This is a genomic window from Janthinobacterium sp. PLB04, assembly GCF_021165895.1.
Lineage (GTDB): Bacteria > Pseudomonadota > Gammaproteobacteria > Burkholderiales > Burkholderiaceae_D > Janthinobacterium > Janthinobacterium lividum.
In genome coordinates, this window is sequence record NZ_CP088968.1 from 3,807,175 (window position 1) to 3,864,637 (window position 57,463).

The 57,463-nt window shown below is 64.7% G+C and carries 51 protein-coding genes (2 of these 51 running past the window's edge); 12 read left to right on the plus strand and 39 right to left on the minus strand.

Annotation, left to right across the window (positions count from 1 at the left end; translation table 11 throughout):
• From LSO07_RS16925 to LSO07_RS16975, 11 genes are all read right to left on the minus strand, one after another.
• Positions 1-1,339, minus strand: partial view of an FAD-dependent oxidoreductase gene (locus LSO07_RS16925; RefSeq protein WP_151095689.1) — the 5' portion only. Its footprint begins 341 nt before the window's first position; only the first 1,339 of its 1,680 coding nucleotides appear in the window; it begins with the start codon at positions 1,337-1,339; its stop codon lies off the left edge, out of view.
• Between the two features lie 16 nt (positions 1,340-1,355).
• Positions 1,356-2,699 (minus strand): MFS transporter, encoded by a 1,344-nt coding sequence (locus LSO07_RS16930; RefSeq protein WP_225317328.1) that lies wholly within the window; start codon positions 2,697-2,699, stop codon positions 1,356-1,358.
• Positions 2,700-2,839: 140 nt separating this feature from the next.
• Positions 2,840-3,238 (minus strand): DUF1842 domain-containing protein, encoded by a 399-nt coding sequence (locus LSO07_RS16935; protein WP_034785805.1) that lies wholly within the window; start codon positions 3,236-3,238, stop codon positions 2,840-2,842.
• 224 nt (positions 3,239-3,462) lie between these two features.
• Entirely contained in the window at positions 3,463-4,272 is an 810-nt protein-coding gene (locus tag LSO07_RS16940) for a helix-turn-helix domain-containing protein (RefSeq protein WP_151095694.1), read from the minus strand.
• A gap of 24 nt (positions 4,273-4,296) precedes the next feature.
• Positions 4,297-4,806 (minus strand): peptide-methionine (S)-S-oxide reductase MsrA, encoded by a 510-nt coding sequence (msrA, locus tag LSO07_RS16945; RefSeq protein WP_151095697.1) that lies wholly within the window; start codon positions 4,804-4,806, stop codon positions 4,297-4,299.
• A 56-nt stretch (positions 4,807-4,862) separates the two neighbouring features.
• Positions 4,863-6,206 (minus strand): MBL fold metallo-hydrolase, encoded by a 1,344-nt coding sequence (locus tag LSO07_RS16950; protein WP_151095700.1) that lies wholly within the window; start codon positions 6,204-6,206, stop codon positions 4,863-4,865.
• Positions 6,207-6,313: 107 nt separating this feature from the next.
• Entirely contained in the window at positions 6,314-7,288 is a 975-nt protein-coding gene (gene hemB / locus LSO07_RS16955) for a porphobilinogen synthase (RefSeq protein WP_034785799.1), read from the minus strand.
• A 112-nt stretch (positions 7,289-7,400) separates the two neighbouring features.
• Positions 7,401-8,303 (minus strand): VirK/YbjX family protein, encoded by a 903-nt coding sequence (locus tag LSO07_RS16960; RefSeq protein WP_151095703.1) that lies wholly within the window; start codon positions 8,301-8,303, stop codon positions 7,401-7,403.
• A gap of 178 nt (positions 8,304-8,481) precedes the next feature.
• Complete coding sequence (locus LSO07_RS16965; RefSeq protein WP_151095706.1) at positions 8,482-9,567, minus strand: acyltransferase family protein; 1,086 nt, start codon at positions 9,565-9,567, stop codon at positions 8,482-8,484.
• A 219-nt stretch (positions 9,568-9,786) separates the two neighbouring features.
• A complete protein-coding gene (locus LSO07_RS16970; RefSeq protein WP_151095709.1) occupies positions 9,787-11,151 on the minus strand; it encodes a sensor histidine kinase in 1,365 nt (454 codons plus the stop codon).
• Positions 11,144-11,830, minus strand: a complete 687-nt coding sequence (locus LSO07_RS16975) for a winged helix-turn-helix domain-containing protein (protein ID WP_151095712.1) — start codon at positions 11,828-11,830, stop codon at positions 11,144-11,146. The genes LSO07_RS16970 and LSO07_RS16975 overlap by 8 nt, the downstream gene beginning before the upstream one ends.
• A 255-nt stretch (positions 11,831-12,085) precedes the next feature.
• Between LSO07_RS16975 and LSO07_RS16980 the strand changes: the two genes are divergently transcribed.
• Together LSO07_RS16980 and LSO07_RS16985 are read left to right on the plus strand one after the other, a co-directional pair.
• Positions 12,086-12,862 (plus strand): DUF481 domain-containing protein, encoded by a 777-nt coding sequence (locus LSO07_RS16980; RefSeq protein ID WP_034785793.1) that lies wholly within the window; start codon positions 12,086-12,088, stop codon positions 12,860-12,862.
• A gap of 13 nt (positions 12,863-12,875) precedes the next feature.
• On the plus strand, positions 12,876-14,750 hold the full coding sequence (locus LSO07_RS16985; protein ID WP_151095715.1) for an esterase/lipase family protein: 1,875 nt from the start codon (positions 12,876-12,878) through the stop codon (positions 14,748-14,750).
• Between the two features lie 51 nt (positions 14,751-14,801).
• Here the strand turns inward: LSO07_RS16985 and LSO07_RS16990 are convergent, their stop codons facing one another.
• From LSO07_RS16990 to ppc, 13 genes are all read right to left on the minus strand, one after another.
• Positions 14,802-15,617, minus strand: a complete 816-nt coding sequence (locus LSO07_RS16990) for an aminoglycoside phosphotransferase family protein (protein WP_151095717.1) — start codon at positions 15,615-15,617, stop codon at positions 14,802-14,804.
• Positions 15,618-15,678: 61 nt separating this feature from the next.
• A complete protein-coding gene (locus tag LSO07_RS16995; protein ID WP_034785791.1) occupies positions 15,679-16,674 on the minus strand; it encodes a response regulator in 996 nt (331 codons plus the stop codon).
• Between the two features lie 13 nt (positions 16,675-16,687).
• Positions 16,688-20,395 (minus strand): PAS domain S-box protein, encoded by a 3,708-nt coding sequence (locus LSO07_RS17000; RefSeq protein WP_151095720.1) that lies wholly within the window; start codon positions 20,393-20,395, stop codon positions 16,688-16,690.
• Between the two features lie 362 nt (positions 20,396-20,757).
• On the minus strand, positions 20,758-21,324 hold the full coding sequence (locus tag LSO07_RS17005; protein WP_151095723.1) for a hypothetical protein: 567 nt from the start codon (positions 21,322-21,324) through the stop codon (positions 20,758-20,760).
• 86 nt (positions 21,325-21,410) lie between these two features.
• Entirely contained in the window at positions 21,411-21,779 is a 369-nt protein-coding gene (locus tag LSO07_RS17010) for a hypothetical protein (RefSeq protein WP_151095726.1), read from the minus strand.
• Between the two features lie 75 nt (positions 21,780-21,854).
• Positions 21,855-24,314 carry a TonB-dependent siderophore receptor gene (locus LSO07_RS17015; RefSeq protein ID WP_225317329.1) on the minus strand — a complete coding sequence of 820 codons (2,460 nt, stop codon included), beginning with the start codon at positions 24,312-24,314 and terminating at the stop codon, positions 21,855-21,857.
• Positions 24,315-24,488: 174 nt separating this feature from the next.
• Entirely contained in the window at positions 24,489-25,466 is a 978-nt protein-coding gene (locus LSO07_RS17020; protein WP_151095733.1) for a FecR domain-containing protein, read from the minus strand.
• The gene (locus LSO07_RS17025; RefSeq protein WP_225317330.1) at positions 25,463-25,969 is read right to left on the minus strand and encodes a sigma-70 family RNA polymerase sigma factor; all 507 of its coding nucleotides are present in this window, start codon (positions 25,967-25,969) and stop codon (positions 25,463-25,465) included. Before LSO07_RS17025 ends, LSO07_RS17020 begins: the two co-directional genes overlap by 4 nt.
• Positions 25,970-26,104: 135 nt before the next feature.
• Positions 26,105-26,587: a DUF3617 family protein gene (locus LSO07_RS17030; RefSeq protein ID WP_151095738.1), complete on the minus strand. Its 483-nt coding sequence runs from the start codon at positions 26,585-26,587 to the stop codon at positions 26,105-26,107.
• An 89-nt stretch (positions 26,588-26,676) separates the two neighbouring features.
• On the minus strand, positions 26,677-26,976 hold the full coding sequence (locus LSO07_RS17035) for a hypothetical protein (protein WP_151095741.1): 300 nt from the start codon (positions 26,974-26,976) through the stop codon (positions 26,677-26,679).
• Positions 26,977-27,027: 51 nt separating this feature from the next.
• Entirely contained in the window at positions 27,028-28,488 is a 1,461-nt protein-coding gene (gene pyk / locus LSO07_RS17040; RefSeq protein ID WP_191909700.1) for a pyruvate kinase, read from the minus strand.
• Positions 28,489-28,579: 91 nt separating this feature from the next.
• Positions 28,580-29,590 carry a type I glyceraldehyde-3-phosphate dehydrogenase gene (gap, locus tag LSO07_RS17045; RefSeq protein WP_151095744.1) on the minus strand — a complete coding sequence of 337 codons (1,011 nt, stop codon included), beginning with the start codon at positions 29,588-29,590 and terminating at the stop codon, positions 28,580-28,582.
• A gap of 165 nt (positions 29,591-29,755) precedes the next feature.
• Positions 29,756-32,509, minus strand: coding sequence for a phosphoenolpyruvate carboxylase (gene ppc, locus LSO07_RS17050; protein ID WP_208672407.1), 2,754 nt, complete (start codon positions 32,507-32,509; stop codon positions 29,756-29,758).
• Between the two features lie 340 nt (positions 32,510-32,849).
• Here ppc and LSO07_RS17055 point away from each other — a divergent pair, with 340 nt between their 5' ends.
• Positions 32,850-33,305, plus strand: coding sequence for an RrF2 family transcriptional regulator (locus LSO07_RS17055; RefSeq protein WP_151095747.1), 456 nt, complete (start codon positions 32,850-32,852; stop codon positions 33,303-33,305).
• Between the two features lie 65 nt (positions 33,306-33,370).
• On the opposite strand, the gene LSO07_RS17060 is transcribed toward LSO07_RS17055, so the two are convergent.
• The 4 genes from LSO07_RS17060 to LSO07_RS17075 all read right to left on the minus strand — a co-directional run bounded on the left by LSO07_RS17060 (position 33,371) and on the right by LSO07_RS17075 (position 37,113).
• Positions 33,371-35,053, minus strand: a complete 1,683-nt coding sequence (locus tag LSO07_RS17060) for a cation acetate symporter (RefSeq protein ID WP_151095750.1) — start codon at positions 35,051-35,053, stop codon at positions 33,371-33,373.
• On the minus strand, positions 35,050-35,358 hold the full coding sequence (locus tag LSO07_RS17065; RefSeq protein ID WP_046682872.1) for a DUF485 domain-containing protein: 309 nt from the start codon (positions 35,356-35,358) through the stop codon (positions 35,050-35,052). Before LSO07_RS17065 ends, LSO07_RS17060 begins: the two co-directional genes overlap by 4 nt.
• 128 nt (positions 35,359-35,486) lie before the next feature.
• Entirely contained in the window at positions 35,487-36,668 is a 1,182-nt protein-coding gene (gene hmpA / locus LSO07_RS17070) for an NO-inducible flavohemoprotein (protein WP_151095754.1), read from the minus strand.
• A 31-nt stretch (positions 36,669-36,699) separates the two neighbouring features.
• Positions 36,700-37,113 carry a hemerythrin domain-containing protein gene (locus LSO07_RS17075; RefSeq protein ID WP_151095757.1) on the minus strand — a complete coding sequence of 138 codons (414 nt, stop codon included), beginning with the start codon at positions 37,111-37,113 and terminating at the stop codon, positions 36,700-36,702.
• Positions 37,114-37,340: 227 nt separating this feature from the next.
• Here LSO07_RS17075 and LSO07_RS17080 point away from each other — a divergent pair, with 227 nt between their 5' ends.
• From LSO07_RS17080 to LSO07_RS17110, 7 genes are all read left to right on the plus strand, one after another.
• A complete protein-coding gene (locus LSO07_RS17080; RefSeq protein WP_151095760.1) occupies positions 37,341-38,219 on the plus strand; it encodes an STAS domain-containing protein in 879 nt (292 codons plus the stop codon).
• Between the two features lie 7 nt (positions 38,220-38,226).
• Entirely contained in the window at positions 38,227-38,589 is a 363-nt protein-coding gene (locus tag LSO07_RS17085; protein WP_034785745.1) for an STAS domain-containing protein, read from the plus strand.
• A 10-nt stretch (positions 38,590-38,599) separates the two neighbouring features.
• Positions 38,600-39,022 carry an ATP-binding protein gene (locus LSO07_RS17090; RefSeq protein WP_225317331.1) on the plus strand — a complete coding sequence of 141 codons (423 nt, stop codon included), beginning with the start codon at positions 38,600-38,602 and terminating at the stop codon, positions 39,020-39,022.
• Entirely contained in the window at positions 39,019-40,113 is a 1,095-nt protein-coding gene (locus LSO07_RS17095) for an ATP-binding SpoIIE family protein phosphatase (RefSeq protein ID WP_225317332.1), read from the plus strand. The genes LSO07_RS17090 and LSO07_RS17095 overlap by 4 nt, the downstream gene beginning before the upstream one ends.
• Positions 40,110-41,933: an ATP-binding protein gene (locus tag LSO07_RS17100; RefSeq protein WP_151095763.1), complete on the plus strand. Its 1,824-nt coding sequence runs from the start codon at positions 40,110-40,112 to the stop codon at positions 41,931-41,933. Before LSO07_RS17095 ends, LSO07_RS17100 begins: the two co-directional genes overlap by 4 nt.
• Positions 41,920-43,434, plus strand: coding sequence for an ATP-binding response regulator (locus LSO07_RS17105; protein ID WP_151095766.1), 1,515 nt, complete (start codon positions 41,920-41,922; stop codon positions 43,432-43,434). The genes LSO07_RS17100 and LSO07_RS17105 overlap by 14 nt, the downstream gene beginning before the upstream one ends.
• A 71-nt stretch (positions 43,435-43,505) precedes the next feature.
• Positions 43,506-44,627, plus strand: a complete 1,122-nt coding sequence (locus LSO07_RS17110) for a metallophosphoesterase (protein ID WP_151095769.1) — start codon at positions 43,506-43,508, stop codon at positions 44,625-44,627.
• Between the two features lie 3 nt (positions 44,628-44,630).
• Here the strand turns inward: LSO07_RS17110 and LSO07_RS17115 are convergent, their stop codons facing one another.
• Both LSO07_RS17115 and LSO07_RS17120 read right to left on the minus strand, forming a co-directional pair.
• Positions 44,631-45,383, minus strand: coding sequence for a DUF4303 domain-containing protein (locus LSO07_RS17115; RefSeq protein WP_151095772.1), 753 nt, complete (start codon positions 45,381-45,383; stop codon positions 44,631-44,633).
• A 16-nt stretch (positions 45,384-45,399) separates the two neighbouring features.
• Positions 45,400-46,323, minus strand: coding sequence for a LysR family transcriptional regulator (locus LSO07_RS17120; RefSeq protein WP_151095774.1), 924 nt, complete (start codon positions 46,321-46,323; stop codon positions 45,400-45,402).
• A gap of 123 nt (positions 46,324-46,446) precedes the next feature.
• Here LSO07_RS17120 and LSO07_RS17125 point away from each other — a divergent pair, with 123 nt between their 5' ends.
• Positions 46,447-47,214, plus strand: a complete 768-nt coding sequence (locus LSO07_RS17125) for an SDR family oxidoreductase (RefSeq protein WP_151095777.1) — start codon at positions 46,447-46,449, stop codon at positions 47,212-47,214.
• Here the strand turns inward: LSO07_RS17125 and LSO07_RS17130 are convergent.
• The 9 genes from LSO07_RS17130 to LSO07_RS17170 form a co-directional block, all read right to left on the minus strand.
• Positions 47,142-48,152 (minus strand): NAD(P)/FAD-dependent oxidoreductase, encoded by a 1,011-nt coding sequence (locus LSO07_RS17130; RefSeq protein ID WP_151095780.1) that lies wholly within the window; start codon positions 48,150-48,152, stop codon positions 47,142-47,144. The genes LSO07_RS17125 and LSO07_RS17130 overlap by 73 nt on opposite strands.
• Positions 48,139-48,591: an RrF2 family transcriptional regulator gene (locus LSO07_RS17135; protein WP_151095784.1), complete on the minus strand. Its 453-nt coding sequence runs from the start codon at positions 48,589-48,591 to the stop codon at positions 48,139-48,141. Before LSO07_RS17135 ends, LSO07_RS17130 begins: the two co-directional genes overlap by 14 nt.
• Positions 48,592-48,704: 113 nt before the next feature.
• Positions 48,705-50,105 (minus strand): cytochrome c, encoded by a 1,401-nt coding sequence (locus LSO07_RS17140; RefSeq protein ID WP_151095788.1) that lies wholly within the window; start codon positions 50,103-50,105, stop codon positions 48,705-48,707.
• Entirely contained in the window at positions 50,102-51,712 is a 1,611-nt protein-coding gene (locus tag LSO07_RS17145; protein WP_151095791.1) for a GMC family oxidoreductase, read from the minus strand. The genes LSO07_RS17140 and LSO07_RS17145 overlap by 4 nt, the downstream gene beginning before the upstream one ends.
• A gap of 9 nt (positions 51,713-51,721) precedes the next feature.
• Positions 51,722-52,246, minus strand: a complete 525-nt coding sequence (locus LSO07_RS17150) for a sorbitol dehydrogenase family protein (RefSeq protein WP_225317333.1) — start codon at positions 52,244-52,246, stop codon at positions 51,722-51,724.
• A gap of 28 nt (positions 52,247-52,274) precedes the next feature.
• A complete protein-coding gene (locus tag LSO07_RS17155) occupies positions 52,275-53,441 on the minus strand; it encodes a porin (protein WP_225317334.1) in 1,167 nt (388 codons plus the stop codon).
• A gap of 337 nt (positions 53,442-53,778) precedes the next feature.
• Entirely contained in the window at positions 53,779-54,270 is a 492-nt protein-coding gene (gene hpaR / locus LSO07_RS17160; protein WP_225317335.1) for a homoprotocatechuate degradation operon regulator HpaR, read from the minus strand.
• A gap of 108 nt (positions 54,271-54,378) precedes the next feature.
• Positions 54,379-56,187 (minus strand): DUF885 domain-containing protein, encoded by a 1,809-nt coding sequence (locus LSO07_RS17165; RefSeq protein WP_151095794.1) that lies wholly within the window; start codon positions 56,185-56,187, stop codon positions 54,379-54,381.
• A 66-nt stretch (positions 56,188-56,253) separates the two neighbouring features.
• Positions 56,254-57,297 (minus strand): LacI family DNA-binding transcriptional regulator, encoded by a 1,044-nt coding sequence (locus LSO07_RS17170; RefSeq protein WP_151095797.1) that lies wholly within the window; start codon positions 57,295-57,297, stop codon positions 56,254-56,256.
• A 105-nt stretch (positions 57,298-57,402) separates the two neighbouring features.
• Here LSO07_RS17170 and LSO07_RS17175 point away from each other — a divergent pair, with 105 nt between their 5' ends.
• On the plus strand, positions 57,403-57,463 hold the 5' end (the start) of the coding sequence (locus LSO07_RS17175) for a phytanoyl-CoA dioxygenase family protein (protein ID WP_151095801.1). The gene runs 1,133 nt beyond the window's last position; the window shows 61 of its 1,194 coding nt (coding positions 1-61); its start codon is at positions 57,403-57,405; its stop codon lies beyond the right edge, outside the window.

A 57,463-nucleotide genomic window follows, 5' to 3' on the forward strand; every position in this document is an offset into this window, starting at 1 on the left:
GCGCCAGCGGGCACTCGGGCAAGACCGTGCCCGGCGCGGGGCCAGCGAAAAACACCTCCGATTCCGGCGCATTCAGGGCCGACTGCGCATACGCGATGGCGCTGGTCTGGCGCGGATTGATCAGGGAGCGTACATGCGCATGCTTGCCCGCCAGGCCCAGCACGGCCGTGCGCATGAGGTCGAAGGCAAACGTGGGCGGCGCCATGAATTCCGTGCTTTTCGTGCCGTGGCGCAGGTTTTCACGGGCGGCGTACACGCGCTCGTCCGAATAGCTGTCCAGCAGGGCATGCGGCGCCTGCCCCTTGACGACATACGCGAGCTTCCAGGCCAGGTTGTCCGCGTCGTCGATGCCGGAATTGGCTCCGCGCACGCCGAAGATGGGCACGAGGTGGGCCGCATCGCCCGCGAACAGCACGGGACCGTGCCGGTATTTTTCCAGGGTCAGGGCGTTGGCCTTATAGATGGTGATCCACACGGGATGCCACGGCGCCGTTTCTCCCATCATGGCCAGCAGGCTGTCCACGCGCGGTGCCACGTTTTCCAGCAGCACGGAGTCCCGCGCATCCTCGTCGTCGCGCAACTGGTAATCGATGCGCCAGATATCGTCGGGCTGCTTGTGCACCAGCACGGTCGAGCCGGGATTCGACGGCGGGTCGAAATACGCGAGGCGCTCCGTCGGACGCTCGCTTTTCAAGTGGATATCGACGATCACATAGCGCCCTTCATAGCTGGTGCCCTGCAGTTTCAAGCCCAGCGCCTCGCGCACGGCGCTGCGCCCGCCGTCGGCCGCCACCAGCCAGTCCGCCTCGATCTGGTAGCTTGCATCGGGCGTGGCCACGGTGACGGTGGCACCGTCGGCGCGCTGGTCCACGCCAGTGACCCGCGTTTGCCAACGGATATCGATCAGCTCCGGCTGGCGCTCGGCCGCATCGAGCAGGAATTGCTCGATATGGTATTGCGCCAGGTTGACCATGGGCGGCAGCTTCTGGTTCGCGTCTTGCGGCATCGTGAAGTGCAGCACTTCCTCGTCGCGGTAAAAGCTGCGTCCGCCCGCCCACGGCAAGCCCTTGACCAGAAATCCGTCAAGCGCGCCCAGACGTTCGATGATCTCCAGGCTGCGCCGCGAGATGCAGATGGCGCGGCTGCCCGTGCACACGCCATCGTCCGCTTCGATCAGCACCGAGCGCACGCCGTGGCGGGCCAGGCCCAGGGCCGTGGCCAGGCCCACGGGACCGCCGCCGACGATCAGCACCGGGACATGCTGCGTGGCGGCGCCGGCCGGTTTTCCGGGTGGATACACCTTCGGCACATGGGGGTAAGGGTGAAACGTGTCGCTCATGATGGGTCCTCTTCGATCAAGTATGGTCTTTGCCGCCGCGCGCAATCGGCAGGGTCAGCACGATGGCCGCGCCCGCCACCAGCAGCACGCTGGCGTACAGCAAGCCCGTGGCAAAGCTGTGCGTCAGATCCTTCAGCCAGCCCACGACGACAGGGTTCAGGGCCGAGCCGATATTGCCCGTGGCATTGATGACGGCGATGCCGATGGCGCGCGCCCCCAGGCTCAGGGCCCGGTCCGGCGTCGTCCAGAAGACGGACATGGCCGTGTAGGCGCCCGTCGAGGCCATGCACACGCCCAGCAATTGCACGATGGGATTGGCTGAATACGCGGTGAAGAGCCAGCCAAAGGCCGACAGCAGCATGGGCCAGACGATGTGCCAGCGGCGCTCCTGCAGGCGGTCCGAGCGGCGGCCCCAGGCAATCATGCCGATCACGGTGCACACCTGCGGGATGGCCGCCAGCAGACCGATCTGCGTGTTGCTGGCGTCGCCGCTGAAACTTTTCACGATCAGCGGCGTCCACACGGCCACCATGGCCAAAGTATTCACCAGGCAAAAATAGGCGATGCCGAATTTCAATACCGTAGGCGAGCACATTTCCGCCAGTACCGAGCCTTTTTCCTTCGCTGCCACCGGCTTGTGCTCGGCCGCCAGCATGCGCGCCAGCACCTGCTGTTCCAGCTTGCCCAGCCAGTTTGCCTTGCTGGGCGAGTCGTCCAGGTAGCCGTACACGGCCAGGCCCAGCAGCACGGATGGCATGCCCTCCAGCAGGAACAGCCATTGCCAGCCCTTCAAGCCCCAGTGCCCGTCCAGCCCCAGGATCAGACCCGACAGGGCCGAGCCGATGGCGGCCGTGACGGGCATGGCGATCATGAACAAGGCATTGGCGCGCGCGCGGTAGGCGCTGGGAAACCAATAGGTCAGATACAGCAGCATGCCGGGCAGGAAGCCCGCTTCCGTCACGCCGACGAGAAAGCGCAGCGCGTACAGGCTGGCCGGGCCGCTGGCAAACAGGGTCGCCGTCGAGGCCAGGCCCCAGGCGATCATCATGCTGCCTATCCATTTACGGGCGCCGATGCGCGCCAGCACGATGTTGCTGGGAATGCTGCACGCGATGTAGGCGATGTAGAACAGGGTGGTGGCAAAGCCGAACTGGGTGCCGGACAGGCCCAGGTCTTGCATCATGGTCAGGCCGGCGAAGCCGATATTGATGCGGTCAAGAAAGGAAAACACGAACAGCAGGAACAGGAATCCCAGCAGGTGGCGCGACACCTTGCGCATCACTTGCTGTTCCAGTTGAACGGTGGCCGCGTCGAGGACGGGCGCCGGGGTGGCGGGGGTGGCCGCGTGGGCGATGGTCATGCTGGTCTCCATAAGGTGTCGCCCTCCCCTTGCTATTGTTATTGGGTGAGAGCGGCCGGAGGCTCCGGCGTGCGACACAGTATGCAGACGACTACGCCGATGGTTGTCCCCATTTTGGGGACAACCATCGGCCAAAAGGACTAGCCGCGTTTCTTGATGGGCACGTTCTTGACCTTCTGCTGGTCATAGCTGAAGGAGCCGTGGCCGCTCCAGTTGTTGTCGGTAACGAAGGTGGCTTCGAATTTGGCCAGGTAGCTGCCGATGGCCGGTGGCGGCACGGACACGACATATTCGCCGCTCAGGCTGAAGACGCGCGTGGCGTTGCCCAGGCCCAGGCCATGCACGGGGCCGCTGACGGGGCGGATCACCACGCGGCCATGCGGTGGCGTAACCGATTGCGTGATCAGGGCTTCGCCGCTGACGGTGCCGTCGTCGGGATTGTAAAACAGGGCCAGATTCAGGATGGGGGCGCCAGGCAGGCCCAGATTGCCGGCGATCAGATAGACGTGTTCTACCGCATTCAATTCAGTTGAGGACACAATGGACTCCTTCGGGGAATGATTCCTGAGCCATGAATACCGGAGATCGCGGGCGCGACAGGCACTGGCTATCAGCCTTGCCGATGGCCGTTATGCTTCGGCGCATCAGCACTCTGCAGATAGCATAGCCAGTATTTTCGTAGCAATATGCTCACATTATTGCCTTGAATTTCGGCAATTTTATGCAGCCCCTGGCATGCGCCTAGCGCTAGCATTTATCCAGCCTATGCCCCTAGGCATAGCGCAAACAATTGGCGCTGGCTGGCAATGCCCAGGCGCTTATAGGCGCGCTTTTGATACGTGATCACGCTCGATGGCTGCACGCCCATGGTGTCGGCGATCTCCGCGGCCGTCAAGCCTTCGAGCACGCCGCGCAGCGCGTCGAGTTCGCGCTTGCTCAATTGCGGGCCATGCTGGCGCAGCCGGGCCAGCATCATGGGCGAGACGCCTTGCGCGGGCTGGCCGCTCAGGCTGTAGTGGTGTCTGGCCGCATAGGCGAACAGCGGCGACAGGGTTTCGATGGCGGCGATTTCGCCGGGCTGGAACTGCCCCTGGCTGCTGTCGCGGTAGAAATTGACGGACAGCCAGATATCGCTGGCCGGCTGCACCAGCAGCGACAAACGGTCCGACACATTTGGCTTCTGGTAACACGCGGCGCGGTAGCCAGGATGGCGGATTTCAGCGCTGGCTTGCTGGTGCAGCACGATGGCGGGATCGAGCTTCGGCTGGCGCGCGGGCGCGATGACGCTCTGGTTGCCGTCGAGCGCATAGTAATGGCGGGCGTAGCTGTCGGCGATATCCTGCAAAAAGCGTCCGCCGCGCCGGTCGGCCACGGCCACCGTGCGGGGCCGGTTGCCGAACTCATAAGCAAAGATCGTGCACTGGGCGATGGAAGCGGCTGCGCCGGCGGTTTTCAGGATGGCGCCCGCCATGGCATTGACGTCGGCATGGCCGATGGCCGCCACCAGGTCGAGGGCGCGCCCCAGATCCAGCTGTCCCTCCGCCTGCCGCCGCTCCACCTGCCAATAGCGCATGGCCGTCTCCCCTGCCCGCCGGGCTTATTGCTGCCGCTGCGGCAAGACCCAGTCCGGCCGGATGTAATGGCAGGTATAGCCGTGCGGCAAGCGCTGCAGATAATCCTGGTGCTCCGCTTCCGCTTCCCAGAACGGGCCGGCCGGCGCCACTTCCGTCACCACTTTGCCGGGCCACAGGCCGGAGGCGTCGACGTCGCGGATGGTGTCTTCGGCCACGCGCTTTTGCTCGTCGTTCGTGTAGAAGATGGCCGAACGGTAGCTCGTGCCGCGGTCATTGCCCTGGCGGTTTTCCGTGCTGGGATCGTGGATCTGGAAGAAGAATTCCAGGATCTTGCGGTAGCTGATGGTGTTCGGGTCGAAAATGATCTCGATGGCTTCGGCATGCGTGCCGTGGTTACGGTAGGTGGCGTTGGCCACGTCGCCGCCGCTGTAGCCCACGCGCGTGGCGATCACGCCCGGATAACGACGCAGCAAGTCTTGTACGCCCCAGAAGCAGCCGCCGGCCAGGATCGCGGTTTCATTGTCTTGTGCCATGGTGTCTTTCCCGTTCTAGTCAGAAGCAGCTATCTTACTCTGTCGCGCGACTTTCTTCAGCGGGCCAGCAAGCGCTTGAGCTGCGCAGCCTGGTAGGCGCCGATGGCGTCGTTGAACAGGCAGCGGATCAAGGGGTCGTCGACGATGTCCGCTTCCATCAGTTCTTCCCGCGTGGACGCATCGAATGGCCCGTCGTTGATGCGCATGTACATCGACGTCAGCGATTCGCCCAGCACCAGCGCCGCATGGCATTTCACCAGCGGCACTTCCGTCGTCCAGCCCGGCGCCTCGCCCGTGTCCGGCACGAGATCGATCAAATCGCCGTGCGTGCGGTAATGCAGGACCGTGGCCGCGCCGTCATGGCCGTACAGCGACAGCCGCCACACACGCGGGGCCTGGAAATAGCTGTCTTCGGGCAGCTCCATGTCGCGGTAGCGCTCAAGCAAGCCGTTCCGGCAAAAATCGAGCACCAGCACCGCATCGGCATCGGTCAAGGGCGCGAAGTGGCGCGCGATGTCCGCCGTGGCTGGCGCAAGCGCCTCGGGGCGGTAGTCGAAATCCACGTCTTGCGGGCCCACGGGAATGACCCAGGGCAGCGGCGCGGCCGGCGCCATGCCGTGCGCGTCGAGCAGCACGGCCGTCGACGGGTCGAGGCGGAAGATATGCGCCTGGGGCAGCGCGGCGCCGATTTCCTGCGCAAACTGGCGGTAGGTAATCGGGAACATCGCGTGGTTGTACCAGGACCAGTCTTCCTGCACGAACTGGCAGGAGCTGGGCACGATGTAACGGGGCGCCAGCGCGCGCAGCTGCGGCACCCAGTCGTCGGGCAGGTCGACCGGGCCAGGCTGCGCCTGCGACGGCGCGATGACGGCGATCTCGCGCATGGTCTGGAATGGCCACAGCACCATGTCCCAGGGCGCAAAGGCGGCCAGCTGCGCCAGCGTCTCCGGGCCGATCCAGGAATCGACGACATTGAGCACATTCAGCCCGGCCGCGCGCACCTGGAACAGCGAATCGACATCGTCATCCAGCGCGCGGCGCGGGATCACCTCGATCGTGCCCACCCGCACCGGCACGTCGACGTGCAGCCGCTGCACGTGGGTAAAACCCAGCGCGCGCAGCATCGCGAACAGTTCATCGAAGACGCAGTACAGGTAGATGGGCGTGGCGCGGTCCAGCACATCGAGGCTGTCGAGCGAACAGTGGTCGTCGTGGAAGTGCGAGATGAAGACGGCATCCCAGCGCAGCCGGCGCACGGCGTCAAGGTCGAAGCGCACGGGCGGAAACGCGTGGCAGTTGCGGCTGAACGGGTTTTCGACGATGGGGTCGAAGGCGATGGCCGTGCCTTCGCACTCGAAGACATAGCCGGCGTGCAGGATGCGGGAGATTTTCAGGGGCATGGATAAGCTAAATAAACCCAACGGCAAATTCCGGGGTCAGACCCGCCGGGTCTGACCCCAGCTCTTGCTTTGGGGGTGAAAACAAGCACTAACTTGATGGGAAATGTTTAATACGGATTATTCAGCACATCCATCGCGAAATACGTAAAGATCATGTCCGCGCCCGCGCGCTTGATGGCGCCCAGGGTTTCCTGCACCACGCGGCGCTCGTCGATGGCGCCCGCCTCGGCGGCGAACTTGATCATCGCGTACTCGCCGCTGACCTGATAGGCGCCGATCGGCAAACGCGTCACTTCGCGCAAGTCGCGGATGATGTCCAGATACGCCCCGGCCGGTTTCACCATCAGCGCGTCGGCGCCTTCGGCTTCGTCGATCAAGGACTCGCGCACCGCTTCGCGGCGGTTCATCGGGTCCATCTGGTACGTCTTGCGGTCGCCCTTGAGGGTGCTGCCGGCCGCATCGCGGAACGGGCCGTACAGGCCGGAGGCGAACTTGGTCGAATATGCCATCACGGGCGTGTCGTGGAAACCGGCCGCGTCAAGCGCGCTGCGGATCGCCGCCACCTGGCCATCCATGGCGGCCGATGGGGCGATGATGTCGGCGCCCGCCTGGGCCGCGATGACGGCCTGCTTGCCCAAATTCAGTACCGTGCTGTCATTGTCGACCGTGTCGCCATGCAGGATGCCGCAATGGCCATGGTCCGTGTATTCGCAGAAGCAGGTGTCGGACATGACCACCATTTCCGGCACGGCGTCCTTGATGATGCGCGACATGCGGGCCACCAGGCCGTCCGGATTCAGCGTGTCCGTGCCGTGGCTATCCTTGTGGTGCGAAATGCCGAAGGTCATGACCGAGCGCAGGCCGGCGCGCGCGTAGCGCTCCACTTCCTGCGCCAGCTTCGCTTCAGGAATGCGGCGCACGCCGGGCATGGACTTGATGTCGATGAAATCGCTGCTGCCTTCGTCGACGAAGATCGGCAGGACCAGGTCGCGCGGATTGATCTCGGTTTCGCGGAACAGCTCGCGCAGTTGCGGGGTCGCGCGCAAGCGGCGCATGCGCGAAGTGGGGAATTGTGCTGGCATGGGGTGACTGGCTTCAGGTTAACAACGCCGATTAGTATACGCCGATCACGCCGATTGCGCCGGGCTGCCCGGCAAAAAAGCCGCGCAGGTCAAGAAACCCCACCCTGCGCCGTCATTGCGCGTGCAGCAGGGCCGCCACTTGCCAGCGCATGTCGGCCGCCAGCTGCACCAGCATGGCGCCGCGGCGGCGCGCGTCCGCGCGTTTTTTCGACGGCACCAGCTCCAGCTCCGGCATCCGACAAGGGCCGCATGGCAGGCGGTAATTGCCATCGCCGGTGGGCAGCGCGTGCAGTTCCCGCCACGCCTGGTCGTAGTCGCACGAGATATGGCGGCGCCGGCGCCAGTTCAGCGCGATGCGGTTGGCGTTGCTGACCAGGTCCAGGTGGGCGCAGCCGAAAAAGTCGCCCAGGTCGCGCAAGGCGGCCACCATCAGATTTTTCGGCCGGCAGCCGTGCAGCGCCCGCGTGGCCTCTTTTACCGCCTGCGCGCCGGCGGGCGAGCGCAAGCCCTGCAAGGCGCCCAGCTGGATAACGGCGCCGCCAGGCTGGGGCCGGAACAGGAAACTGGCCAGGTACAGCGGAACACCATCGCGCGTCAGGCGCAGGCACAGCTCCCCTTCGCGGTGGCTGTCGTGGATGGCCGTCAGCTGCAAGCGGTAGCTGACGCCATCCTTGCCCTCGATGGCGGCCAGCACCAGCGCGCGGCGCGCCGCGTATTCCACCAGCGGCCGCGCGCCCGCCTGCCACAGGAAGCGGTAATGCCCGCACAGCAGCGCCACCCTCGCCGCGCAGCACAACTGGCGGCTGGCGTAGGGACGATAAATCTTGTACAGCAGGCTGGGATGGGCTTGTGCCAGCGCCGCCAGGCCAGGCGTGCCGGCGATGAACGCTTGCCAGCGCGCGCGCTGCAGGGGAAAGACGATGGCGCCCAGCGCGGCCTTGATACGGTGGCCATGCTGGCGCAGTGGCGCCTGTTGCGGCGCGGCGTTGTCGCCGGTGGCGGTAAAAGTATGCATGAAAACGGCTCTGCGACGGGTCGGGACTGGCAAGCCGCGGCAGGCCGCGGGCAGCCCGGAACAGGCGGCTGCGCGCACGCAGCCGCTCTACGCCGGGTAGAACGGATGATAGGGGGAGGCGAAAATGAAGGGGGTTACAAGTTGGTAATGTCGACTTGGCGTATGGCGCACAAGCACATTACGGCAGGGAGCCGACGGCAGGTTCCCTAAGGTCGCGCTTGAGCCGCAGCAGCAGCCAACGCCGCGCCGGCACTTCCAGCAAGCGGTAGCTGATGCCGCTGACAACGAGCAGGATGGCGGTGAAGATCACCGCCTTCATCATGTAGTCCGCTATGCCCGTGCCAGGCAACATCAGGCGTAGCGGCTTTTGCAGCAGCATGGCCAGCGGCACATGCAGCAAGTAGATGGCATACGAGCAGTCGCCCAGGAATGCGGCTGCCTGGCCCTCGAGTATCGCCGGCCGCAGCCTGGCGGCAAGCCACACCGTCGCGGGCAGGACGCCCATCACGACGAGGCCCAGCGGTATGACATCGCCGGCATCGCCTGCCGCATAAAAAGCGGTAAACACGCCTAGCGCCAGCGCCGCAAAATAAGCCAGTATCCAGGTATGCATGCGGCACTGGAACAACAGCAAGCCACCGGTAAAGCCCAGCAGGCCACGCAGCAAGCCTTCGTGTACATCATCCGACTCATAGCCAGTCAGGTAGCGGTTCATCCAGACGGCGAACCCCCATAGCAGCAGCGCCGAGCACAGGTGCAGCGCGAGCTTCCAACGCAAACCATGCATGCCCATGCGGACGACAAAGAACCAGATCAAATTGATGGACACCTCGACGAAAATTGACCAGCTGGGTCCGTTCAAGGGGAAGGTAGGCCCGTCATCCTGCAGGCAGGGCAGCATCAGCGCATTGGGCACAAAGCATGCGATGTTCGCTGACGTGGCGCCGATGCGGATCTTGACCAGGGTCACGGCAAGGGCCGCCAGTAGCGCGACGGCGTACAGCGGATACAGCCTGGCAAAGCGGTTATACAGAAAGTCACTGAACGGCATGCCAAGGCGGATGCGCTCTTCATAGCTGTGTGCCATGACCCAGCCGGACAGGATGAAAAAGAAGTCGACCGCCAGGTAGGCGTGCGTGATCTTGAAGCCGAATATGACTGGCAGGTGATACACGGCGACCAGCATCGCGGCCAGGCCACGCAAGCCATCGAGAGAAACGATGCGGCCGCTGAAATGGCCACTCTTCATGCCGGCACCAATCATGCTTACTCCCGATATCCACCTGTTGAACTGGCGCACCGCGCCAGCAAAGAAAACCAGGCAGATATGGCGATCACTCGATGCGGCCGCACGACGACGGGCAGGATGCACCGTCCAATGACGACGCCACAAAAGTGTCAAAATTGTATCATGATGCTTTATTAAAAAGCAAATATGGCAACACTTATAGCAAAAAACACACGGCGACCAGCAAGGCTGGGCTTAGCGGACAATAAAATCGGCCAGCCTGAAACGCAGGCGCAAGCCCGGCGCCGCATCCTCGATCTCCAGGCTGCCGCCATGCAGGGCGGCGATGGCTGCGACGATGGACAAGCCCAGGCCGTTGCCGGGCAAGTGGCGGCTCTTGTCGAGCCGGTAAAAACGCTGCGTCAGCTTCGGCAGTTCCTCCGTTGGTACGCCGGGGCCGTTGTCGCGCACGGCCAGCCAGCTGCCCTGCTCATCGCTGCCGGCCGATACTTCCACCGTGGCGCCCCGCCCCGCATACTTGATGGCGTTGTCGACCAGGCTGGCCAGCGCGCTGCCCAGCAGGTTGCGGTCGCCGCGCGCCGGCACGCCTTCGCCATACATCTGCACCAGCAGCACGCCCTGCTCGTCGGCCGTGGCCTCGTACATTTCCACGATGTCGGCGCCGATCTGCTGCAGGTCGATGTCGTTGAAATTCTCGGGACGCATGCCCGATTCGGCTGCCGCGATCTGCAGCAGCTTGTCGAACACGCGCGTCAGGTCGTCGATGTCGTCGATGGCCGCCTGCGCCGCGCTCTCGTAGCCGGCCACGCCCTGCTGCTGGCGCAGGGCGCCGTCGAGCTTGTTGCGGATGCGGCCCAGCGGCGTGCGCAAGTCGTGCGCGATGGCGTTCGACACGTGGCGCACGCCTTCCATCAGGTGCTCGATGCGGTCGAGCATGCGGTTGATGTCGCGGCTCAGCAAGCCGAATTCGTCTTCGCTGGAGACGGGAATGCGACGGCTCAGGTCTCCCGCCTCGATTTCCCCCGCCGTGCGGCGGATCTGCCCGATGCGCGCCTCGAGCTGGCGGCGGAACAGCCAGGCGCCCGCCACCACCAGCAGGATGGCGACCCCGCCGCCGTAGGCCAGCGAGCGCAGCACCAGCGAACGGATCGACTTGCCCTCTTCCATGTCGCGCCCGACGAACAGGCGCGCGCCGCCCTCCAGTTCACGGATCAGCATGCGCGCGGGCACCCTGCGCCCTTCGCGCGTGACGTCGCGGTGCAGCAAGCGCCCCACGGGGCTGCCCACGTCGGGCCAGGACGACAGATTGCCCGCCACGCGGCGGCCATCGGCGCCCACCAGCAAAAAAATCTCCGTGTCGCTGTCGGTGCGGTCGGTCAGCAAATGGGCGATTTCCGCCGTCGTGCGGCTGGCATCGTCCTGCTGGTACAGGGCGGCGAGGCGCTCCGAGAGCAGGGTCAGCTTGCGGTCCACGCTGCGATCGAGCACGCCGATGGTGCCGAAATAGAACACGGCGCAGACGATGCTGATCGACACGACCACCAGCACGCCATAGCCGAGCGCCAGGCGGGCCGCGATCGAGCGGTGCCAGTTACGCACTGTCGATCACGCCCAGGGTGTAGCCGACGCCGCGCACCGTGTGGATCAGCGGCGGCGAAAATTCCTTGTCCACCTTGGTGCGCAAACGGCTCACCTGCACGTCGATGACGTTCGTCTGCGGGTCGAAATGGTAGTCCCACACGGCTTCGAGCAGCATGGCGCGCGTGACGGACTGGCCCTGGTGGCGCATCAGGTATTCCAGCAGGCGAAATTCGCGCGGCTGCAAGGCGATCTGCCGGTTGGCGCGCGTCACGCGCATGGTGCGCATGTCGAGTATCAGGTCGGCCACCTGCAGCTGCGTCGATTCGGGTACGGGCGCGGCGCGGCGCAGCAGCGCTTCGATGCGCGCCAGCAGTTCGGCGATGGCGAACGGTTTCGACAAATAATCGTCGCCGCCGCTGCGCAGGCCGCGCACGCGTTCGTCGACGCTGGACAGGGCCGACAGGACCAGCACGGGCGTGTTGCGGCCCATGCCGCGCAGGCGCGCGACGATGGCCAGGCCATCGATCTCGCCAGGCAGCAGGCGGTCGAGCACCAGCGCATCCCAGTCTTCGCCGCAGGCCAGGCGCATGCCATCGATGCCATTGTCGCAGGCGGTGACGTCGTGGCCCGCCTCGCGCAGGCCGGCACAGATATAGCGGGAAGTTTCAGCTTCGTCTTCGATGACCAGGCAGCGCACGGGAGTTCCTTGTAAAAATCAGGGCAGCAGATAGGCGCAGCATACGCCAGGCGCGCGCCACTTGCCAGCCCCGCCGGCGTGCGGCGCGCGATGACAGGGTCGGGTACAATACAGCCTCGACAATTTTTGGCCGCGCCCGCGCGCGCATGTGCGCAGGTTTTATCGGCGCCTCACGGCTTGCCGCGGCCTGCATAGCCACCACTGCCATTAACGAATATCAGGCGCGCCAGGCGCGCGCCACAGACCAATACAGCCATGAAATCGACCCACTCTCTCGCACTGGCGCTGGCCATGGCCATCACCTGCGGCAGCGCCGCCGCCAAAGACACCAAGCAAAGCCTGTTGTTTGATGAAATCCCCATCGGCAGCTGGAGCACGTCCGCCGAACTGGGCGCCATCACCACCTCCGGAAATACGGTCGGCACCTCCGTCACGGGCAAGATCGACGCGCGCCAGGAACTCGATGACTGGAGCAACCAGTACATCTTCAGCGGCTACTTCAAGGAAGACGAAACGACGAACGACGACGGCGAGAAAGTGCGCGAACGCTCGGCCGAGCGCTTTTCCGCCTCCGCCAAGGCCGCCTACAAGCTGATGGCCGACCATGAAAAACTGTTCGTGCTGGCCTCGCACGTGAACGACAAGTTCGGCGCCTACACCAAGTACTCGACCCTGGCCATCGGTCATGGCTCGCGCTGGTACCAGTCCAGCGACAAGAGCATCGACGTGGAAGTCGGTCCAGGCTATTTCAGCGGCACCAATGATGCGGGCGAGTCGGAACACGGCCTGACGGTGCGCGGCGCGGCCGCCATGAAGTGGAAAATCAGCCAGTCGGCCATGTTTACGCAAACGGTCAGCGTGGAGCGGGGTACCTCGAACACCCACTCGATCGCCGAAACAGCCCTCAGCACCAAGATCAACGGCACCATGCAGATGAAGGCCGCCTTCAGCGCCCGCAACGACACGCGCGTGCCGGACGACAAGAAGAACACGGATACGCAAACCTCGCTGACGCTGGTCTACTCGTTCTAGACGCGGACCGGCCATGCTGATGCGACGTCTGCGCGTATGCGCCCTCCTGTGCGCCGCGGCGCTGTTGAGCGGCTGCGCCGCCGTCACCGTCAGCGCGATCTCGCCGGCCGACTACCTGCAGCAGCGGCGCGGCGACATCCTCACCACGGGAAAACTCAGTGCCTCGGCCAGCGAAGTGCTGCGCATCATCGGCAGCGACATCGCCGCCTGCGAAGCCAATACGGGCAGCTGCCGCGCCGATCTGGCCCGCTCCGAGCTGCTCAGCGACGAGCAGCGCCTGGCCACCCTGTCCGAACTGTGGCTGGAAAGCGCCCTGGCGGAAGAAAAACAGGGCGGCCACCCGAGTGCCGAGCGGCTGGCCGCCTGGCTCGAATCGGCCCGCTATGCGTATGCCTACCTGTTCTACACGACGCGCACGCCGGGCCAGCGCGCCTTCGAGGAGCGCCAGACGCAAATCCGCGACTACTATAATTATGCCGTGCAAAAGGCCGTCGGCAACCTGTTCCGCCACCGCGGCGAATACCGCCCCGACGGCCATGTGATCCGCGTCGCCGGCTGGGAAATCGACAGCGAATTGTCGGCCCTGCGCCTGCCTGAAGACGGCACCCTGCCCGATGAACTGCTGCCGGCCACCTCGCTGTCGTTTTCCGGCCTGCGCAATGTGTACCGGCGCGACGGCTTCGGTGCCGACCTGGTGGCCGTCATGCCCAAGCCCCGGGCGTCGAAAGGCGAGTATGTGCCTTATCAGGAAACCCGCTTCCCCGTCGTCACGGCGCTGATCCGCTTCGACGGCAACAGCCTGCAGGAAGTCCTGGCCACGCAACAGCTGCTGGTGATGCTGGTCGACCCGACGCGCAGCGAATCGACGCGCATGGCGGGACAGGAACTGCCCGTGGCAGCCAATTTCACGGCCGGCTATGGTTTGTGGCTGGCCCGCTCCGGCTTCGGCGTGCAGGCGCTGCGCACCCTGTTCGGCCGTGCCGACGGCATTTCGCGCCCGCAGGTGCACCTGATGCAGCCCTACGACCCGAACAAGCGCACCATCGTCATGCTGCACGGCCTGGCCAGCAGTCCGGAAGCGTGGATCAACGTGGCGAATGAACTGATGGGCGACGAACAGCTGCGCCGCCGCTATCAGATCTGGCAAGTGTACTACCCGAGCAATGCGCCGCTGGCGGCCAACAACGCCGCCATCCGCCAGGCGCTGAACGCGACGCTGGCGCAGTTCGACCCTTCGGCCAAGGCCGATGCCGCGAACGACATGGTCTTGATCGGCCACAGCATGGGCGGCGTGCTGGCGCGCCTGATGGTCTCCGATGCCAGCAATACCCTGCTCGACGCCATCACGGAAGAATACAATTTGAAGGGCAAGAAGGCGGAAAAAGTGCGCGCCGGCCTGGCGCCCTACCTGAATTTCACGGCCATGCCGCAGGTGAACCGCGCCATCTTCATCGCGGCGCCGCACCGCGGCACCTCGTTCGCCAACCACAAGGTGGCGCGCTGGATCGCCAACCTGATCACATTGCCCATCAACATGCTCGACCAGTTGTCCGACGCGGCCGGCAGCCTGGCGCAGCTCGACACGGGCAGCAGCGAACCGCTGCGCATCCCCAACAGCATCGATAACCTCAGCGACAAGGACCCGTTCGTGCGCCTGGTGGCAGACCTGCCCATCAGCCCGAAAGTGCGCTACTACTCCATCATGGGCAACGACACGCCGGACCTGCCATTGGCCGAATCGAGCGACGGCGTGGTCCCCTACGCCAGCGCCCACCTCGATGGCGCCCTGTCGGAAAAAGTCATCCCGTCCTGGCACAGCGTACAGGAAAGCCCGCAGGCGATCCTGGAGATACGGCGCATCTTGCGCATGCCCGACAGCCTGCCTTAGAGCCTATCCCAGTAGTGAGCGTCTTCTGCTGGGATAAGCTCTAAGGCGCCATCACTCCCGCAAGGCCCCCAGCGCGGTGGCGGCCACGGCCAGCGCCGTCTCCGGCGGCGTGCCGTCTTCCAGGTGCCAGGCCGCCGACAGGCCCGCCCACGCGGCGCCCCATGCCAGCAGCCGCGCCGGATCGAGGCGCGCCGCATCGGCGATCAGCGCCACCTGCCGCTCCAGCCGGCCCGGAAAAGTGGCCAGCGCGGCATCCGGGTTGCACAGGATATTGGCGAAATCAAAACCCCGCTCGCCCACATAGCCTTTCGGATCGATGGCCAGCCAGCCGCGCGCGCCGCCATCGAGCACGTTCGCGTGATGCAGGTCGCCATGCAGCACCACGCTGTCCTGCGGCGCCGCCAGCAAATCCTGCGCCACGGCATGGCATGCCGACAACACGCCGCCGTAAGCCGAGGCAGCGGCCAGCGCGGCAAAGCAGCCGGACAAGGGAGGCAAAAGTGGAGCGGATGGCCGCGGCGCATGCAGGCGTGCCGCCACGGCGCACAGGATACCGGTGGCGGCCGCATCGCCCGCCTCCCCCGCGCGCGCCAGCGCGGCCAGCGAACGGGAACCCATCGCCCGCTCAAGCAGCAGGACATCATCGTCCGTCGAGGCGGACAGCACGCGTACGGCGCCGTCGCCATCCCACCAGCGCAGCACGGCGCCAGCGCGCCGCTCATCGTCGCCGGTCGACAGCTTCAGCATGGCCGGCTGGCCACCTTGCAGCACCGGCAACAGGCATGCGCCATGCGTGTGCACGGGCATGCCATCGGCTTGCAATGACCATTGCCGGAGATGGTCGGCAATGCGGTTCCGGTAATCCATGGGCAATCCTGGGATGAAGGTCAGGACGCTACTATAAGAGACAAACCGGCGGGTAGCTCGTTCACGCCGGCTCGCGCCACTGGTCCTTGATTTCCAGCATGGCCGGCAGCTGTTCGATGAACAGCGCCAGCAGGTCCGGGTCGAAGTGCGTGCCGCTGTCGCGCTGCATGGTGGCGATGGCTTCGTCGACCGTCCAGGCGCGCTTGTACGGGCGTTCGCTGGTAAGCGCGTCGAAGACGTCGGCGATGGCGACGATGCGGCCTTCGTGGGGGATTTCCTCGCCTTTCAAGCCTTGCGGATAGCCGCTGCCGTCCCATTTTTCGTGGTGCGTCAGGGCGATGGTGCGCGCCATTTTCAGCAGGCCGCCCGCATGCTCGCCGATGATGGCGGCGCCGATTTCCGCGTGGCTGCGCATGACTTGCCATTCATCCGCATCGAGCTTGCCCGGCTTTTGCAGGATGGCGTCGGGGATGCCGATCTTGCCCACGTCGTGCATGGGCGCCGCGTTGAGCAGGTCTTCCGCCCTGGCCGCGCTGTAGCCGGCCGCCAGCGCCAGCTGGCGCGCGTAATAGCTCATGCGGATGACGTGCATGCCCGTCTCGTTATCCTTGTATTCGGCCGCCTGGCCGAGGGTCTGGATCACCTGCAGGCGCGAACGGCGCAACTCTTCGGCGTCGACCAGAGACAGATGGGTGCGCACGCGGGCGCGCACGATGGGCGGGCTGACGGGTTTCGTGATGTAGTCGACGGCGCCCGCGTCAAAGCCATCCGCCTCGTCCTTCACGTCGCACAGGGCGGTGACGAAGATGACGGGGATGGACGCGGTGGCCGGCATGGCTTTCAGCTGGCGGCACACTTCATAGCCCGTCATGGCGGGCATCATGATGTCGAGCAGGATCAGTTCGACGGGATTGTGTTGCGCCAGTTCCAGCGCCTTCTCGCCATCCTTGGCATACAGCAGGCGGTAATCGTCCTGCAATATCTGGCGCAGCACCTGCAGATTCGTCGCTTCATCGTCGACCAGCAGCAGGGTCGGTTTGTCTTCGTGTAAGGTCATCGTTGGCCCAATATCAGGAAAAGTCGGCATGCGTTGGCGCTTCCAGCCATGCCAGCAGCTGGCGCAGCACGCCCGCGGCGCGCGCAAATTCAAAGTCGTCGATGGCGCTGGCCAGTGCCTGCAGGCGCGGCTGCTGGCCGTGCGGCGCCAGCATGGCGGCGATCTGCGCCATCAGGGCGTCGTCCAGCTGCCCGCCTTCCAGGCTGGCGATGGCTTGCCGCAGCAAGGCGCCAGCGGCGGCTGCATCGAGGGGCGCGCTGCCGGCCGGCGCTTCCATGGCGACGGCCGGCATATCCACCTCTTCCAGCTCGCCGGCCAGCGCCATGAAGGCGGCCGCCAGCTGCACCAGCAATTCGGTCACCGGCAACTGGCGCGCGATGGCTTGCTCGATGCGTCCCAGCAGGCTTTCGACCTGCACCAGGCACAGGTTGCCCGCCGCGCCCTTGATCCGGTGCAGCAGGTGGCCCGCCACGCTGCTGCCGCCGCGTTCCAGTTCCGCCGCCAGCATCGCGGCGCAGTCGCCATTGGCTTGCACGAAGCGCGCAATGGCGCGCTGCAAGGCCGCGCGTCCGCCCCACAGGGCGATGCCGCGCTGCCAGTCGACCTGGCCGGCGGCGGCACGCGCCGCCGCGCCGGCCGCCGGCGGCGGCATGGCCACGGCGATATCGAGCAGGCGGGCGATTTCCGCCGTCAGCTTGTGCATTTCCAGCGGCTTCGAAGCAAAGCCGTTCATGCCGGCCGTCTGCGCGGCGCGCCGGTCCTGTTCCAGCACGCTGGCCGTCAGGGCGATAATGGGCGTCGCCTTCAAACCCTGCTCGCGCTCGTGCACGCGGATCAGGCGCGTCGCTTCCAGGCCGTCCATGCGCGGCATCTGCACGTCCATCAGGACGATGTCGAAGCTGCCCTTGCTGAACTCGCGCACGGCGCTCTCGCCATCGCTGGCGGCGATCACCTGGTGGCCGGCCGCGCCCAGGCTGATCAGGAGCAGCTCCACGTTCTGCGGCACGTCGTCGGCCGCCAGGATGCGCAGCGGCGGCAAGGCCACCACAGGCTGCTCGCTGCGGCGCGCCACGGCCTTGCCCGGCGCCAGCGGCAGCAGCACGTGGAACACGCTGCCCACGCCCAGGGTACTCTCCACCGTGATGGTGCCTTTCATCAGTTCGACCAATTGCAGCGAAATCGTCGTGCCCAGGCCCGTGCCGCCAAAGCGGCGGCTCATCGAGGAATCGGCTTGCGTAAAGGGAGCGAATATCTTGTCCAGGCGGTCGGCGGGGATGCCGATGCCCGTGTCGTGCACGGCGATATGCACCTGCTCGCCCTGCATGCCGACGGCCACGCGCACATGGCCCACTTCCGTGAACTTGACGGCGTTGCCGATCAGATTCGTCAGCACCTGCTGCACCCGGCGCGCGTCGCCCAGAAAGAACTGGCCCATGCCCGGATCGACATCGACATGCAGCACCAGATCGCGCGCATGCGCCGTGATGCGCAGCGACGCGGCCACATGGTCGACCAGGTCGGGCAGCGAAAAGTCCACCAGTTCCAGTTCGGTGGCGCCTTTTTCCAGCTTGGCCATATCGAGGATGTCGTTGAGCAGCTCGAGCAGGGAACGGGCGGACTGGCGCACCGTGCCCAGATGGCGGCGCTGCAGGCTGTCCAGGGCGGTCCCCAGCAGCACTTCCGTAAAGCCGATGATGGCGTTCATCGGCGTGCGGATTTCATGGCTCATGTTGGCCAGGAAGCTGGTCTTCGATTCGGCGGCCAGCTCGGCGCGGTCTTTTGCCGCGCGCAGGTTTTCCTGCATGGCGCGCCGCTCGCTGACGTCGGTGGCCAGCTTGACCACCTTGAACGGTTTGCCGTCCGTGTTGAAGATCGGATTGTACGAAGCCTGTATCCACACTTCCTTGCCATCCTTGCCGATGCGCTTGTACTCGCCCGTATTGAACTGGCCACTGGCCAGCTGCTGCCAGAACGCGATGTAGTCTGGCGAGGTCACATAACCCGGTTCGCAGAAGATGCTGTGGTGCAGGCCCAGCACATCGTCGAGCTGGTAGCCGACCAGGTTGAGGAAGTTCTCGTTGGCCGCCAGGATGCGCCCCTGCAGGTCGAACTCCGCGACGGCAGTCGCGCGCGAGATGGCCGTCACCTTGCCTTCGTATTCGGCGTTGCGCAATTCGCTTTCCGTGATGTCGAGGATGACGCCATCGATCCAGCGCACCACGCCGTCGTTATCGAGCACGGGGCCGCTGCTTTCGCGCACCCAGCGCTCGCGCCCGTCGCGGTGGATCATGCGGTAGACGTTCTCGAAGTCGCGCTTTTCTCCGGCCGCCTGCACGCAGGTGTCGTTGACGCGCTGGCGGTCGTCCGGGTGCACGAGGTCGAATAGCCTGATCCGCCCTTCGGCGAAGTCCTGCGGCATCCAGCCCGTCAGGTTGAAGACGGCATCGCTGATGAAGATCATCCTCCATTCGGGCGCGAAGCTGCAGTGGAAGGACACGCCGGGGATGTTGCGGATCAGGGTGCGGTACTGGCGCTCGCTGTCCTTCAGCGCCTGCTCCATGCTGCGCGACGAGCGCATGTCCGTGACAAACGCCACGAACAGGGGCTGGCCCGGCGTGTCGATCTTGCCGATCGCCACGCGCATGGGCAGCACGGCACCATCCTTGTGGCAGCCATCGAGTTCGCGTCCGCTGTCGAGGATGCGCGAGGCGCCCGTTTCCAGGTAGTCGCGCAGATAGCCTTCGTATTCGGCCGCGTCGGACGGCTGCAGCAGCACGCTGGCGTCGCGCCCCACGATCTCCGCTTCGCGCCAGCCGAACAGGCTTTCCGCGGCGGGATTGAAGGAGCGCACCTTGCCCTGGCCATCGATGGTGATCAGGCCGTCGGCCGCCGTATCGACGATGGCGCGCAGGCGCGATTCGCTGGCGCTGGCGTGGCGCAGCAGCTGGCGGTAGCGCAGCAAGCCGTTCGCGGCGGCCACGAAGACGGTCAGGGTGACGGTGATCAGGGCCACGGCCAGGGCCACGAACGAGGCCTGTACCGTAATCGTGTTCTCGCCCGCCGTGGGCGTGCCGGAAAAGCGCGCCGCCAGCATGCCCGTGTAATGCATGCCGGAAATGGCTAGCCCCATGACAACACTGCTGACCAGCAACGACGCCAGGGGAGTGAGGCGCAAACGCATGGCGCTCAGGCCGAAACGTATCCACAGCGCCAGCATGGCCATGACGACAGCCACCACCAGCGACAGGGCGAACAGCCAGGGCTGGTAATGCAGGGTCAGCGAAGTCTGCATGGCGGCCATGCCGCTGTAATGCATGGAACCGATGCCCACGCCGACGAGCACGCCGCCCACCACCAGCTGGCGCCAGTTGATGCTCGGGCGCGCCAGCAGGTGCAGCGCCACCCATGAAGCAGCCACGCCGGGCAGCATCGACAGCAGGGTCAGGCTGGGGTCGAAGGATACGCGTGTGCAGATGTCGAAGGCCAGCATGCCGATGAAGTGCATCGACCAGATGCCGCCGCCGAGCGCGATGGCGCCCGTGATGATGGCCGTCTGGCGCTGGAAGCCGCGCTCGCTGCTGCGCGCCATACCGGCGATCTGCAAGGCCATGAACGAGGCAAAGATGGCGATACCGACGGAAAACAGCACCAGCCACGCATTGTGCGTGCCGTAGATGTACTGCATGGTATCGCTCGATACGGCAAAGATGGAACTAAACATACTGTCGTGGCATAAGGTGAGTGAAACGTGACGTCGCAAAACATGACGGCCCACCGCGCGCGCTGGCACCACGCTTTTTACTAAAGCGGCAACACAGCGGAAATGACAACGGTAGCAGTCGACCAGGGCAAGGCTCGGTCATCACGCCCGCGCCTGCCGCGCGGGGGAAAGGTGCTTTTTACAGAGTGAAAAAGCGGAATGCGTACGAACTCTGGCGCGGATGGCTGGCCGCCAGCGTGACGATGATTTTTTAAAGAGCCATGAGTATAGTTGCTTTGCGAACATATTCATAGGACTTCAGCAATATAGTTATCAAAAATGATAGTTATTGCGGCGGCGATGCGACACTGGCCCGTCTGCGCCTACGCCTGCGGCCAGCGCGCGCGGATGGCCGCGGATTCCTGGCTGATCGGTCCAGTCGTCTCGCTGACAGGGATACCGGCCAGTCTACAGCGGCGGCTCAGTTCCTCCTTGATCTGGCACAGCGTCCAGCGCTGCGGCACGGGCAAGTTCAGGCCCACCACGCGGATCAGCGGATAGTCCGCGAGAGTCGTGTAGAGCAGCAGCTCCACGCGCGCCAGCGGTGCCGGGGTCCGATAGACCTGCAATGCACCCCCATATGTGACCACGTCCAGCCGCTGCAGCTGCGACAAGTCCAGCTGCACGCTTTTATCCCGGCCGGGCAGGCGCCGCGCATGGCGCCGCAGCAACAGGCCCGCATCGTCAAGTTCCACATGAAAGAGCAGACTGCGTCCCGGAAACAGCACCAGGCCCGCGATCCAGGCGGCCAGCGCCAGCGGACAGAACAACACTGCCTCGCCCGCGTACGGCACGTCGCGCCAGACGGCTTGCAGGACAAAGGCGAGAATCAGCGCGCAGCCGCCCAGCAGCACGCTGCGCCACAGCACGGGACGCAGATTGGCCATCATCGCCGCATGCGAGCTTGCATCGTCAGCCGGCGAAAAACGGATCCATTCGGCGCGCGCCGGCTTCAGCGTGGGTCTCAGCTCCCCGCTCAAGCGGTCGGTGCCAGCATGCCGCGGAACCACGCCAGCTGCTCGCGCGTCAGGTAATTGGCGCCATCGCCATGCAGGAGGACGATCTCGATCTCGGGCGGAATCGAGGCGATCAGCTGCGCGCCCGTCACGGGAATCTTGGGAAAGTTGATGCCAGCCAGGAAGGCCAGGTCTTCCGCCACCGTCACACACTGGCGCTCGGGATTGGGCGATGGCACGAGGAACAGGTCGATCTGTTCGCTTTGTCCGCCGATGACGACGTGCAATTGCGCGGTCAGCAGTTGGGGCAGGATCAGCTCGATATTATTCTCGGCGCGCGATTGCTGGAAAGCGCTTTTCAGGGGCGTGAGGACAGGTATGGCGGACATGGGAACAGTCAAAAATGGGGACGGCGGCAGTGTAGCAGAGGCGCCCGCCCGGGACGCGCTCTGCTGGCGCAACGGCTACATCTTGTAGTTCAAGGACAGCAGCACGCTGCGCGGTGCGCCGTAGCGTTCCAGCCCGCCCGACCACGAATAGCCGAGCCCCTGGTAGTAGCGGCGGTCGAGCACGTTGTCGACATTCACGCGCAGCTGCAGCTGCTCGCTGATCCGGTAGCCGGCCGTCAGCCCGACGATGGCGTAAGCGCCCTGCCGCGTATCGAAGCCCGTTTCGCGGCGGTAGATCTTGTCCTGCGCATACACGGAGGCGCCCAGGTTCCATTTCGCCAGGCTGCCGCTCAGCTGCACATTCGTGTACAGCTTGAACAATTGCTTCGGCTCATCCGTGGCGATGCGCTGGCCGATGTTGGCCGCTACGCTGTCCTTGGTGTACTTGGCCAGTACATAGGTGTAGCCACCCGCGATCTGCCAGCCCGGCAATGGCGAGCCCGACAATTGCAAGTCGATGCCTTCGCTCTGCACCTGCCCGGCCGCGCGGGCGCAATAGATGGCGCCGCCCGTGGGGCAATTGACCTCGTCGGCCATGGCGCGGTTGTTTTGCCTGATGCGGAACAAGGCGCCGCTGGCATTGAGCCTGCCGCCAAAATATTCTCCCTTGACGCCCGCTTCCAGGTTGGTGCCGCTCAACGGCGGCAAAGTATTGCCGCGCACATCGAGCTCGCTTTGCGGCTGGAATATCTGCGTGCCGCTCGCATACACGGAATGGTGCTGGTCCAGGTCGTAGACGAGGCCCGCGTATGGCGTGAATTTCGCGTTTTCCGTCAGGCTGCGGCGCCAGGCCGGGTTGGTGGCATACCAGCCCGTGACATCCTGCGCATACCAGCCGAAGCGCCCGCCCAGCACCAGGCGCAGCGGATCGGCCAGGCTAAAGTTACCGGCCGCATACAGGCCCTTCTCGTCCGTCTTGCGGCCCCAGTTATATGGCTCGAACGGCGCGCCGTTCATGCGGTAGGCGCGCGGATTCCAGTGGCGGATATCGATCACGCGCTTCCCGGCGCCTTCCCAGCTCTGGCCCGCGTCCGAATCGTCATGGCGGTAGCTGGCGCCCACGATCAGGTCATGCTGGCGACCGAACCAGGTGACGGGGCCGCTCAAGCGCCAGTCGGCCACCACTTGTTCCGTGTTGTACTTCCAGCCCGTTTCCGACTGTTCCAGCAGATACGTTTCGCCATCGACGCGGCTGTTGGTGGTGTTGCGCGTGCTCGACGAGGCATCGATGCGCGTGATGGCGAAGCGGCTGCGCCAGCCCTTGTCCAGCTTCGTTTCCAGGTCGGCGAAAAGGACATTGTTGTCGCGCTTCTGGAAGGAATCGGCATTATTCAGAAAGGTCGAGCGGGGCAAGTCCATGTGACGGCCATCGGGCAAGGTCGGCAAGCCGACGAACACGCCGTCGGTGCGGCTGTGCTGGCGCGAAAACCCGATGCCGGCCGTGGTCGACGGCGTCAGGTCCGCCTCGACGATCGCATACACGGTGCCGTTGGTATTGTTGACGACGTCAACAAAACTGTCGCTGTCGCGCCAGCTGGCCGCGACACGCCCCCGCACGCTGCCCGCAGCGTTCAGGGCATTGCTGGCGTCCACCGTCAATTGCCGGTCCTTCCAGCTTCCCAGGTGGGCCGAGGCGTTCAGCAAGGGTGTGGCCGTGGGGCGCTTGCGCACCATGTTGATGCTGCCCGACGGTGCGCCCGCCCCTTCCATCAGGCCCGTGGCGCCGCGCACCACTTCCACCCTGTCGTACATCAGCATGTCGGCGGAAACGTTGCGCTCATTGAAACCCGTCACATCGAGCGGCAAGCCATCCACGTTGACGTGGCTCAAGGCAAAGCCCCGGGCGAAATACGTGGTTTCCTGGTCGGACACGCCCTGCGTCTTGCCATACAGGCCGGGCGTGGCGCGCGCCACGTCCTGCAAGGTGGTCAAATCAAAATCTTCCATTTGCTGGCGCGAAATGACGCTGACCGTTTGCGGCGTGTGGCGCTGCGACAGGTTCAGGCCCGTGGCCGTCGACATATTGCGCGCCGTATATAAGCCCGTGCCTTCCGTGGCGCGGTCTGCCTCGGCGCTGACGACCACGGCGGGCATGCTGGCCAGGCCGCCATCGGCCGTGCCGGTATTGATTTTACGCAAGAGGTAATTGCCATTGCCACCGTCCGTCACTTCGAGGCCGCTGCCTTGCAGCAGTTTTTGCAGGCCGGCAGAGATGCCATGGCGCCCTTGCAAGCCCGGCGTCACCAGGCCGTCGAGCGCCACGCCCTGGGTGGACAGATTGACGCCGGCGGCGATGGCAAACGATGCCAGCGCGCTGCGCAGGCTGCCGGCGGGAATGCTGTAGTCGCGCACGCTGGCGGCCGGGCCGGACTCGGCGGCCAGCGCCGCTTGCGGCAAACCGGTGCCGGCGGCGCCCACGGCGAGGAGCAGGACCAGCGCGGCGCGCACGGCGCCGGTGGTGGGATGGAGCGTCATTCGTGCTGCGGTAATGCGGTGCTGCAAAGCCATGTGGACCCTTTCGATGGTTCGGATTGTTCGTTCTCTACCTTGTATGACGAAGCAATCCGGAAAAAGGGACAGGCAAAAAGTAAATTGGGGCATGTCGGCTTACGCCCTGCGGGCTAAGCCGACTTACCATACCCGACAATCTCAAGCCGCTTCGATACTGATCCAGTAGCGCGTGCGGCGCGCCAGACGGATCGGCAAGGAGCGCTGCAGCAAGAGCAGGATGTTGTCCGGGTCGTTCAACTGGAAGATACCGTCCACGGGCATGGCCGCCAGCGCGGGATCGCAGCGCAGCACGCCATAGCGGTAGCGCGCCACCTGTTCGAGCACCTCGCCCAGCGGCATGCGCTCGGCGATCAGCACGCCCTGCAGCCAGCCGGCAGCGCGCGGCGCCAGCGGCGTCAAGGCAGAAACGGCGCGGTCGTCGAAACTGCCCTGCCGGCCCGCATCGATCCTGCGCAAGGCGTCGGGAGCGTCCCTTGGCTGTATCTCGACGGCGCCTTCGCTGACGCTCACCTCGGTGCGCGGCGCCAGCGCGCTGCCAGCGTGGCGCACGCTGAAATGCGTGCCCAGCGCGCGCACGGCGCCATTGCTGCTGCGCACGAGGAAGGGGCGCGCCGGCACGGCCCCGTCATGCGCCGTGCCGACATGGATTTCCCCTGCATGCAGCACGAGCAGCCGCGCCGCGCCGTCAAAATGCACATCGATGGCCGTGTCCGTGTTAAGCACCAGTCGCGTGCCGTCAGGTAAGGTCATGTGGCGGATTTCCCCCCTCGCCGTGCGGATGGCGGCGCGCCACGCCTGCCACGGCGCCGACTGGCTGGCCAGCCACAGCGCCGGCCCGGCCGCGATCAGCCCGGCCAGGCCGTAGAGCACGGCACGCCGGTGCGGCGACTGAGGCGCCGCGTCCGCCGTCTGGCGCAGCGCGGGCGGCACGCTGGCCAGGGTGCTGCACACGAGTTCGGCACGCTGCCAGGCCGCTTCGTGCGCGGGATCGCTGGCGCGCCAGGCCTGGAACGCTTGCTGCTCGCCTGGAGTCAAGGCGCCCCCGTGCAGGCGCACCAGCCATTGCGCCGCCGCCCGCGCGGCGCGGGGATCGATGGCAGCCGTGTTGGCGCTCACAGGATCAGCAGGATGCAGCGCTCAAACGCCTGCACCATGTAGCGCTTGATGCTGCGCTCGCTCACGGCTAGACGCCGCGCGATTTCCCCATACGCGAGACCATCGACATGCGCCAGCAGGAAGGCGCTGCGCACCGGCGGCGGCAAGCCGTCGAGCATGGCATCGATGCGCTGCAGGGCTTCGCGCACCAGCAAACGCTCTTCCGGCGACTGCATCAGCAGATCGGGCTGCTGCGCCAGGGTTTCCAGCCAGGCTTGTTCCAGCGACAGGCGCCGGTAATGGTCGATCAGCAGGCGCTGCGCCACGGTTGTCAGGTAGGCGCGCGGCTCGTGCAAGGTTTGCCGGCCCTCAGGCGGCGCCGTCAGCAGGCGCACGAAGGTATCCTGCGCAAGGTCGGCCGCATGGTCGGCGCACTGCAGCTTGGCGCGCAGCCAGCGCATCAGCCAGCCGTGGTGGTGGCTGTAGATGCCGGCTATCGACTCGCTGGACTGCGCAATGTTCACTAGGGACTCCGATGCGCACAAGGCAAGGCGCGGCCAATTGATAATAATTCTCATTATCACAAATCATTGCCTCCGCCGTCAATGCCGGCGCCTGCCTATCCGTGGAAACTGTTGTTTCAACGCGGCCGCAATCCTCTAGCGCTTGATGTACAGGCTCTTCATCACCATGCCGCCGCGCATTTTCTTCGCGCCCGGCGCCAGCCCTGCCGGACAAGCACCCTGGAACACGGCTGCCAGTTCCGTGTGCTGCACTTCGTTCTTGCCATTGACTTGCACGGTGGTGTCGGCGCTCAAGGTATATGCCTTGGCCAGGTCGCCCTTGAAGGCACCAGCCAGCCTGGCGTCCGGGCAGCCGGCCTCGAATTGATAACTGTCGCCCTGGCGGCTTTGCGACTCGATCTTGCATTCCTGCTCGAAACCGGACCACAGATCGTCGTCGATCAGGCGGTCGCGCGGGTGGTCGACGCAGATTTCCCAGGAAAATGGCGAGGTGGCGGGCGTCACCTTCCACAGCCCCGTGGCGCGCTGCAAGCGCTGCACCGGCTCGCCCGCCGAGGCGAACGTGACCGCGCACAGGGGAAGGATGGTCATCAGAAACAAGGTCGCGCGGCGCTTCATGGGCATGCTCTTTCGGCTAAAAACTTGAATATAGCAAAGAGAAATGCCCGCAGGCCACACGCTTAACCGTACATGACGGCCGCGCGGATTTACGCCGGATAGGGTTTCCCGGGCTTTGCGGCCAGCACGAAGGGGATGGCAAACGGCCCAAAAAAGGTCACCAGGACGGCCCGGACGGCCGTTGTCCTGATCTGGCGGCGCTTGGCAATGCACATGCAGGCAAAGGCCGACAAAGACCAGATCAAGGCAGGCAAGTATGCAGTCATCATGAACTCCGGATGCGCCTTGGAAGGCAGGAAAACCATGCTGACACGGAAATGTGGCCAAGGCAATGGCTGATTGGGCATCTGCCATTGCAGTGGGCGGCCAAGCGCCCCTATTTCAGCCATTCTTAAGACTGCAGACGGCTGCCGGCCAGCGATGTGGTCAATAATACACGGTCAGTGCTGGCCGATCTTCATGATTTTCAGCGCGTTCGTGCCGCCGACCTTGCCCATCGGCTCGCCCCAGGTCAGCACGACGGTGTCGCCCTTGGCCACGACCTTATGTTCCACCAGCAAATCTTCGGCCTGCTGCAAGACCTTGTCGCGGTCCGTGCCGGACGTCAGTTCCAGGGTGCTGACGTTGCGGTACAGGGCCAGCTTGCGGCGCGTGCCCACGCTCGGGGTCAGGGCCACGATCGGGATGTCGATATTACAACGGCTCATCCACAGTGCAGTGGAACCCGATTCCGTCAGGGTGGCAATCGCCTTCACGCGCAGGTGATGGGCCGTAAACAGCGCGCCATACGCGATCGACTGGTCGATGCGCGAGAACGTGGCGTTGAGGAAATCGGCGTCCAGCTTGCAGGTATCCCATTTCTCCGCGTCCAGGCAGATGGCGGCCATCGCTTCCACCGTTTCGATCGGGTAACGGCCCGAGGCCGTTTCCGCCGACGTCATGACGGCATCCGTGCCATCGAGCACGGCATTCGCCACGTCCGACACTTCCGCGCGGGTCGGCACGGCGTTGACGATCATCGATTCCATCATCTGCGTGGCCGTGATGGCCAGCTTGTTCGAGGCGCGCGCCATCTTGATCATGCGCTTTTGCAAAGCCGGTACGGCCGCGTTGCCCACTTCCACGGCCAGGTCGCCACGGGCCACCATGATGCCGTCGGACGCGTCGAGAATTTCTTGCAGCGCAGGAATAGCTTCCGCGCGCTCGATCTTGGCGATCATCATCGGCTTGTGGTCCCACGCTTCGCCGGCGATGTTGGCCAGTTGGCGCGCCATCACCATGTCGGTGGCATTTTTCGGGAAGGACACGGCCACGTAATCGGCCTGGAAGCTCATCGCCGTCTTCACGTCGTCCATGTCTTTCGCCGTCAGGGCCGGAGCGGACAGGCCGCCGCCCTGGCGGTTGATGCCCTTGTTGTTCGACAATTCGCCGCCGATCTTGACGGTAGTGTGGATTTCGCTGCCGACGACTTTATCCACCGTCAGCACGATGAGACCGTCATTCAGCAGCAGCACGTCGGCCGTGCGCAAGTCGCGCGGCAATTCCTTGTAGTCGAGGCCGCAGCGCTCGATATTGCCCAATTCGCCGTTTTCTCCCCATTTCGCGTCGAGGATGAACTTGGCGCCGTTTTCCAGGAAAATCTTGCCTTCTTCAAACTTGCCGACGCGAATTTTCGGGCCTTGCAAGTCTGCCATGATGGCCACTTCGCGGCCGCACAGGGCTGCCGCTTCGCGCACCATGCGGGCGCGGTCGATATGGTCTTGCGCCTTGCCATGCGAAAAGTTCAGGCGCACGACGTCGACGCCGGCCTTGAACATGCGGACCAGAGTATCGATATCGTTGGAAGCGGGGCCGATGGTGGAAACGATCTTGGTGGCGCGTTGCTGTACTTGCATGGTCATGGTGTGCTGCTTTCTATAAAGTTCGTGCTGCTACAAGGGCCGGCCTTGTGGGCCGGCCGTCCTGGTGCGCTGGATCAGCGGTACTACGTTCTTACTTGGCCGCCATCAGGGCGACCGTCGTGTCGAGCATGCGGTTCGAGAAGCCCCACTCGTTGTCGTACCACGACGACACTTTCACGAGGCGGCCCGAGACCTTGGTCAGGGTCGAATCGAAGTTCGACGAAGCCGGGTTATGGTTGAAATCGATGGAGACGAGCGGTTCCGTCTGGTACGTCAAGATGCCTTTCAAGGCGCCTTCCGACGCCGTTTTCAGCAAGGCATTGACTTCCTCGACGCTGGTATCGCGCTTGGCAATGAAGGACAGGTCGACCAGCGAGACGTTGATCGTCGGCACGCGGATGGCAAAGCCATCGAGCTTGCCATTCAGTTCCGGCAAGACCAGGCCGACGGCGGCAGCCGCGCCAGTCTTGGTGGGGATCATCGAATGCGTGGCCGAACGGGCGCGGCGCAAGTCTTCATGCATCACGTCGCTCAATACCTGGTCGTTCGTGTAGGCGTGCACGGTGGTCATCAGGCCCGATTCGATGCCTATGGCGTCGTTGAGGGGCTTCACCAATGGCGCCAGGCAATTCGTCGTGCACGAAGCGTTGGAAATCACGGTATCCGTGGCTTTCAGCACATGCTGGTTAACGCCGAACACGATGGTGGCGTCCACGTCCTTGCCGCCCGGCGCGGAAATGATGACCTTTTTCGCCCCGCCCTTCAGGTGGGCCGAGGCTTTTTCCTTGGTCGTGAAGAAGCCCGTGCATTCGAGCACGACGTCCACGCCGAGTTCGCCCCACGGTATCAGGGCCGGGTCGCGCTGCGCGAAGACGCGGATGCGGTCGCCATTGACGATCATGTTCTCGCCGTCGATGGTGACGACGCCGGGAAACTTGCCGTGTACCGTGTCGTAGCGCGTCAGGTGTGCATTCGACTTGGCGTCGCCCAAGTCATTGATGGCGACAATTTCGATATCCTGCTGCTTGCCGCCTTCATAAAACGCGCGCAAGACATTGCGGCCGATGCGGCCATAGCCATTGATGGCAACTTTGATGGTCATGCTGTCTCCTTGATATTATTTAAATGATTCACCTGATACGTACAGCGCCGAACAAAACCGTAGCGAGCGGAAGGGAGTTGTGGCTGAGAAGCGGAACTGTGCTTGAGCACAGTGAGCATCGCAGGCCGCAAATCACGACGCGCAGCAGGTTTGGTTCGGTGCCATCTAACCGCTGTTGCGCAACCCCGCCGCAATGCCGTTGATCGACAAATGGATGCCCGTGCGCGCCGCCGCGTCCTGCTTACCCTCGCGGAAACGTTTCAGCAGCTCCACCTGCACGTGGTTGAGCGGATCGATATACGGGAAGCGGTTGCGTATCGAACGCTGCATCAGCGGATTGGCTTGCTGCAACTCTTCCTGGCCCGTGATCAGCTTCAGGGCGTCGAGCGTTGCCGCATATTCGGCGCGGATGCGCGTAAAGATGGCGTCGCGCAATGCCTTGTCCTTGACCAATTCCGCATACTTGCCGGCGATGGCGATATCGCTCTTGGCCAGGACCATATCCATGTTCGACAGCAAGGACGTGAAGAATGGCCAGTCCGTGTACATGCCGCGCAGCACGTCCGCGCCATCGGCAGGATGGGCCGCCAGGTAGGCTTGCACGGCAGAACCGAAACCAAACCAGCCCGGCAGCATCAAACGGCATTGCGCCCAGCTCAGGACCCAGGGAATGGCGCGCAAATCCTCGATGGACGTGGATTTCTTGCGCGAGGCGGGACGGCTGCCGATATTCAGGGCGGCAATCTCCGCGATCACCGTCGATTCCCAGAAATACTGTTCAAAGCCCTCCGTGCCGTAGACGAGGTCGCGGTAGGCGTTCAGGGCCGTTCCCGAAAGCTCTTCCATCGCGGCCAGGTGGCCCGCGCCTGCCGAGGCCTTCGGTTGCAGCTGCGCCTGCGGCAGCAGGGTCGACTGGATGGTGGCCGCCACCAGCACTTCCAGGTTGCGGCGCCCCACTTCCGGGTTCGCATACTTGGCTGTGATGACTTCGCCTTGCTCCGTCAAACGGATCTGTCCCTGCACGGCGCCGGCCGGCTGGGCCAGGATGGCTTCGTAGCTGGGTCCGCCGCCACGGCCGACGGAACCGCCGCGGCCGTGGAACAATCGCAGCTTGATCTGGTATTGCTTGAACACCGTCACCAGCTCGATCTCGGCCTTGTAGAGTTCCCAGCCGGAGGTCAAGAAGCCGCCGTCCTTGTTGCTGTCCGAGTAACCAAGCATGACTTCCTGCTGGTCGGTGCGCGACGCGAGCAATCCACGGTAGAACGGCAAGCCGAAGGCGCGCGCCATGATGGCGGGGCCGGCGCGCAAGTCGTCGATGGTTTCGAACAGGGGAATGATGTTGACATCGACTTCGCGGCTATCCTGGCGCAGCAAGCCTACTTCCTTGAGCAGCAAGGCCACTTCCAGCAAGTCCGAGACGCTGGCCGCCTTCGAGATGATGCAGTTCGGTACCGATTCCTTGCCATATTTGACATGGGCCTCGCGCACGGCGCGGAAGATGTCGAGTTCGGACGTCGTTTCTTCCGAGTAGTGCGCATACGGCGAGGTCAGCAGGCGTGGCGACTCCAGCTCGGCCAGCAGCAAGCTGATGCGCTGCTCTTCATCGAGGTCCAGGTAGACGAGGCCCGGCTGAGCACCCGCGAACAGTTCGCCCACGACGCGCTCATGCACGTCGGAATTCTGGCGCAAGTCGAGCGGCGCCAGCGAAAAGCCGAAGACCTTGACGGCGCGGCGCAGCTGGCGCAGCCGGCCGCGCGCCAGCGCACGCAAGCCATTGCTGACCAGCGAATGCTGGACGACGTCCAGGTCAGCCAGCAGTTCAACAGCGGCAGCGTAGGGCTGCACGCCGTCTGCCTGCTTGCCCTTGCCGGATAGCACCACGCGCGTGGCGTCCAGGCGTGCATGGATGCCGTGCAGGGCGCGGCGGTACGGTTCGTCGACCCGGTGCGGCGACGCATCGGCCGAGCGCTCGGCCAGCGCGCGCAGCGGTTCGCTGCACGCGTTCAGTATTTGCGCCAGCGACAGTTGCGAAGCGAGCTTGCGCAATTCACCGAGGTAAAAATCGAGTACCTTGTCAGCCTGCGTTTGCAGGGTACTGCGCAGGATGTCGGCCGTGACAAACGGGTTGCCGTCGCGGTCGCCGCCGATCCAGCTGCCCACTTTCATGAAATTGGGTAATTCCGCATCTTCCCAGCGGGCATCACGCTGGGCCAGCATGGTTTCCAGCGAGGAATACAATTTCGGCAGTTCACGCAGGATCGTATGGTCGTAGAACGACAGGCCATTGGCCACTTCATCCATGACGGACAGCTTGCTGGTGCGCAGCAGACGCGTCTGCCATAGGGTGACGATGCCACGGCCCAGCGCTTCTTCGTTTTGCTCGGCCTCTTCCGGGGTCATTTGCACGCGGTCGCGCTCGCTCAACAGGCGGGCGATGGCCATCTGGCAATTCTGGATACTCTTGCGCTGCACTTCCGTCGGATGCGCCGTGAAGACAGGGCTGACAAACGCATCTTCAAAGAACGATGCCAGCGCATCAGCCTTGCCGGCGTCAAACACGTTGCCGACGGCATGGCTGAGGCTACCCTGGCGCGGCGGCGAGCCGGCGATCAGATGGGCGCGCGTGCGGCGGATGTGATGTTGGTCTTCTGCAATATTGGCCAGCAGCGAGAAATAGCTGAAAGCGCGCGTCAACTGCGTGGTTTCTTCCTGCGACAGCGCTTGCAGCGCGTCCGACAGCTGCGCGCGCGCCGCTTCATCATTGTCGCGGCGGAAACGGATGGCCAGCTGGCGCACATGTTCGATGCGTTCGAAGGCGGGGTCGCCCAGGTGGTTGCGGATGGCGTCGCCCAGCAGACGGCCCAGCTGGCGGATATCGCTGCTCAGCAGCTCGTCTTTCACTTCATTCATTTGCATGGTATTCATTTCCTGGGGCGGCCACGGCGGCACCGCACAGATTGCGTAGTACGCGCTTCCCGGCCCGAGAAACGCCCATCGTCCAATTTGTAGTAAATTTACCTTATTGCTTCACCATCCTCTTGATTTCCATCAATAAAAATCCCACCCAAAGGGTAAGCAAGGGCTTACGAGCTGTTTGCCACGGCAACAATATGAAAATTTACTACGCATTTGAGCGAAAGGCAATCAACTTTTGTCTTTCGAGGCTGAAAAGTGACGGCGCAACACACAGGGCCGGCGCTCTCCTGTATGCTGCGGTTCAAACAAGGATGTAATCCACATCTTATGAATGATACCCATGCGACTGACTGCCTATACCGACTACACCCTGCGCACCCTGATGTACTTGGGCGCGCACCGCGACCGCCTCGTGACCATCCAGGACATCGCCGACCTGCATTCCATCTCGAAGAATCACCTGATGAAGGTGGTGCACCAGCTGGGCCTGTCAGGCATCGTGGAAACGGTACGTGGGAGAAATGGCGGCCTGCGCCTGGCGCGCGACCCAGCCGAGATCAATATCGGCACCGTCGTGCGCGAGACGGAAAGCGATTTTTTCATGGCGGAATGTTTTAACAAGGAAAACAACACTTGCCCGCTGACGCCTGATTGCCTGCTGAAGGCCAAGCTGGGCCAGGCCACGGCCGCCTTCCTGGCCGTGCTCGACACGGTGACCCTCGCATCGATACTCGCAAGAACGCAGGACTCTTCGGCGCTGGCGCCAGGCATCATCCCCCTGCACGTGGCAAAGTAAGCGCGTGCTAAAAACAACAATGCCCGGCAAGCCGGGCATTGTTCCTTCAGTAACTAATTAATGCATCAATGCGCGCTGGCCCCTGCCGCGCCGATACCCGTTTCCGAACGCATTTGCTGCGCTTCGTAGCCGGCGCGGTCGATGCGCGCGCGGGGGCTCTTGTCGAGCACAGAGAACAGCCAGATGCCAACGAAGCCGGCCGTCATCGAGAACAGCGCTGGCGACGCGTAAGGAAACAGCGCTTCGCCATGGCCGAGCACGTCGACCCACACGGACTTCGACACCACCGTCAGCGCGACAGCCGTGGTCAAGCCCAGGAAGCCGCCGATGGTGGCTCCCCGCGTGGTGCAATCCTTCCACAGCACCGACATGAACAGCACGGGGAAGTTGGCCGAGGCGGCGATGGCGAATGCCAGCGAGACCATGAAGGCGATGTTCTGCTTTTCAAAGGCGATGCCCAGCACCACGGCGATGATGCCCAGCACGACCGTCGTCACGCGCGACACTTTCAATTCGTTGGCGCCCGTGGCCTTGCCCTTCTTGATGACGGTGGCATACAGATCGTGCGACACGGCCGACGCGCCCGACAGGGTCAAGCCCGCCACGACGGCCAGGATGGTGGCAAACGCGACTGCCGACATGAAGCCGAGGAAGACGTTGCCGCCCACGGCCTTGGCCAGGTGCACGGCCGCCATGTTGTTGCCACCCAGCAGCTTGCCGGCAGCATCCTTGAACTCGGGATTGGTGCTCACCAGCACGATCGCGCCAAAGCCTATGATGAAAGTCAACACATAGAAGTAAGCGATCCAGGTGGTGGCCCAGAACACGGATTTGCGCGCTTCCTTGGCGCTCGGTACCGTGAAGAAACGCATCAGGATGTGCGGCAAGCCGGCCGTACCGAACATCAGCGCCATGCCGAACGAGATGGCCGAGATCGGGTCCTTGATGAAGGAACCCGGGCCCATGATGGCTTCCTTGGTCGCGTGCACGTCCACCGACTTGGCGAACAGCGCTTCCGGGCTGAAGTTGAATTGCGCCAGCACGGCCACGGCCATGAAGGTGGCGCCGCCCAGCAGCATCACCGCCTTGATGATCTGCACCCAGGTGGTGGCCGTCATGCCGCCAAACAGCACGTAGATCATCATCAATGTACCGACCAGGACGACGGCGATCCAGTATTCGAGGCCGAACAGCAGCTTGATCAGCTGGCCCGCGCCGACCATCTGCGCGATCAGATAAAAGGCCACGACGACCAGGGTGCCGGAAGCCGAAAAGATGCGGATCGGCGCCTGCTTGAAGCGGTAGGCGGCCACGTCGGCAAAGGTAAAGCGTCCCAGGTTGCGCAAGCGCTCGGCCATCAAAAAGGTGATGATGGGCCAGCCGACAAGAAAGCCGATGGCGTAGATCAGGCCATCATAGCCGTTCAAAAAGACGGCCGCGGAAATGCCGAGGAAGGAGGCGGCCGACATATAGTCGCCCGCAATGGCCAGGCCATTCTGGAAGCCTGTGATGCCGCCGCCAGCCGTGTAGAAATCGGAGGCCGACTTGGTCTTCTTGGCCGCCCACTTGGTGACGAACAATGTAAAAATAACGAAGGCGGCGAACATGATGATCGCCGTCCAGTTGGTCGGTTGCTTGACTGCCTGGCCCAGGTCGGCGCCGGCCGCGAACGCGGCATTGCTGGCGCCCAGCAGCGCCAGGGCACTCAGGCAAGACACGCCGCGCAGCACATGCTTGGCGGCGCTCATGCTTGCACCCGTGCCTGGATGGCGCTGGTCAGGTCGTCAAATTGCTTGTTGGCGCGGCGCACATAGATGCCGGTGACCAGCACGGTAAACACGATGACGAACAGGCCGATCGGCATGCCCCAGGTCATCACGCCGGCGCCCGTCTTAGTGGCCAGAAATTCCTTGTTGAAGGCGATGAGCAGGATGTAGCCGTAGTACACCAGCATCATCAGGCCCGTCAGCGCCCAGCCGAAGCGGGAACGCACCTTGACCAGCTGATGATAGCTGGGGTCGCTCTTGATTTTTTGAACCAGATCGTCATGCATTGTGTTGCCTCCTGTTATGTAAAAGCTGCTCTTTTGTTTTCGAGCTTGGATTCACAGTACAGTCCGAGACTTACCCGCCCCTTACGGCAGCGTTTTTTCTCGCGGTGACAACACAATGCAGAAAAAAATCAATTCAGTGCGGCAGCCGGTCCGAAGAACTCGTGGTGCGTCTGCTGTTCCGGCACGCCCAGTTCGCGCAGGTATTGCTTGATAGCGCGCATGAATGGCTGCGGTCCCAGGAAGTAGGCGTCGACGTCGCGCGAAACCGGCAGCCAGTGGCCGAGCTGCTCCTTACTCAGCAAGCCGACGGCGTCCGGTGCGTCCTGTTCGCCGCCATGTTCCGCGTAGCAGTAATACCGCTGCAGCTGCGGGTGCTGCGCGGCCAGCGCGTCGATCTGCGCGCGGAACGCATGCACGCCGTGGTTGCGCGCCGCGTGGATGAAATGCACGGGACGCTTGCCGCGCAGGGCCGCCGTCAGCATGGCCAGGGTCGGCGTGATGCCCACGCCGCCGCTGATCAGCACCAGCGGCTTGTCGCTATCCGTCAGCACGAAGTCGCCCGAGGGCGGCGTCAGCTGCACGGTGTCGCCCGCCTGCACGTGATCGTGGAAGAAATTCGAGACCTTGCCGCCCTCTTCGCGCTTGACGCTGATGCGATACGTCTGACCATTGCTGGCGGCCGACAAGGAATACTGGCGGCGCATGGGCACGCCATCGACGGTGGCCAGCACGCCGATATATTGACCTGGCGCAAAGTCGAGCACGGGCTGGCCATCGGCGGGCGCCATCAGGAAGGAGGTGATCTCGCCGCTTTCCACCGTCTTGCTGTGTACTAAGAAATCGCGCGCGCCGCTCCAGCCGCCCGGTGCGGCCGCCTGCGCCTTGTAGATGCGCCCTTCTTCGCCGGCCAGGATGTCGGCCAGCTGGCCATACGCCGCGCCCCAGGCGTCGATGACGGCATCGCTGGCGACCTCTTCGCCCAGCACTTCGCGTATCGCTTGCAGCAGGCTGGCACCCACCAGCGGATAGTGCTCGGCGCGGATCTGCAGGGCCACGTGCTTGTTGACGATGGTGGCCACCAGGTCGCCTAGCGCCGCAAGCTTGTCGATATTTTTGGCATATATCAGCACGCCATTGGCCAGCGCGCGCTGCTGGTCGCCGCTATGCTGGTGCGCCTGGTTAAAGTACGGCAGAACTTCGGGATGGTCGCGGAACAGATTCTTGTAGAAGTGGCGCGTCAGCGCTTCGCCGCCCTGCTCGAGGATGGGGACGGTGGCCGTGATGATGGCGCGTTGTTCTTGGGTCAGCATGTAAAACTCCTGTGTATATTTGTAAGCGGTCTCAGGCCAGCGTTTCAACGGCTGGATATAACTCGTGGTCTTCGCGCCGCATGCGCTGGAACAGCGCGTGCAGCACGGTATTGGCTTCGCTGCGGAAGGCTTCCGGTTCGGTTTCCAGGCGCACGGGCGTATTCCAGCGGCCGGCGAAATCCAGGTAGGCGCCGGCGATGCCTTGCATTTCGTTTTCGTACCGGCGTCCCAGTTGTGCCACCTTGGCCACGCCGGACGCTTGCGCAGCCGGATACAGGTAGCGCTGCTCGACGGCCAGGTGCAGCTTGATCAAGCCGCTCATGGCAATGATCTGTTCGGCAATGGCTTGCGCCTGCGCAGCCACACCGCCGCGCGCCAGCCGGCGCAAGTCGTCAATGGCGGCCAGGATGTCCAGGTGCTGCTGTTTGAATTTGTCGATATTCATGGCGTATTTCTCTTGTTGAGTGTCCCCAGTGTAGCGGAATTCGCCTAAACATGCAAATTACATGCATCTTTAAATGCATAAGTGTTTCCTGAAGGAATCTGAAACGACATGCGCCACTATGTGCGCCAGAGAACACAAGCTACGGCCATGTCTGCCTATAATTTATTTATCACAGCACAGGCCCGTTTGCGGCCGTGCCGCACCCTCCACTCCAGCCAAGGATGAGCATGAAAAACAAGACGGGCACGGGCCAGGCGCAGCAACTGGCAGGCATCATCAACGAGCACCACACGGACCTGCTGGACGGCTGGATGGCCGGCCTGATCGCCCGCCTGGTGCGGCGCGACAAGATCGCCGAGAACGAGCTGCGCCAGCAGGCATCGCAATTCCTGCCGCTGCTGGCGGGCGCGCTGGAAAGCGGCGACTCGTTCGACATCGAAGGCGGCGCCTGGGACGATACGCGCCAGCTGCTGGCGGAGATATCGCAGTCGCGCGTGCGCCAGGGCTATTCGCCGATCGACACGGCCAGCTTCATGTTTGCCCTCAAGGAACCGCTGTTCGCCTACCTGCGCAAGGCAATCACGGCGCATCCGGAGCAACTGGGCGACGCCATCGTCAGCACCAGCAAGCTGTTCGACGAACTGGGCCTGCTGACCATCGCCATCTACCAGAAAGCGCGCGAACAGGTGATTCTGCGACAGCAGCAGGAATTGCTGGAGCTGTCCACGCCCGTGGTGCAGCTGTGGCAAAACGTGCTGGCCCTGCCCCTGATCGGCACCCTCGACAGCGCGCGCACGCAGGTGGTGATGGAAAGCCTGCTGCAAAAGATCGTCGACACGGGCGCCCTGATCGCCATCATCGATATCACGGGCGTGCCTACCGTCGACACCCTGGTGGCGCAGCATCTGCTGAAAACCATCGCCGCCGCGCGCCTGATGGGCGCCGACTGCATCATCAGCGGTATCCGCCCGCAGATCGCGCAAACCATCGTGCACCTGGGCGTCAACCTGGAAGACGTGATGACCAAGGCCACGCTGGCCGACGCCTTCGTCGTGGCCCTGAAACGCACGGGCTCCAGCATCACCTACCAGCAGCAACAACACTGAGGCGCCTATGGAAAGAATCCCCATTTTACGCATGGGCCGGCTGCTGCTGGTGACGATCCAGGTGGACATGCATGACCGCCTGGCGATGACCTTGCAGGACGACCTGACCACCCGCATCGTGACGGACCGCGCCACGGGCGTGCTGATCGACATTTCCGCGCTCGACATCGTCGACTCCTTCATCGGCCGCATGATCAGCAATACGGCGGCGATGGCGAAAATCCTCGACGCGCGCACCGTCGTCGTCGGCATGCAGCCAGCCGTCGCCATCACCCTCGTGGAACTGGGGCTGACGCTGGAAGGCGTGAGCACGGCGCTCAACGTGGAGCTGGGCATCAAGCTGCTGGAACGGGGCGGCGCATGCGCATGACGGGGGCGCCGTGCTAGGCGCGCAGGCACACGAGAGCGCGCAGATCCTGCCCCTGCACAACGACGAAGACGTCGTACGGCTGCGCAAGCAGGTACGCGACAGCATGGTCGCCATGGGTTTTGGCCTGATCGAACAGACCAAGATCATCACGGCGGCGAGCGAGCTGGCGCGCAATACCCTGCGCTACGGCGGCGGGGGCGAAGCGCGCATCGCGCGCGTCAGCGATGGCGCGCGCCAGGGACTGGAGCTGCGCTTTGTCGATGCGGGACCGGGCATCGAAGATATTCCCCTGGCGCTGACCGATGGTTATACCAGCGGCGGTGGGCTGGGACTGGGGCTGGGCGGCGCCAAGCGCCTGGCCGACGCATTTCACATCGACACGGCGCCCGGCGCGGGCACCACTGTCACCATCGCGAAATGGAAGCTGTTTTGAACCACCTCGACCAAGCCCCTGACATTGCCAGGCAACGCAGTTTTCCCATCGGCGAACCGAGCGAGATCGCCGCGGCCCGCCGCGCCGGCAACGAACTGGCGCGCCGCATCGGCTTCGACGACGTGCGCACGGGCCAGCTGGCCATCATCATCAGCGAGGCGGCGACCAACATCGTCAAGCACGCGCAGCGCGGCGAAATCCTGCTGCGCAAGGTGCTGCGCGGCGGCACCAGCGGCATCGAAGTGCTGGCCATCGACAACGGTCCCGGCATGGCCAACGTGCGCCAGCACATGCAGGATGGCCATTCCACCACGGGCACCTACGGCGTGGGACTGGGCGCGATACGCCGCCTGAGCCAGGAGTTCGACCTGTACACGGCGCCCGGCAAGGGCACGGTGCTGATGATGGTGGTATGGGGACAGCACGCCAGCAGCGCCATTCCTGCCAGTCCGAACTGGCAGATCGGCGCCGTATGCCTGCCGCTGGCCTCGGAACAGGTGTGCGGCGACGCCTGGAACGTCGTCTGCGAAGGCCATGAACTGAGCCTGATGGTGGCCGATGGCCTGGGCCACGGCCCGCTGGCGGCGCGCGCTTCGGAATGCGCCAGCGCCCTGCTGGAACACAGCACTCCCGGCTTGCCGCCCCTGCCCGCCTCCTTCATCGAACTGGCCCACGGCGCCCTGCGTGCCACGCGCGGCGCGGCCCTGGCGGTGGCGCATATCGACAGTGCACGCCGCGAATTGCGCTACGCGGGCGTGGGCAATATCGCCGCCTGCGCCTTCGACGCGCAGCAGCGCCGGCATCTGCTGTCGCATAACGGCATCGTCGGCAGCAATCTGCGCAAGGTGCAGGAGTTTTGCTTTCCATGGCAGCAGGCCACGACACTGATCATGCATTCGGACGGCTTGCACACGCGCTGGGACCTGGAGCGCTATCCGGGCCTGGCGCAATGCCACCCCAGCCTCGTCGCCGCCGTGCTGTACCGGGATTTTGCGCGCGGGCGCGACGACGTCACGGTGGTGGTGCTGCGCGAACATGAGGAACACCAGGCTGTAACAGCTGAAACAGCGGAAGGGACAGGTGCGGCATGACACAACGCATATTGACAGCCCATATCGGCAGCGAACTCGATGTGGTGGGCGCGCGCCAGCGCGCACGGCAGATCGCCGCCCTGTGCGGCTTCGGCGTGCAGGACCAGGTGCGCATCGCCACGGCCGTATCGGAACTCGCGCGCAACGTCTACAACTACGCCGGCAGCGGCAAGGTGCATTTCGCCATCGATGGCCAGACGGCGCCGCAGGTGCTCAGCATCCGCATCGAGGACCAGGGCCCCGGCATCGCGCAGCTCGACAAGATACTGGCCGGCACCTACCGCTCGCCTACGGGCATGGGCCTGGGCATCCTGGGCGCCCAGCGCCTGATGGACCGCTGCCATATCCACAGCACGCCGGGCGACGGCACGCAGATCACCCTGCACAAGCTGTTCCCCCGTGACGCGCCCCTGCTCGACGGCGCCACGATCGGCGTGCTGTCCGGCAGCCTGCAGGCGCTGCCGCCGGATATCACGCTGTCCGAAGTGCAGCAGCAGAACCGCGAACTCCTGAGCACCCTGGCCGAACTGAAGACGCGCCAGGACGACCTGCTGCAGCTGACGCGCGAACTGGAAGACACCAACCGGGGCGTGGTGGCGCTATTCGCGGAGCTGGACGAGAAAGCCGACCACCTGCGCCGCGCCGACCAGATGAAATCGCGCTTCCTGTCCAACATGAGCCATGAATTCCGCACCCCGCTCAGCTCCATCCGCGCCCTGTCCAAGCTGCTGCTCGACCGTATCGACGGCGAGCTGTCCGAGGAACAGGAAAAGCAGGTGCGGTTCATCCTGCAAAGCGCCGTCAGCCTGAGCGAACTGGTCAACGACCTGCTGGACCTGGCCAAGATCGAGGCGGGCAAGGTCGACGTGCATGCCAACAGCTTCCAGGTGGCCGACCTGTTCAGCGCCCTGCGCGGCATGCTGCGCCCGCTGCTGGTGTCCGAGTCGCTGACCTTGACCTTCATCGACCCCGACCCGGCGCTGCACATCCACACGGATGAAGGCAAGCTGTCGCAAATCCTGCGCAACTTCATCGCCAACGCCCTGAAGTTCACGGAAGCGGGCGCCATCATCGTCAGCGCCACGCCCTTGCCGGAGCCGGATGCCATCCGCTTTTCCGTCTCCGACACGGGCCTGGGCATCGCCGCCGAAGACGTGCAGCTGATCTTCGAAGAATTCAGCCAGGTGGAAAACCACATGCAGCGCAAGGTCAAGGGCACGGGCCTGGGCCTGCCCCTGTGCCGCAACCTGGCCACCCTGCTCAATGGCACGGTGAGCGTGGAAAGCACGCCGGGCGAGGGCTCGCTGTTTTCCGTCGTCCTGCCCGCCAGCTACCATGCGCCCGAAGGCAGCCTGCCGCCGAGCGCGTCGGCCAACGACAACGGCAACGACCAGCGCATCGGCGTGCTGGTGGTGGAAGACAATCCACCCGTGCGCCTGCTGTATGAAAAATTTTTGGCCGGCAGCGAATTTCGCGTGGTCCCCGCGCGCAGCGTGCGCGAAGCGCAGGAGCGCTGGGAGCAGCAGCGCCCGGCCGCCGTCATCCTCGACATCATGCTGCACGGCGAAACGGCCTGGCACTGGCTGGCCGAACTGAAAAACGACCCGCTGCGGCGCCAGGTGCCCGTCATCGTCGCCACCGAGATCGACGACGTGCGCAAGGGCCTGGCCCTGGGCGCCGACGCCTACTACGTCAAGCCGCTGTCGCGCCAGCAATTGCTGGCGACCCTGCGCGCGCTGATCGGCAACCAACACCACCGGCAAGAGCCGGTTCCGCCGCAAGGCACAACCACCTGGGACAATGCGCATGCTACCGGATAACAACAGCGATGCTCTGATCCTGAACGTCGATGACAGCGACGGCGCACGCTACGCCAAGTCGCGCATCCTCAAACGCGCCGGCTTCAAGGTCATCGAAGCCTCGAACGGGGGAGACGCGCTGCTGCGCGCCCGCCAGGACCACCCCAACCTGATCCTCCTCGACGTCAAGCTGCCCGACATCAACGGCCTGGAAGTGTGCCGCCAATTGAAGGGTGGCACCGAGACGAACACCATCCTGGTGCTGCAGACGTCCGCTTCCTGCATCGGCTCGGCCGACAAGATCCGCGCCCTCGACGGCGGCGCCGACAATTACCTGGTCGAGCCCATCGAGGCCGATGAACTGATCGCCAACGTCAAGGCGCTGCTGCGCCTGGGACGCGTCGAGCGCGCGCTGCGCGACGTGGACCGCCGCAAGGATGAATTCCTGTCCACGCTCGCGCATGAATTGCGCAACCCGCTGGGTCCCATCCGCACGGCGCTGGCCCTGCTGTGCAAGCTCGATCCCGTCGTGCCGGCCATCCAGGACAATGCGCGCCGCACCATTGGCCGCCACACGGACCACCTGGTGCGCCTGGTCGACGACCTGCTCGACGTGTCGCGCATTTCGCAGGGCAAAATCTCGCTGCAATGGGAAAGCGTAAGCCTGGCCAGCGTCATCCGCAGCGCGCTGGAAACGAGTTCGCACAGCGTCGAGGCGCGCGGCCACGCGCTGGACGTGAACCTGCCCCAGGAAGAACTGTGGGTCTGCGGCGACGCCGTGCGCCTGTCGCAGATCGTCGCCAACCTGCTGCTCAACGCGGCCAAGTTCACGGCGCCGGGCGGGCGCATCGCCATTAGCGCCGGGCGTGAAGGCGACAACGTGCGCATCCGCCTGAGCGACAACGGCATCGGCATCGCCGCCGCCAACATCGACAGCATCTTCGGCCTGTTCGAGCAGAGCGGCCATTCGCCCGACCGGGTGCAGGATGGCCTGGGCATCGGCCTGTCGCTGGTGCGCAATCTGGTGACCTTGCACGGCGGCCAGGTCAGCGTGCACAGCCCCGGCGTGGGACTGGGCAGCACCTTCGAAGTCATCCTTCCGCTCGACGCCAACGTGCCGCTGCCGGCCGCGCCAGTACCGGAGACGGCCACCGGCGGCAGCCAGCGCATCCTCGTCGTCGACGACAACTGCGATGCGGCCGACACCCTGGCCGAATTGCTGGAAATGTACGGCCACACGGTGCGCACGGCCTACACGGGGATACAAGCCACCGAGCGCACCCTGGAATTCAAGCCCGACATCGTCTTTCTCGATATCGGCCTGCCCGACATGAGCGGCTACGACGTGGCCGTCAAACTGCGCCAGTTGCCGATACCGCAGCAATTCCTGCTCGTCGCGCTGACCGGCTACGGCCAGGAACACGACCGCCAGGCGGCCCTGCAGGCCGGCTTCAACGAGCACTTCGCCAAGCCTGTCGATTTCGGCAAGCTGGCCATGCTGGGATTGCATATCGCCCCCTGAGCAGGGTGGCGGCTGCCTGCGGCCAGGGCGTCGGCTATAATCGGCGGCCGCCTCACCTCTGGAACCATGACATGACCACCCGCACGCCGCTGCTGCGCATCACCATGATACTAGGCGCCCTGCACGCCCTGCTGGGCTGGCTGCTGTTGCCTTCGCTGCCCGTCGACCTGGCCGGCTGGCTGCTGGGCGGCCTGGTCTTGCTGGCGTCGACCATGCTCATGCCGATGACGATCTTCGCCCGCGCCGTCACCAACGATGCGCGCCTGGCCGACCGTTTGAGCTGGGCCGGCTCGCTGTGCATGGGCTTTTTTTCCTCGCTGTTCGTGCTCGCCGTGCTGCGCGAACTCACCTTGCTGATTCCCGCCGCCCGCCAGCACGCGCAGACATCCGCCGTGGCCGTGCTGCTCCTGGCCCTGCTGGCCACCGTCGTCGGCTTCATCAACGCCCGCCGGGTGGCGCGCGTGCGCGAAGTGACAGTGCCCATCGCCGGCCTGCCGGCCGCCTTGCAGGGCTTGACCATCGTGCAGCTGAGCGACATCCACGTGGGCGCCACCATCAAGCGCGCCTACGTGCAGGCCATCGTCGCGCGCGCCAATGGCCTGCAGCCCGACATCATCGCCATCACGGGCGACGTCGTCGACGGCACGGTGGCGCAACTGGGCAGCCATACGGCGCCGTTGGGCGAGCTGCGCGCGCGCCATGGCGTCTTCCTCGTCACGGGCAACCATGAATACTATTCGGGCGCCGCGCCGTGGGTGGCGGAATTTCGCCGCCTGGGCTTGCGCGTGCTGATGAACGAACATGCGGTGCTCGAGCACGACGGCGCGCGCCTGGCGCTGGCCGGCGTGACTGATTTCAATGCCGCCGCCTTCGACCCTACCCAGAAAAGCGACCCGCAGGCCGCCATCGCCGGGGCACCGGCCGATATCCCCCGCATCCTGCTGGCGCACCAGCCGCGCAGCGCGCCCGAGGCCGAAGCGGGCGGCTACGACCTTCAATTGTCGGGCCACACGCATGGCGGCCAATTCTGGCCATGGAACCTGTTCGTGCCGCTGCAGCAGCCCTACGTGGCGGGCTTGCACCGGCAAGGCCGGCTGTGGATTTATGTCAGCCGGGGCACCGGCTACTGGGGTCCGCCGAAACGCATCGGCGCGCCGGCGGAGATTACGCTACTCAGGCTGGTGGCGGAGTAAGACTCACTCCGCCCAGCTGGCCATCCACGCCTCGAAACGCGCCACCACCGCCGACGGATTCAGGCGCGCCATGGCGCCGTCCACCGCTTCGCTGTCGCTGACCTCGAACAGCAGCACACTTTCGTCGCGCCGGGCGCCCGCACCGAATATCCCTTCGGCGTCAAGCTGCGCCAGCGCCGCGATGCAGGCGTCGAACACCCCAGTGCGAAAGGTGGCGAAATCCACGTCGAACGGCAGCCCGCGGTGCGCCTGCAGCAGCAAGCGGTAGGCGCTGTCGAAGTACGCGCCACCTTCGTCGAACGCCCATTCGGCCGGGTTCCACAGCATCTCGTCGCCGTATTCCGAGGCTGCCAGCGCTTCGCGGCTATTCGCCATCGGGCCGATGGTCATGGCGCTGTCGTCGCTCACCAGCGCGAAGGCGTCGATGTGCTGGTCCGGATGCGCACGGCGCACGGCTTCGACAGCCTGGCGCGCGGCGTGCGCCACCAGGGTTTGCAGCAGCGCGAAATCGAAGACGGCCGGGTCGATCAGCATGGCGCGCGCCAGGGCATAGCCGTCGGCCAGCGCTGCATGGCAGTGGCACAGGTAGGCGGCGTGCGCCTGCGCCTCGCTGGCGTAGTCGTTGCGCGTCTCCGCGCCCCAAGTCATGGCCGCGCCGGCGGCCGTCCAGACGCTCGTGCCGAATACGCGCGCTTCCCGGAAGCGGGCCGGCTGATCGCCGTCAAAGGTGTAAAACAGGCTGTAGTTACTATGCATGGGAATTGTTCATCGTTTAATCGGGCCGTATCTGCGCGGCGAAATCGCGCTGGCGGAACTGCTCCAGCAGGAAATCGACGAACACGCGCGTCTTCGCGGGCAAGAGCTTCTTGCTGGGATAGTACACGGACAGGGGGCCGGAATCGGCATGCCAGCCAGGCAGCAGCCGCACCAGGGCGCCGCTGCGCAAGTGGGCCAGCGCGTGCGGCATGGGCAGCAGCGCCACACCGACGCCCAGGATGGCCGCCTGCGCCATCGCTTCCGGGTCGTCGAAGATGGCGCGCGGCCGGCATTCGGCCACGCCTTCGCCGCCGGAACCATCACGCAGTATCCAGCTGCGCAATCTGCCGCTGCCGGCCGAGCGGCGCGCCACGCCGTCGAAGTGCGCCAGGTCCGATGGGTGCACGGGCAGGATTTTCCCCTGCATGAAGGCGGGCGACGCCGTGGCGACGATGTGGGCGTGGCCCAGTTCGCGCGCCACCACGCCGGGCGTCAGCTCGATGCCGCCGCCGATGGCCACGTCAAACCCTTCGCCGATCAGGTCCACTTGCCGGTTGTCGAAATGGCAGTCGGGAATGACGCCAGGGTAGCGCGCGATGAAGTCGCCCAGCAGGGGCACCACGTAGCTGCGTCCGAACGACGGCGCCATGCTGATTTTCAGTATGCCGGCCGGCTGGCCGCCCTCTTCGGCCACGCCGGCGATCGCCTCGCGCAAGGTGGACAGGGCGCCGCCGATCTGCTGCAGGAAGCGTTCGCCCCCTTCCGTCAGGGTCAGGCGGCGCGTGCTGCGCTGGAACAGCCGCAATCCCAGGCTCGCTTCCAGCCGCGCCACGTTCTTGCTGACGGCGGCCGGCGTCAGCCCCAGGCGGCGCGCGGCGGCGGAAAAGCTGCCCAGTTCGGCAGACAGCACGAAGGATTGCAAGTGATTGAGAGCGTCCATGCGCCTATTCTACCCGCTCATCTGATAGTAATGGTTGAAAGTAATTGTAGCGATTCATGGCTAGCGCGGCAGGAATGAAAGGCAGATACTGAACTCCTCGACTCCTCACTTAGAAAGCTCATCATGCAAACCCAAACCACCACCAGCACCTCTTTGCCACTGCAGGACAAGATCGCGTTTGTCACGGGCGGCTCGCGCGGCATCGGCGCCGCCATCGTGCGCCGCCTGGCCAGCCAGGGCGCCAACGTCGTCTTCACCTATCAAAGCTCCGCCGCCGAAGCGCAGGCGCTGGCCGGCAAGGTGGAGGCCGCAGGCGGCAAGGCCCTGGGCGTGCAAGCCGACGCGGCCGATGCCACGGCCCTGACGGCGGCCATCGACAAGGTGGCGGCGCAGTTTGGCGGCATCGACATCCTCGTCAACAACGCAGGCGTGTTCCTGCCCGGCGCCATCGATGATTTTTCGCTGGAAGACTTCGACAAGACCTTGAACGTCAACGTGCGCGCCGTCTTCGTCGCCATCAAGGCAGCCGTGGCACACATGCAGACGGGCGGGCGCATCATCAATATCGGCAGCACGAATGCACACCGCATGCCGTTCGGCGGCGCGGCTGCCTACGCCATGAGCAAATCGGCGCTGAGCGGCCTGACGCAAGGCCTGTCGCGCGACCTGGGCCCGCGCGGCATCACCATCAACAATGTGGAACCGGGCCCCGTCGCCACGGACATGAATCCGCCCACGGGCGACTTCGCCGACCTGATGCACGGCCTGATGGCCCTGCTCCGCCACGGCACGGCCGATGAAATCGCCGGCATGGTGGCTTACCTGGCCAGCCCGGAAGCGGCGTTCGTCACGGGTGCCGGGCTGAAGATCGATGGCGGTTTTGCCGCCTGATCCAGTCCGAACATCAGCGAGCGGTGTGTTGCCACGCCTGCCATGGCGCCATCGGCCACCGCGAACGCCACGCTGCCAGCCATGCGACCCGCGTCGCCGCAGCAAAAGACGCCGGGCACGCTGCTGGCCTTTTGCTCGTCGGTGCGCACGAACGGTCCCATGGCACCGTCTTCCAGCAAGCAGCCCAATTCGCCGGCCAGGGAACTGGCCAGGCGGGTGCGGGTCGCCACGAACAGGCCGGCCATGACGTGGCGGCTGCCGTCCGCCATGACCACGTCGGCCACGCCGTCGATCCGCGCCACGGGCGCGCGCACCACCGCCACGCCCCGCGCGGCCAATTGCGCCAGTTGCGCCGCATCGGGCTCGAATGCGCCATTCAGGAAAAAAGTGACCGTGCCCCAGTCGGGCAGCATCAGGGCATGGTGCATGGACAGGGGGCCGGTGGCCAGCACGCCGATGGCGCCCTGCTCCAGTTCATAGCCGTGGCAATACGGGCAGTGAAAGACGCTGCCGCCCCAGCGTTCGGCCAGTCCATCGACGGGCGGCAGTTCATCGATCACGCCGGTGGCCAGCACCAGGCGGCGGCCGTGAACGACACTGCCGTCCGCCAGGGTCACGCCGAAGCCATCGCCATCGCTGCTGGCGGCTGCCTGCACGGCCACCCCGTCCAGCCAGGTGACGGTGGCATACGCCAGCAGCTGCGCCTTGCCTTCGGCCGCGATGGCGGCCGTCCCGCTGCCGTCCTGGGTCAGGAAACCATGGGAATGGCTGGCGTAGCGATTGCGGCGCTGGCCGCCGTCGATCACCAGCACGCGGCGGCGGGCACGCGTCAGTTGCGTGGCGGCGGACAGGCCGGCGTAGCTGCCGCCGACGATGATGGCGTCGAACGGGGCGGCAGGCGTGGCGCTGCCCGCGCCTTGGAGTTCAGGAATGTGCATGCGGTGCTCCTCTGTGGTTGGCGTATTGTTGGCTGAAACGGTCGGCCAGGTCGGCCAGGGTGACGGCGCCAAAGCGCTGGATCAGCAGCGCCTGGGCTTCGTCAAAGGCGCCGGCCAGCGACTGGTTGACCACTTGCTCGACCAGGCAGCCCGGCTGGTCGACGCGGTTTCCCATGGCGAAGATGGTGGGCGAACCCACGGCCACGTAGATGTCTTGCAGGGTCACGCGGTGCAGGTCGCAGACGATGCGCCAGCCGCCGCCATGGCCCTTGCCCGACGCCACGTAGCCGCGCTCGCGCAAGCCTGCCATCACGCGCCGCACCAGCACGGGGTTGGTGTCCAGGTAGCCGGAGAGTTCCTCGGACGTCATCGGGCGTCCCGCATGGGTCATGTGCAGCAGCACATGGAGGATCGATGATAGTTTGCTGTCGCGTCTCATGTAACTAATGATAGTACATAATCTGCGCAGATGCAATTGAGTTGCGATTTTTGCGACATAAAAAAAGGGCCAGACTTTGCGGCCTGGCCCCAGCTTATGCGATCAATTCACGCTTACACCGGCTTGCGCCGCCGTCCCCGCCACCATACCAGCAAGGCCAGCAGCACCAGCACGCCGACGATGATGCCCGCGCGGGCCAGGCCGATCAGGTTTGACGGCGCGCCGCCATTGCGCAAGGTCGTCACCTGTTCCGCCGTCACCTTGATGGCGGGATTGCCGTACATCTTCTGCACGTAATTGCCGAGGGTGACGATCTGTTCGTCCGACAGGGTCTGGCGGAAGGCGGGCATCAAATGACCGGCATGGGCACCCCTGCCATCCTGCCGCTCCACGCCATCGAGTATCGCCATCACCAGGTTGTTGCTGTTGCTGCGGCCCGTCACCGAGTTATGGAACAGCGGCGGCAAGCTGCCGTCGAAACTGCCCTCGCCCCTGGCCTGGTGGCAGCTGGCGCACTGCGCATCGTACAGCTGCGCGCCCGACATCTGGTTCAGGTTTTGCGGCAGCGGCACGCCACGGATGGCGTTCAGCTCGTCGCCCGCCTGGCCCCATTGCGTCACCGGTTTCACGTCCGCCTTGTCGCGGATGGCGGGTACGCTCTTGATGTAATGCGCGATGGCGTTCAAGTCCGCGTCGCTCAGATGCTTCAGGCTATGGTCAATGGCTTCGGCCATCGGTCCGGCCGCCTGCGCCTTGTTGGCCGCGCGGCCCGTGCGCAGGTAGCCGGCCAGTTCCTGCTGGCTCCAGCCGCCGACACCGCTGTTGACGTCCGACGTGATGTTCGGCGCATGCCAGGTGCCCAGGTCAGCGCCGCCCAGTTCCTTCGACAGCTGTTCCGCCATCAGCGCATTGCGCGGCGTGTGGCAAGTGCTGCAGTGGGCCAGCCCCTGCGCCAGGTAGGCGCCGCGGTTCCACTCCATGCTTTTCGATGTATCTGCCACAAACGGTTTCTTGTCGAGGAAGAACAGATTCCAGCCCGCCATCGACAGGCGGATATTGAACGGGAATGGCAAGTCCGTCTTTTGCGCCGGCGCCGTGTCCACCGCCGTCACGCCATGCATGAAGTAGGCGTACAGGGCGGCCGTGTCGTCATCCGTCACCTTGGCATAGGCCGTGTAGGGCATGGCCGGGTACAGGCGCGCACCGTCGGCCCGCACGCCATGGCGCACGGCGGCGGAGAACTGCGCCAGCGTGTAGTTGCCGATGCCATGCGTTGTCGACGGCGTGATGTTGGTGGCAACGATGGCGCCCAGCGGCGTCGCCAGCGCCAGGCCGCCCGCCATCGGCTTGCCACCAGGCACGCTGTGGCAGGCGATGCAGTCGCCGGCCGTGGCCAGGTAGCGGCCACGTTCGATCGCCTGCACGTCCGCGCCGGGGGCTTGCGCCGCCAGCACCGGCATGGCCGCGAGGGACAGCAAGGCGGCGCACGCCGCCAGTCGGAAGGCCGCCATCATGCTGTGCCTCCCTGTTGTTCATCGAGGATGTGCTTGACGGTGCGCAGTGACACGGCCAGGCCGTTTTCCGTCGAATTGCAGGTGCCGGACGTGGGCAGCACGCCGGTGCTGCACAGGAACAGGTTGGCGTGATCGAAGGTGCGGCCCCACTGGTCGCACACGGCCTTGGCAGGGTCGGAACCCATCGACAGGGTACCGCAGATGTGCTGGTTGTTGGCGAACACGCCTTCCTTGCTGTGACGCAGATTGGTGCCACCCATCAGTTTGGCGATCTGCTCGAAATCCTGCTTCGAGCGCTCGTGGCCCCGCTTGGTGTACTCGTCGATCGCATAGTGCGCCTGCGGCTTGGGAATGCCCATGGCATCCTTTTCGCTGCTGAGGGCGATGCGGTTTTCCGGGTTCGGCAGCACTTCCAGCACGTTTTTCAAACTCATTTCACGCGCCGAGCGGAAACGCAGTTGCTGCTCGAATTCCTCGCCAAACACGCCCTTGCCGATCAGTTCCTTGGTGGCCCCGTCGACGCGCGAGATGTTCGTGAAATCCAGGCGGTACGGCGAATGCTGGCTGCGGAAGTCGCCATCGCGCATGGTGTTGATGGAATTGGGGCTTTGCGGGCCCCGGCCCAGCCACAGGTCTTCATCGGCGTCGAAGGTGATCGAGGTGCTCGGGTGATCCATCAGGTTGCGGCCCACCATGTCGCTGCTGTTGGCCAGGCCGTTCGGGTATTTGTCCGAGGCGGAAACGAGCAGCAAACGGGGGCTTTCGATGCCGTTGGCCGCCAGGATGAAGGTCCTGGCCGTGACGCGGTGGCTCTTCTTGTCGACGTCGTAGTACAGGGCGGCCGTGATGCGGCCCTGCGCGTCGTGTTCCAGCTTGTAGACGTTGGCGTTGCAGACGATCTTCACGCCCGCGTCTTCGGCCTGCTGCGCGGCGATGCCGCCGTGGTATTGCGCGTCGATGGGGCAGATCGGCTGGCAGCTGTTGTTGCCGCAGCAGGCCGGACGGCCATCGTAGCTGACGCTGTTGCGCGCCACCGTGTTGCCGACCACCTTGAACGACGGATCGAGGCGTTCGCGGATGCGGCGCATGGCGTACGGCTCCGTCACGGGGTCCATCGGGAAGGCCTGCTTGCGCGGCGAACCCGTATTGTCCGCACCGGAAACGCCCATGATGTCTTCCGCTTCCTGGTAGAACGGCTCCAGGTCTGCGTAGCTGATGGGCCAGTCGACGCCCACGCCGTACAGGGTATGGATGCGGAAGTCGTTCGGCACATTGCGCCACGCCTGCGCGGCCCAGTGCCACGAGGTGCCGCCAAACTGGCGGATGTATTCGGCCGGGTACGGATACGGGCCGGCCTGCACCAGGTAGCCGTTATCGGTCGGCTGGTAGATCGGGTGCGGCGCCGTGGCCACCGATGGATACGGCGACATCCAGTCGCTGCGGCGTGTCGTATTGCGGAAGCGGGCGACGATTTCGCCGCGCGACACGCGTGGCCCCGCTTCCAGGATCAGCACCGAGGCGCCCGCCAGCGCCAGCTTGCGCGCGGCCAGCGAGCCGATGATGCCGGAGCCGATCACGAGGTAATCGGCGGAGAGTTCTTCAGCCATGATGGCTCCTTAAATTGGTTTTCTGGCCCAGCTGCCGTAGGCGCCGTAGGAATACGTGGGAGGCTTGAGCACATCGGCCACGACGGCCGCGTTCAATGCCTGCTCGTAGGCGACGCAGACGGCCGCCTCGCCCGTGCCGACGATGCCCAGGTACCAGGCGCTGGCGATCTGGCGCGGCAAGGCCGCCAGCGGCGACTGGGCCGGGTCGAGCCCGTCGAGCGCTTCCTGCAGGCCGGCCGCCTGCAGACCCTGCGCATTGATCAGGGCCAGCAGCGCGCGCACATTCACGGGGAAGGCCGCGTCCTGCGCCACCAGCGCGTCATACAGGCGACTGGCCAGCACGGGATCGAGCACCTGGCGCCCCACCAGCATGGCCGACACGCCCAGGAATGCGCCCTGCTCCGCACTGGCGACCGGTTCGGCCAGCGCCCAGGGGATCAGCGCCGCGGCCGAAGCCGACAGCAAACCGGCCAGCACCATGCGGCGGCCGGGATTCAGAGGGCCGCGGCCCTCCTTATTGTGTGTAGCGTCCAATTGAAGCTCCCGTGAGTTCAGCAACCGTTCAGAAAGAATGCTTGAGACCGACCATCACCACCGTCTGGCCGCCGTTCGACGACGGCGTGCCGTTTTGCGAATCGCCGACCGAGGCGACGGCGTTGACAATGCTGCCGTCCTGGCCCAGGGTCTGGCCGCGCGCCAGCTGGCGCGCTTCGATCAGGTAGATCGCCGTGCGCTTGGACAGCGCGTAATTCTGTTCGAACGACAGCTGGCGGTAGCGTGCGCGGTCCGACACGCCGTTGGCGTGGCTGGCGAAGGTGTCGCTGTAGCCGGCGGACAGGAACCACTGCGGCGTCAGCTGGTAGCTGGAGATCAGGCCGGCCGTGTTGAAGATGGCCGTGTCGCGGAAGGCCGAGCGGCTGCCCGCCTGGTACTGCACGTTGCTGGCATTGGCGCCCACCATCCACTTGCCCATGGTGTAGCGCGCGCTGGCGGCGATGAACGCTATGCTTTCCGCCGAGGCGTAGCCCTGGTTGATGGCGGAGATGCCGAAGCTGCCCGATGCGTTGTCGCTCCAGCCGGCGCCATTCTGTCCATTTTTCAGTTTCAGGTAGCCGAGCGCGAATTCGGCTGGCGACGCGCTGTACTTGACGGCGGCGCTGAAGCTGCTGCCCGCGGCATTGCCGTCGGCCGCCTCGCCAAAGCCGTATTGCGCGCTGGCCTGCAGGCCGCGCCATGCGGGCATGATGTAGGTGACGGAATTGCTGATGCGCACGGTCGTATCGAGGCCGTCGATATCGCCCGGGTGGGCGCCGGTCGCGCCCGTCAAGACATTGCTCGACGCCAGGGAACCCACCAGCAGGTAGTACGGCGTGTACTGGCGCCCGGCCGTCACGGTGCCGTAGGCGGTCGATTGCAAGCCCACGTAAGCCTGGCGGTTGAACAGGGAGCTGGACGAACTTTGCGCGCCCGTGTCGCTTTCAAAGCCGTTTTCCAGCAGGAACAGCGCCTTCAGGTCGCCGCCCAGGTCTTCCACGCCCTGGAAACCGATTTTGCTGGCAGACAAGCTGCCACTGCGCATGTAGGTATTCGAATTGCCGCCCTGGTTGCTCGCGTATGCGGTGGCCGCGTCGACCACGCCATAAATGGTGACATTGCTTTGGGCGCAAACGTTTGCGCCGATGAGCGTGGAGACGGCCAGCGCCGCAGCGCGCATGCATGTTTTGTTCATTTTTTTCCTGACTTTCCTGTTTTATCTGGCGAAATACGGGCGTGGCGCCCGTTGCCGCCCCATCCATCGATACGGGCGTCCGCTGTTCTTCTTGATTTGGATCAAGTGAGGCAAATTATACGCTTATTTACTCACATGTAAGTGATTGACTGTAAGGCATAGTCTTATAGCAAAACTTTCTTGTGTCTTATAGCAAAATCGGCAGGAGTACGGCCGCATGCCCCGCAACGTGCGGAAATGCGGGGAACAGATATGGGGAAAGCAGCGGCGGCGCGTGTCGGAAAACACGCGCCCGGTGGATAGTCAGGCGGGCAGGAAAACGGGGGAACCGGGAAGGTCAGCGCAGGATGGCGGGCGCCACCGGCAGGGTTTCGAGGGCAATGAAGGCTTCCAGGGTGCGGCGCATGTCTTCGAACACCTGCTTGCCATAGGCCGCTTCCAGGTGGGCATATTGCAGGTCGATGAGTTTACCCATCTGCATCAGCAAACTGGCGCCCGCTTCCGACAGGTGCACCTTGCGGCGGCGCTGGTCGCCTTCGAACTTGCTGCGTCCGATCAGGCCGATTTCTTCCATCCGCGCCAGGATGCCGCTCATGCTGGGACTGGAAATCTGGCAGATCTCGCACAGCTCGCGCGGTTCCAGGGTCGGGCTTTCATTCAGCGCGCGCATGATGCGCCACTGCTGCTCCGTCACGCCGAAGTGATTGAGGATGGGGCGGAAATGCTGCAGCAGGCTGTCGCGGGCCTTCAGCAGCAGTTGCGGCATGTTCGGATAACGGATCGGTAGCTGCAAGTGGAACTCCTGGGTGGCCAGCACAATGACCGTCATTATACGACTCGCCCGGGGACAATAGCGGCAAAATTCCCCCTCCATGCCGCTCCGGATGGCGCGCGCCGTTCGCCGCTGGCATGCGGCGCGCCATCCCCTGCCATCGCGTCAGCCCCTGGCTTTTCTCTGCTCCGGGATGAAGTGTTCGCGCACGGCCTGGGCCAGCAAGTCCGGCGGCAGCAAGCCCTGCCCCAGCAGGAAATTATTGAATGCCAGGCGGTCGAATCTGTCTCCCAGCGCCAGCTCCGTTTCCGCGCGCAGCTGCAGGATGCGCGTGTAGCCATAGAAATAGCTGCCCGCCTGGCCCGGCGCATTGAAGGTGTAGCGGTCCAGTTCCTGGCGCGCCATCGGTTTCGACAGCATCACTTCTTCCGTCAGGATACGGCCCGCCTCTTCGCGCGTGACTTGCCCCAGGTTCAGCATCGGGTCGAGCATGGCGCGCGCCGCGCGCAGCATGCGGAACTGCAGCGCGATGAACTGGCCTTCGGCCGGTTCGTAGGGAATCATCTCCGCTTCCGCGTACAGGGCCCAGCCTTCCACGTTGACGCTGTTGAACGCGTACAGGCTGCGCGCCTGCGACACGCCCCGCTCCACCATGGCGCTGAACTGCAGCTCGTGGCCTGGCCGGCCTTCGTGCGCGCTCAGGGTCCAGGCGGCGCCGGCGAAATTGAAATCGTCATAGGCTTCGCCCTTGCCGCTGGCAGCCGGATTGCTGACGGGGAGGACGAACTGGCCGTGCTCGCCCATATTGCCGATCAACGGAGGCGGACGCATATGCGGCGCCGGCTGGGCCGCCGATTCGGCGGCGGATGCCAGGCGCATGGTCATGGCGCGCGCAGGAATATCGACCACGCGCTGCCGGGCGATGCGCTGCTCCAGCTGCGTATTGACGCCCTTGTAGTGCGCCTCGAGCTGCTCGTTGGGGATGGAATCGGCCTTCAGCGCGCGCAGCACCTGGCGGTAATCACTGCCGTCGACGCCCTTCAAGGCCAGCTTGGCCGCCACCACGGGCGCCAGCGCCTGCATGGCGGCGCGCGTTTCCAGGTAAGCCACCTGCGCCCGTTCGACCAGCGCGCGCGGTTCGATATCGATGCCCACCTGCTTCAGGCGGAATGCGTACAGCTCGGGCGCCATGCGGAAATCCGTGCGCGACAGGGGCAGCACCACTTGCTTTTCCCACGCCGCATACTCGTTCAACTGCAGTTCCATGGCCGCCAGCGCAGGCCCGGCGCCAGTGATTTTCATGTCGGCGAACAGCTTGCGGATGCCGGCGATATACGTCGGTACGTTTTCCAGCGACTGCTCCACCTGCAGCCGCACGGGTCCCGCCAGGCCAGGCTGGCCGATTTGCTCCGTGAAGCGCGCCTTGGCCTGCTGCGTAATCGGCGTGCTGCCCGGGAACTGGCCCACATAGCGCTGCAGGCGTTCGAGCGCCTTGGCGCGGCGCGCGGCCGGGCGCTGTTCCTGCAGCAGGCTTTGCATGCTGCCAAAGACCATTTGCGGCACATCGACCCACGGCAATGTGTACTTGGCTTCCAGCTGGGTGTCCGTGATTTCCTGGTCGACAGCGCCGATCAAGATTTCCAGATCCTGGCGGATGCGCTCGTCGCGTTCCAGTTCCAGCTTTTGCTGCAATTGCGCGCGTGCCTTCTGCATGGCCGCCACATGGCGCTCGGTGATGTTCGGCCCCAGGTCGGCGGCCAGGCCGTCGTACTGGGCCAGGCCCGTGTCGGAGGCGTCTTCGGGCGAGAACTGCGCCTGGGCCGCCAGCACGATGGCCGCGTTGCGGTTGCTCGCTTCCACCCAGGCCGATGAAGCGCTGGCAGTTGCAGGGGCGGCGGCCATGGCGGGCATGGCAAACGAGACGGAAAGTGCGGCTACCAGCACGGTCGTGGTCAATTGCGGAGTGACGGACATCGGGGGATTCCTTCCTGAGGTGAGCGATGAGCGAAGCGGCGAGTATCGGCCAGCCTCGCATGCCTGTCAATTCAGGCCGTTCAGCGCGGGCAGGTTCCACGGCGTGACGATCTGGATCGCGGACAATGGCGGCGCCTGCGCCAATGCCGGCAGCGCGCCTTGCGCCCGCAGGATTTCCTGGCAGGCGCGGCGCATGTCCTGGCCCAGGTCATGGTGCAGCACGGCCTGGATGGCGCCCGACTTGAGCAGCGCCACGTTGTCCGCGTCCAGGTCATGACCGATGAAGACCTGGCAAGGCCGGTCCGCCTGCGCGAATGCCTGCACGATGGCGGCATTGCCGCCGCCGATGGAATACACGGCGGCGATATCCGGATGATCTGCCAGGGCTTGCCGCACCAGCGCGCCCGTGGCGCCATCGATGCCATGGCCTTCGCTCACTTCGACGATGCTCAAATGGCGGTGCCGTTCGCGCAGCGCGCGGCGAAAGCCGATCTCGCGCTCTTCCTCGCCATGAAAGCGGTTGCTGCTCAGGGTCACCAGCACTTGCCGCTGCCGCTTGCCCGCGCCCAGCCACTGGCCGATCAGGCAGGCGGCCGTTTCGCCCGCCGCGCGGTTATCCATGCCCACATAGCTGCGGCGCGCGGAAGCTGGCAAGTCCGTCACCAGGGTCACCACGGGAATGCCGGCCGCCGCCAGCCGGCTCACCGCCTCGGCCACCGGCGGCAAGTCCGGCGCTTTCAGCAGTACGCCGTGGCTGCCGTTCTTGCGGATGCGTTCCAGCAGTTCGACGATGCTATCCACGTCCAGCGTTTCATGCAGATGAAAGCGGGAGCGCAGCACGGCCGGATGCAAGGACGGCAGTTCCGCTTCCAGCGCCACGCGCACGGCGTGCGTAAAGCGCTGCGGCGCCACCATCAGCACGTCGAGCATGAATTTTCTGCCTGCCAGCCCCACCTGCGTGCTTTGCCGCGCCAGCTCATCGAGCGCCTGCATCACGCGGCGCACGGTATTGGCGTGCACGCCGCCGCGCTGCTTGATCACGCGGTCGACCGTGGCCACGCTGACGCCGGCCTGCAGTGCCACGACCTTGACGGGAAACGGATGCGTCATGCCATGTCCGATCTAATTGATGGTTTTTTGATGGATTTCTTGATGAAAAATGCGGATTTTCATCCCTATACTGATACTACAACATACAACATCAGGAGACACCGCATGCCCACCACAAACGCCGGCGCAGCACCGCCCAGTCCCTTCTGGCTGTCGCAGCAAGACT

What these genes read in the sequence shown, in the direction of transcription:
- LSO07_RS17030 (WP_151095738.1), bottom strand. Translation starts at nt 26,587, where the DNA reads ATGAAGCGCCGCGCGACCTTGTTTCTGATGACCATCCTTCCCCTGTGC.
- LSO07_RS16950 (WP_151095700.1), bottom strand. Translation starts at nt 6,206, where the DNA reads ATGCCCCTGAAAATCTCCCGCATCCTGCACGCCGGCTATGTCTTCGAG.
- LSO07_RS17155 (WP_225317334.1), bottom strand. Translation starts at nt 53,441, where the DNA reads ATGAACAAAACATGCATGCGCGCTGCGGCGCTGGCCGTCTCCACGCTC.
- LSO07_RS17130 (WP_151095780.1), bottom strand. Translation starts at nt 48,152, where the DNA reads ATGCACATTCCTGAACTCCAAGGCGCGGGCAGCGCCACGCCTGCCGCC.
- LSO07_RS17010 (WP_151095726.1), bottom strand. Translation starts at nt 21,779, where the DNA reads ATGTCCGCCATACCTGTCCTCACGCCCCTGAAAAGCGCTTTCCAGCAA.
- LSO07_RS17105 (WP_151095766.1), top strand. Translation starts at nt 41,920, where the DNA reads ATGCTACCGGATAACAACAGCGATGCTCTGATCCTGAACGTCGATGAC.
- ppc (WP_208672407.1), bottom strand. Translation starts at nt 32,509, where the DNA reads ATGCAAATGAATGAAGTGAAAGACGAGCTGCTGAGCAGCGATATCCGC.
- LSO07_RS17085 (WP_034785745.1), top strand. Translation starts at nt 38,227, where the DNA reads ATGGAAAGAATCCCCATTTTACGCATGGGCCGGCTGCTGCTGGTGACG.
- hpaR (WP_225317335.1), bottom strand. Translation starts at nt 54,270, where the DNA reads ATGACGGTCATTGTGCTGGCCACCCAGGAGTTCCACTTGCAGCTACCG.
- LSO07_RS17015 (WP_225317329.1), bottom strand. Translation starts at nt 24,314, where the DNA reads ATGACGCTCCATCCCACCACCGGCGCCGTGCGCGCCGCGCTGGTCCTG.
- LSO07_RS17005 (WP_151095723.1), bottom strand. Translation starts at nt 21,324, where the DNA reads ATGATGGCCAATCTGCGTCCCGTGCTGTGGCGCAGCGTGCTGCTGGGC.
- LSO07_RS16930 (WP_225317328.1), bottom strand. Translation starts at nt 2,699, where the DNA reads ATGACCATCGCCCACGCGGCCACCCCCGCCACCCCGGCGCCCGTCCTC.
- LSO07_RS17055 (WP_151095747.1), top strand. Translation starts at nt 32,850, where the DNA reads ATGCGACTGACTGCCTATACCGACTACACCCTGCGCACCCTGATGTAC.
- LSO07_RS16960 (WP_151095703.1), bottom strand. Translation starts at nt 8,303, where the DNA reads ATGCATACTTTTACCGCCACCGGCGACAACGCCGCGCCGCAACAGGCG.
- LSO07_RS16965 (WP_151095706.1), bottom strand. Translation starts at nt 9,567, where the DNA reads ATGATTGGTGCCGGCATGAAGAGTGGCCATTTCAGCGGCCGCATCGTT.
- hemB (WP_034785799.1), bottom strand. Translation starts at nt 7,288, where the DNA reads ATGCCAGCACAATTCCCCACTTCGCGCATGCGCCGCTTGCGCGCGACC.
- LSO07_RS17110 (WP_151095769.1), top strand. Translation starts at nt 43,506, where the DNA reads ATGACCACCCGCACGCCGCTGCTGCGCATCACCATGATACTAGGCGCC.
- LSO07_RS16990 (WP_151095717.1), bottom strand. Translation starts at nt 15,617, where the DNA reads ATGGATTACCGGAACCGCATTGCCGACCATCTCCGGCAATGGTCATTG.
- LSO07_RS17075 (WP_151095757.1), bottom strand. Translation starts at nt 37,113, where the DNA reads ATGAATATCGACAAATTCAAACAGCAGCACCTGGACATCCTGGCCGCC.
- gap (WP_151095744.1), bottom strand. Translation starts at nt 29,590, where the DNA reads ATGACCATCAAAGTTGCCATCAATGGCTATGGCCGCATCGGCCGCAAT.
- pyk (WP_191909700.1), bottom strand. Translation starts at nt 28,488, where the DNA reads ATGACCATGCAAGTACAGCAACGCGCCACCAAGATCGTTTCCACCATC.
- LSO07_RS17135 (WP_151095784.1), bottom strand. Translation starts at nt 48,591, where the DNA reads ATGAGACGCGACAGCAAACTATCATCGATCCTCCATGTGCTGCTGCAC.
- LSO07_RS17115 (WP_151095772.1), bottom strand. Translation starts at nt 45,383, where the DNA reads ATGCATAGTAACTACAGCCTGTTTTACACCTTTGACGGCGATCAGCCG.
- LSO07_RS17060 (WP_151095750.1), bottom strand. Translation starts at nt 35,053, where the DNA reads ATGAGCGCCGCCAAGCATGTGCTGCGCGGCGTGTCTTGCCTGAGTGCC.
- LSO07_RS16940 (WP_151095694.1), bottom strand. Translation starts at nt 4,272, where the DNA reads ATGCGCTATTGGCAGGTGGAGCGGCGGCAGGCGGAGGGACAGCTGGAT.
- LSO07_RS17140 (WP_151095788.1), bottom strand. Translation starts at nt 50,105, where the DNA reads ATGATGGCGGCCTTCCGACTGGCGGCGTGCGCCGCCTTGCTGTCCCTC.
- LSO07_RS17145 (WP_151095791.1), bottom strand. Translation starts at nt 51,712, where the DNA reads ATGGCTGAAGAACTCTCCGCCGATTACCTCGTGATCGGCTCCGGCATC.
- hmpA (WP_151095754.1), bottom strand. Translation starts at nt 36,668, where the DNA reads ATGCTGACCCAAGAACAACGCGCCATCATCACGGCCACCGTCCCCATC.
- LSO07_RS17165 (WP_151095794.1), bottom strand. Translation starts at nt 56,187, where the DNA reads ATGTCCGTCACTCCGCAATTGACCACGACCGTGCTGGTAGCCGCACTT.
- LSO07_RS17170 (WP_151095797.1), bottom strand. Translation starts at nt 57,297, where the DNA reads ATGACGCATCCGTTTCCCGTCAAGGTCGTGGCACTGCAGGCCGGCGTC.
- LSO07_RS17120 (WP_151095774.1), bottom strand. Translation starts at nt 46,323, where the DNA reads ATGGACGCTCTCAATCACTTGCAATCCTTCGTGCTGTCTGCCGAACTG.
- LSO07_RS17080 (WP_151095760.1), top strand. Translation starts at nt 37,341, where the DNA reads ATGAAAAACAAGACGGGCACGGGCCAGGCGCAGCAACTGGCAGGCATC.
- msrA (WP_151095697.1), bottom strand. Translation starts at nt 4,806, where the DNA reads ATGGCACAAGACAATGAAACCGCGATCCTGGCCGGCGGCTGCTTCTGG.
- LSO07_RS17035 (WP_151095741.1), bottom strand. Translation starts at nt 26,976, where the DNA reads ATGGCTGAAATAGGGGCGCTTGGCCGCCCACTGCAATGGCAGATGCCC.
- LSO07_RS17065 (WP_046682872.1), bottom strand. Translation starts at nt 35,358, where the DNA reads ATGCATGACGATCTGGTTCAAAAAATCAAGAGCGACCCCAGCTATCAT.
- LSO07_RS16985 (WP_151095715.1), top strand. Translation starts at nt 12,876, where the DNA reads ATGCTGATGCGACGTCTGCGCGTATGCGCCCTCCTGTGCGCCGCGGCG.
- LSO07_RS16980 (WP_034785793.1), top strand. Translation starts at nt 12,086, where the DNA reads ATGAAATCGACCCACTCTCTCGCACTGGCGCTGGCCATGGCCATCACC.
- LSO07_RS16995 (WP_034785791.1), bottom strand. Translation starts at nt 16,674, where the DNA reads ATGACCTTACACGAAGACAAACCGACCCTGCTGCTGGTCGACGATGAA.
- LSO07_RS17100 (WP_151095763.1), top strand. Translation starts at nt 40,110, where the DNA reads ATGACACAACGCATATTGACAGCCCATATCGGCAGCGAACTCGATGTG.
- LSO07_RS17125 (WP_151095777.1), top strand. Translation starts at nt 46,447, where the DNA reads ATGCAAACCCAAACCACCACCAGCACCTCTTTGCCACTGCAGGACAAG.
- LSO07_RS17000 (WP_151095720.1), bottom strand. Translation starts at nt 20,395, where the DNA reads ATGTTTAGTTCCATCTTTGCCGTATCGAGCGATACCATGCAGTACATC.